The organism is Acidiphilium sp. AL (assembly GCF_025499445.1).
Taxonomy (GTDB): Bacteria; Pseudomonadota; Alphaproteobacteria; order Acetobacterales; family Acetobacteraceae; genus Acidiphilium; species Acidiphilium iwatense.
In genome coordinates, this window is record NZ_JAIMBZ010000011.1 from 1 (window position 1) to 57,671 (window position 57,671).

General features: G+C 64.3%; 49 protein-coding genes (1 of these 49 running past the window's edge). 18 read left to right on the forward strand and 31 right to left on the reverse strand.

The window, feature by feature from the left end:
• The 4 genes from AiwAL_RS08840 to AiwAL_RS08855 form a co-directional block, all read right to left on the reverse strand.
• On the reverse strand, positions 1-152 hold a 152-nt coding region (locus AiwAL_RS08840; protein WP_262312564.1), incomplete at its 3' end, for a DUF3311 domain-containing protein.
• Positions 153-388: 236 nt separating this feature from the next.
• A complete protein-coding gene (locus AiwAL_RS08845; RefSeq protein ID WP_235705724.1) occupies positions 389-1,630 on the reverse strand; it encodes a M20/M25/M40 family metallo-hydrolase in 1,242 nt (413 codons plus the stop codon).
• Positions 1,627-2,895: an allantoate amidohydrolase gene (locus AiwAL_RS08850; protein ID WP_262312542.1), complete on the reverse strand. Its 1,269-nt coding sequence runs from the start codon at positions 2,893-2,895 to the stop codon at positions 1,627-1,629. The genes AiwAL_RS08845 and AiwAL_RS08850 overlap by 4 nt, the downstream gene beginning before the upstream one ends.
• 1 nt (position 2,896) lies before the next feature.
• A complete protein-coding gene (locus AiwAL_RS08855) occupies positions 2,897-4,144 on the reverse strand; it encodes a glycerate kinase (protein WP_262312565.1) in 1,248 nt (415 codons plus the stop codon).
• Positions 4,145-4,448: 304 nt separating this feature from the next.
• Here AiwAL_RS08855 and AiwAL_RS08860 point away from each other — a divergent pair, with 304 nt between their 5' ends.
• From AiwAL_RS08860 to AiwAL_RS08875, 4 genes are all read left to right on the forward strand, one after another.
• On the forward strand, positions 4,449-5,342 hold the full coding sequence (locus AiwAL_RS08860) for a LysR family transcriptional regulator (protein WP_235705722.1): 894 nt from the start codon (positions 4,449-4,451) through the stop codon (positions 5,340-5,342).
• Between the two features lie 549 nt (positions 5,343-5,891).
• Positions 5,892-7,232, forward strand: coding sequence for an aminodeoxychorismate synthase component I (gene pabB, locus AiwAL_RS08865; RefSeq protein ID WP_235705721.1), 1,341 nt, complete (start codon positions 5,892-5,894; stop codon positions 7,230-7,232).
• On the forward strand, positions 7,222-8,025 hold the full coding sequence (locus AiwAL_RS08870; protein ID WP_235705720.1) for an aminotransferase class IV: 804 nt from the start codon (positions 7,222-7,224) through the stop codon (positions 8,023-8,025). The genes pabB and AiwAL_RS08870 overlap by 11 nt, the downstream gene beginning before the upstream one ends.
• A 232-nt stretch (positions 8,026-8,257) precedes the next feature.
• Entirely contained in the window at positions 8,258-9,844 is a 1,587-nt protein-coding gene (locus AiwAL_RS08875; RefSeq protein ID WP_235705719.1) for a 2-isopropylmalate synthase, read from the forward strand.
• On the opposite strand, the gene AiwAL_RS08880 is transcribed toward AiwAL_RS08875, so the two are convergent.
• The 8 genes from AiwAL_RS08880 to AiwAL_RS08915 are packed head-to-tail and all read right to left on the reverse strand — an operon-like array spanning position 9,833 to position 18,879.
• Positions 9,833-10,729 (reverse strand): alpha/beta fold hydrolase, encoded by an 897-nt coding sequence (locus AiwAL_RS08880; RefSeq protein WP_235705718.1) that lies wholly within the window; start codon positions 10,727-10,729, stop codon positions 9,833-9,835. The two genes, AiwAL_RS08875 and AiwAL_RS08880, sit on opposite strands and share 12 nt — an antisense overlap.
• The gene (locus tag AiwAL_RS08885; RefSeq protein WP_262312543.1) at positions 10,722-12,167 is read right to left on the reverse strand and encodes a glycosyltransferase family 39 protein; all 1,446 of its coding nucleotides are present in this window, start codon (positions 12,165-12,167) and stop codon (positions 10,722-10,724) included. Before AiwAL_RS08885 ends, AiwAL_RS08880 begins: the two co-directional genes overlap by 8 nt.
• Positions 12,168-12,221: 54 nt before the next feature.
• A complete protein-coding gene (locus AiwAL_RS08890) occupies positions 12,222-13,481 on the reverse strand; it encodes an FAD-binding oxidoreductase (RefSeq protein ID WP_262312544.1) in 1,260 nt (419 codons plus the stop codon).
• 7 nt (positions 13,482-13,488) lie between these two features.
• Positions 13,489-14,829: a glutamine synthetase family protein gene (locus tag AiwAL_RS08895; protein ID WP_235705715.1), complete on the reverse strand. Its 1,341-nt coding sequence runs from the start codon at positions 14,827-14,829 to the stop codon at positions 13,489-13,491.
• A 51-nt stretch (positions 14,830-14,880) separates the two neighbouring features.
• Positions 14,881-15,963 carry a PotD/PotF family extracellular solute-binding protein gene (locus tag AiwAL_RS08900; RefSeq protein WP_262312545.1) on the reverse strand — a complete coding sequence of 361 codons (1,083 nt, stop codon included), beginning with the start codon at positions 15,961-15,963 and terminating at the stop codon, positions 14,881-14,883.
• Positions 15,964-16,002: 39 nt separating this feature from the next.
• Positions 16,003-16,842 (reverse strand): ABC transporter permease, encoded by an 840-nt coding sequence (locus AiwAL_RS08905; RefSeq protein ID WP_235705713.1) that lies wholly within the window; start codon positions 16,840-16,842, stop codon positions 16,003-16,005.
• Positions 16,839-17,774 (reverse strand): ABC transporter permease, encoded by a 936-nt coding sequence (locus AiwAL_RS08910; protein WP_235705712.1) that lies wholly within the window; start codon positions 17,772-17,774, stop codon positions 16,839-16,841. The genes AiwAL_RS08905 and AiwAL_RS08910 overlap by 4 nt, the downstream gene beginning before the upstream one ends.
• A 13-nt stretch (positions 17,775-17,787) precedes the next feature.
• On the reverse strand, positions 17,788-18,879 hold the full coding sequence (locus AiwAL_RS08915) for an ABC transporter ATP-binding protein (RefSeq protein ID WP_262312546.1): 1,092 nt from the start codon (positions 18,877-18,879) through the stop codon (positions 17,788-17,790).
• 417 nt (positions 18,880-19,296) lie between these two features.
• Between AiwAL_RS08915 and ald the strand changes: the two genes are divergently transcribed.
• The 7 genes from ald (at position 19,297) to AiwAL_RS08950 (ending at position 27,481) form a co-directional block, all read left to right on the forward strand.
• Positions 19,297-20,418 (forward strand): alanine dehydrogenase, encoded by a 1,122-nt coding sequence (gene ald, locus AiwAL_RS08920; protein WP_262312547.1) that lies wholly within the window; start codon positions 19,297-19,299, stop codon positions 20,416-20,418.
• Positions 20,419-20,425: 7 nt separating this feature from the next.
• Positions 20,426-21,007, forward strand: coding sequence for a cupin domain-containing protein (locus tag AiwAL_RS08925; RefSeq protein WP_235703829.1), 582 nt, complete (start codon positions 20,426-20,428; stop codon positions 21,005-21,007).
• A 280-nt stretch (positions 21,008-21,287) separates the two neighbouring features.
• Positions 21,288-22,661 carry an aspartate aminotransferase family protein gene (locus tag AiwAL_RS08930; protein ID WP_235703828.1) on the forward strand — a complete coding sequence of 458 codons (1,374 nt, stop codon included), beginning with the start codon at positions 21,288-21,290 and terminating at the stop codon, positions 22,659-22,661.
• A gap of 10 nt (positions 22,662-22,671) precedes the next feature.
• Entirely contained in the window at positions 22,672-24,033 is a 1,362-nt protein-coding gene (locus tag AiwAL_RS08935) for a glutamine synthetase family protein (protein WP_235703827.1), read from the forward strand.
• A gap of 1 nt (position 24,034) precedes the next feature.
• A complete protein-coding gene (gene aguB / locus AiwAL_RS08940; protein ID WP_262312549.1) occupies positions 24,035-24,937 on the forward strand; it encodes an N-carbamoylputrescine amidase in 903 nt (300 codons plus the stop codon).
• Complete coding sequence (gene aguA / locus AiwAL_RS08945; protein WP_235703825.1) at positions 24,934-26,025, forward strand: agmatine deiminase; 1,092 nt, start codon at positions 24,934-24,936, stop codon at positions 26,023-26,025. Before aguB ends, aguA begins: the two co-directional genes overlap by 4 nt.
• A 76-nt stretch (positions 26,026-26,101) precedes the next feature.
• A complete protein-coding gene (locus AiwAL_RS08950) occupies positions 26,102-27,481 on the forward strand; it encodes an APC family permease (protein ID WP_235703824.1) in 1,380 nt (459 codons plus the stop codon).
• Between the two features lies 1 nt (position 27,482).
• Here AiwAL_RS08950 and AiwAL_RS08955 read toward each other — a convergent pair whose 3' ends face one another.
• The 4 genes from AiwAL_RS08955 to AiwAL_RS08970 form a co-directional block, all read right to left on the reverse strand.
• Positions 27,483-28,574, reverse strand: a complete 1,092-nt coding sequence (locus tag AiwAL_RS08955) for a PA0069 family radical SAM protein (RefSeq protein ID WP_235703834.1) — start codon at positions 28,572-28,574, stop codon at positions 27,483-27,485.
• A 105-nt stretch (positions 28,575-28,679) separates the two neighbouring features.
• The gene (locus AiwAL_RS08960; protein WP_235703823.1) at positions 28,680-30,269 is read right to left on the reverse strand and encodes an efflux transporter outer membrane subunit; all 1,590 of its coding nucleotides are present in this window, start codon (positions 30,267-30,269) and stop codon (positions 28,680-28,682) included.
• Entirely contained in the window at positions 30,259-31,806 is a 1,548-nt protein-coding gene (locus tag AiwAL_RS08965; RefSeq protein ID WP_235703822.1) for a DHA2 family efflux MFS transporter permease subunit, read from the reverse strand. The genes AiwAL_RS08960 and AiwAL_RS08965 overlap by 11 nt, the downstream gene beginning before the upstream one ends.
• Entirely contained in the window at positions 31,803-32,897 is a 1,095-nt protein-coding gene (locus tag AiwAL_RS08970; protein ID WP_262312550.1) for an HlyD family secretion protein, read from the reverse strand. The genes AiwAL_RS08965 and AiwAL_RS08970 overlap by 4 nt, the downstream gene beginning before the upstream one ends.
• A gap of 101 nt (positions 32,898-32,998) precedes the next feature.
• Here AiwAL_RS08970 and AiwAL_RS08975 point away from each other — a divergent pair, with 101 nt between their 5' ends.
• Positions 32,999-33,652 carry a TetR/AcrR family transcriptional regulator gene (locus AiwAL_RS08975; RefSeq protein WP_262312551.1) on the forward strand — a complete coding sequence of 218 codons (654 nt, stop codon included), beginning with the start codon at positions 32,999-33,001 and terminating at the stop codon, positions 33,650-33,652.
• A 289-nt stretch (positions 33,653-33,941) separates the two neighbouring features.
• Here the strand turns inward: AiwAL_RS08975 and AiwAL_RS08980 are convergent, their stop codons facing one another.
• The 7 genes from AiwAL_RS08980 to panC form a co-directional block, all read right to left on the reverse strand.
• Positions 33,942-34,547 (reverse strand): hypothetical protein, encoded by a 606-nt coding sequence (locus tag AiwAL_RS08980; protein WP_262312552.1) that lies wholly within the window; start codon positions 34,545-34,547, stop codon positions 33,942-33,944.
• A gap of 27 nt (positions 34,548-34,574) precedes the next feature.
• Positions 34,575-35,489 carry a glycerophosphodiester phosphodiesterase family protein gene (locus AiwAL_RS08985; RefSeq protein ID WP_262312553.1) on the reverse strand — a complete coding sequence of 305 codons (915 nt, stop codon included), beginning with the start codon at positions 35,487-35,489 and terminating at the stop codon, positions 34,575-34,577.
• The gene (locus AiwAL_RS08990) at positions 35,486-37,273 is read right to left on the reverse strand and encodes an ABC transporter ATP-binding protein/permease (RefSeq protein ID WP_262312554.1); all 1,788 of its coding nucleotides are present in this window, start codon (positions 37,271-37,273) and stop codon (positions 35,486-35,488) included. Before AiwAL_RS08990 ends, AiwAL_RS08985 begins: the two co-directional genes overlap by 4 nt.
• Complete coding sequence (locus AiwAL_RS08995) at positions 37,270-37,755, reverse strand: DUF1499 domain-containing protein (RefSeq protein ID WP_235703816.1); 486 nt, start codon at positions 37,753-37,755, stop codon at positions 37,270-37,272. Before AiwAL_RS08995 ends, AiwAL_RS08990 begins: the two co-directional genes overlap by 4 nt.
• The gene (locus AiwAL_RS09000; protein WP_262312555.1) at positions 37,752-38,066 is read right to left on the reverse strand and encodes a DUF3253 domain-containing protein; all 315 of its coding nucleotides are present in this window, start codon (positions 38,064-38,066) and stop codon (positions 37,752-37,754) included. Before AiwAL_RS09000 ends, AiwAL_RS08995 begins: the two co-directional genes overlap by 4 nt.
• 66 nt (positions 38,067-38,132) lie before the next feature.
• On the reverse strand, positions 38,133-39,038 hold the full coding sequence (locus tag AiwAL_RS09005) for an EAL domain-containing protein (protein WP_408851454.1): 906 nt from the start codon (positions 39,036-39,038) through the stop codon (positions 38,133-38,135).
• A 100-nt stretch (positions 39,039-39,138) separates the two neighbouring features.
• Positions 39,139-39,963 (reverse strand): pantoate--beta-alanine ligase, encoded by an 825-nt coding sequence (gene panC, locus AiwAL_RS09010; protein ID WP_235703814.1) that lies wholly within the window; start codon positions 39,961-39,963, stop codon positions 39,139-39,141.
• Positions 39,964-40,226: 263 nt separating this feature from the next.
• Between panC and cydD the strand changes: the two genes are divergently transcribed.
• Positions 40,227-41,909, forward strand: a complete 1,683-nt coding sequence (gene cydD, locus AiwAL_RS09015; protein WP_235703832.1) for a thiol reductant ABC exporter subunit CydD — start codon at positions 40,227-40,229, stop codon at positions 41,907-41,909.
• On the forward strand, positions 41,909-43,546 hold the full coding sequence (cydC, locus tag AiwAL_RS09020) for a thiol reductant ABC exporter subunit CydC (RefSeq protein ID WP_262312556.1): 1,638 nt from the start codon (positions 41,909-41,911) through the stop codon (positions 43,544-43,546). The genes cydD and cydC overlap by 1 nt, the downstream gene beginning before the upstream one ends.
• 8 nt (positions 43,547-43,554) lie before the next feature.
• Here cydC and lpxC read toward each other — a convergent pair whose 3' ends face one another.
• From lpxC to AiwAL_RS09035, 3 genes are all read right to left on the reverse strand, one after another.
• A complete protein-coding gene (lpxC, locus tag AiwAL_RS09025; protein ID WP_262312557.1) occupies positions 43,555-44,463 on the reverse strand; it encodes a UDP-3-O-acyl-N-acetylglucosamine deacetylase in 909 nt (302 codons plus the stop codon).
• Between the two features lie 144 nt (positions 44,464-44,607).
• Positions 44,608-46,803: a peptidase domain-containing ABC transporter gene (locus AiwAL_RS09030; RefSeq protein WP_262312558.1), complete on the reverse strand. Its 2,196-nt coding sequence runs from the start codon at positions 46,801-46,803 to the stop codon at positions 44,608-44,610.
• Positions 46,800-48,110, reverse strand: coding sequence for an HlyD family secretion protein (locus AiwAL_RS09035; RefSeq protein ID WP_235703810.1), 1,311 nt, complete (start codon positions 48,108-48,110; stop codon positions 46,800-46,802). Before AiwAL_RS09035 ends, AiwAL_RS09030 begins: the two co-directional genes overlap by 4 nt.
• Positions 48,111-48,546: 436 nt before the next feature.
• On the opposite strand from AiwAL_RS09035, the gene AiwAL_RS09040 reads away from it, so the two are divergent.
• Positions 48,547-48,819, forward strand: coding sequence for a hypothetical protein (locus tag AiwAL_RS09040; RefSeq protein WP_235703809.1), 273 nt, complete (start codon positions 48,547-48,549; stop codon positions 48,817-48,819).
• A gap of 102 nt (positions 48,820-48,921) precedes the next feature.
• On the opposite strand, the gene AiwAL_RS09045 is transcribed toward AiwAL_RS09040, so the two are convergent.
• Together AiwAL_RS09045 and AiwAL_RS09050 are read right to left on the reverse strand one after the other, a co-directional pair.
• Positions 48,922-49,845 (reverse strand): EamA/RhaT family transporter, encoded by a 924-nt coding sequence (locus AiwAL_RS09045; protein ID WP_262312559.1) that lies wholly within the window; start codon positions 49,843-49,845, stop codon positions 48,922-48,924.
• Positions 49,842-50,642 carry a creatininase family protein gene (locus AiwAL_RS09050; protein WP_235703807.1) on the reverse strand — a complete coding sequence of 267 codons (801 nt, stop codon included), beginning with the start codon at positions 50,640-50,642 and terminating at the stop codon, positions 49,842-49,844. Before AiwAL_RS09050 ends, AiwAL_RS09045 begins: the two co-directional genes overlap by 4 nt.
• A gap of 78 nt (positions 50,643-50,720) precedes the next feature.
• On the opposite strand from AiwAL_RS09050, the gene AiwAL_RS09055 reads away from it, so the two are divergent.
• A complete protein-coding gene (locus tag AiwAL_RS09055) occupies positions 50,721-52,163 on the forward strand; it encodes a mannose-1-phosphate guanylyltransferase/mannose-6-phosphate isomerase (RefSeq protein ID WP_235703806.1) in 1,443 nt (480 codons plus the stop codon).
• Here the strand turns inward: AiwAL_RS09055 and AiwAL_RS09060 are convergent.
• Complete coding sequence (locus AiwAL_RS09060; protein ID WP_235703805.1) at positions 52,148-53,158, reverse strand: LLM class flavin-dependent oxidoreductase; 1,011 nt, start codon at positions 53,156-53,158, stop codon at positions 52,148-52,150. The two genes, AiwAL_RS09055 and AiwAL_RS09060, sit on opposite strands and share 16 nt — an antisense overlap.
• Positions 53,159-53,212: 54 nt before the next feature.
• A complete protein-coding gene (locus AiwAL_RS09065; protein WP_235703804.1) occupies positions 53,213-54,442 on the reverse strand; it encodes an NADP-dependent isocitrate dehydrogenase in 1,230 nt (409 codons plus the stop codon).
• A gap of 116 nt (positions 54,443-54,558) precedes the next feature.
• Here AiwAL_RS09065 and AiwAL_RS09070 point away from each other — a divergent pair, with 116 nt between their 5' ends.
• Complete coding sequence (locus AiwAL_RS09070; protein ID WP_235703803.1) at positions 54,559-55,287, forward strand: orotate phosphoribosyltransferase; 729 nt, start codon at positions 54,559-54,561, stop codon at positions 55,285-55,287.
• A 609-nt stretch (positions 55,288-55,896) separates the two neighbouring features.
• The gene (locus AiwAL_RS09075) at positions 55,897-56,268 is read left to right on the forward strand and encodes a hypothetical protein (RefSeq protein ID WP_235703802.1); all 372 of its coding nucleotides are present in this window, start codon (positions 55,897-55,899) and stop codon (positions 56,266-56,268) included.
• A 215-nt stretch (positions 56,269-56,483) separates the two neighbouring features.
• Here AiwAL_RS09075 and AiwAL_RS09080 read toward each other — a convergent pair whose 3' ends face one another.
• On the reverse strand, positions 56,484-57,671 hold the 3' portion of the coding sequence (locus tag AiwAL_RS09080; protein WP_235703801.1) for an FAD-binding oxidoreductase. It continues 96 nt past the right edge of the window; 1,188 of the gene's 1,284 nt are visible here — the last part of the coding sequence; its start codon lies off the right edge, out of view; its stop codon occupies positions 56,484-56,486.

Consider the following 57,671-nt stretch of genomic DNA (forward strand, 5'->3'; position numbering starts at 1 on the left):
GCCATGATCCCCGCCGTCAGCACGATCCACACCGCGATCCAGCCAAGCGGAAACGGCATCCCCAAAATAAACGGATGCAGCCGGTTATGCACCACAGGCCCGATCAAAAGCCCAATAAACGGAATCACCGCCAGCCATTGAAATGGTCGCATCTTCTTCCTCCTTGATTGTATTTCGCATTTCTTGAGACGTCGCTTGAGATCAGGACAAACTCGGCACTCTAACGGATGACAAGAGAAGCCGTTCGAAAGCTCTGCCCGAACCCGGTCACTCGTTGAATCTCCAGTTCAGTATTGCACTTACCGAAAACAGTTTAAACATCGGTGACGACCTTCCGGCTATTATCGCGGCAACCAGATCATCGATTCTCCATCCGAGGTTCGACGTTTCATTCAAGAAGATTCGCGAGCGTTAGGGCGACGACTTCGGTGGCTTTGTAGAGATCGGCAAGCGGCAGGCGTTCGTCGGCGCGATGGGCGTTGGCTTCCTCGATGGTGTGCGGTCCCGCGCCATAGAGAACGATCGGCACGCCGGCGGCGGCATAATGGCGTGCGTCGGTGTAGAGCGGTACGCCCTTGGCCGGGACCGGCTCGCCCATGATTCGCGTCGCATGGGCGCAAAGCAGGTCGGTCAGGCGCTTTGCGCCGGGTGACGGCACTAACGGTTCGGCGAGCAGAATGCGCCTGATGCTCACGCGCGCGCCCGGCACCGAGGCCGCGGCTTCGGCGATCACCCGGCGCAGCCCTGCTTCGACGGCGGCGGGATTTTCCTCGGGGATCATCCGCCGGTCGAGCCGGAAGGTGACGCGGTCCGGCACCACATTGGTGTTGATGCCGCCCTTGATGAGGCCGATTGTCAGTTGCGGGCTGCCGATTCCGGCGATCGCGGAGGTTTGGGCGGCGAAGTTCTTCCGCAAGCCGTAGAGCGATGAGAGAATCGCGGTTGACGCTTCCAGTGCGTCGATGCCGGTCGATGGCATTGCCGCGTGGGCGGATTTTCCGTCCACCTGCACTTCGAGATGCAGGCAGCCATTATGCGCATCGACCACGGCGTAGGAAAACCCCGCGCCGATCGCGAGATCGGGGCGGGAAATGCCTTCGGACAGCAGAAGACCGGGGCCGATCGCGCCGCCGGCTTCTTCGTCGTAGGTGAAATGCAGCTCGACAGTGCCGTTCAGGTTTGCGTCGAGCGCGCGAAGGGCAAGGAGGGCCCAGGCATAAGTCGCGAAATCGGATTTCGAGACGGCGACGCCGCGACCGACCATCCAGCCATCAACGATCTCCGCGCCATACGGGTCGCGCGTCCAGCCTTCGCCGGGCGGCACCACGTCGCCATGCGCGTTCAGCGCGATCACCGTTCCGCCATCGCCGAATTTATGGCGCACTACCAGGTTGGTCGCACTGATCATGCCATTTTCGCGCGCGAGCCCGTCGGGCACCTTGTGGCGCTCGACGGTAAAGCCGAGCGCTTCGAGCAAGCTCGCGGTGCGCTCGGCATGGGTGGCACAGTCGCCGGGCGGATTGTCCGACGGGCATTTGACCAGCTCCGCGAGGAATGCGGTCTGGCGCGGGCGTTCGGCGGCGAGGAACCGGCTGATATCTGCCGCGATGGTCTCGTTCAATGGTGTCATCCTTTGGCGGGTTCGGGATCGAAATGGCGCAGGAAATCGACCAGGACATCGACGGCGACGCCTGCATCCGCCGTGGTGATCGATTCCGCCGGGTTGTGGCTGATGCCGCCCTTGCAGCGGACGAACAGCATGGCGATCGGGCACAGGGCGATCATCGCGAGCCCGTCATGCCCGGCGCCGCTGGGCAGGCGGCGAGGCCGGATGCCGTGCCGCGCGACCGAGGCTTCGAGCGCGTCGGTCAGATGCCGCGCGCAGGGTGCGGCCGCGGCCTCGTAGGTCTTGCCGATATCGACGGTGGTGCCGCGCCGTGCGGCGATTGCCGCGAATTCGGCGAAGATATCACGCGTCGCCTGGGCGCGGATGGCGTCGCTCGCGCTGCGGATATCGAGCGAGAATTTGGCGCCGGCGGCAATCACGTTGACGGCGCCCGGCCGGGCGGCGATCATGCCGGTGGTGGCGACAAGCTCCTCGGTGTCGCGGGCGATCCGTTCGGCGGCGAGGATCATTTCCGACGCGGCGCAGAGTGCGTCATGCCGCAGCGCCATCGGCACCGTCCCGGAATGCCCCGCGACGCCCGTGACCTCGACCGAATGGCGGGCGGCGCCGGCGATTGCCGTCACCACGCCGACCGGCAGATCCTCCGCTTCCAGCACCGGGCCCTGTTCGATATGCAGTTCGCAATAGCCGAGCGCTTGACCGGGACGATACGCGAGGCGTTTCGGGTCTTCGAAGCCGGGAGAACCGAATTGCGCCAGTGCCGCACGGAGCGAAACGCCGTTTTCATCGGTCGCGTCGAGCACGGCCGGATCGAGCGTGCCGGCGAGAGCGCGCGAGCCGGACAGCGTTACCGGGAACCGCACGCCTTCCTCGTCGCCGAACGCGATGATTTCGATCGCGAAATTCAGGCGGATGCCGGCGGCATCGAGCCGGGAGATCGCGGCGATCGCGGCGATGACGCCGAAGCAGCCGTCGTATTTTCCGGCGTTGCGCACCGTGTCGATATGCGAGCCGAGCAACAATGCCGGCAGCCCCGGCCGCGCACCTTCGTAGCGGCCGATCACGTTGCCCACGCCGTCGATCCGGGCCGCAAGCCCGGCTTCGCGCATCCATGCGGCGACCTGGTCCGCCGCCGCGCGATGCTCGGGCGTCAAGTACAGGCGCGTGAGGCCGTCGGGGTCAGTGCTGAATCGCGCCAGCGCGTCGAGCCGGCTCATGACCAGGGCGGCTGCGTTGTCGTCATGCGATCGGGTTGCTGGTTGCGGCATGTCAGGGGCCTTTATTTCGAGGCAGGATCAGGATCGCGCGGAAGTCGTTCACATTGGTCAGGGTCGGGCCGGTGACGACCTGATCGTGCAGCGCCGCGAAAATCGGGTGGCAGTCGTTCTGATCGAGGCGCGCGCGCGGATCGATCCCGAGCGTCCTGGCGCGTGCCAGCGTGTCAGGTGTTACGATCGCTCCGGCGACCGCTTCCATGCCGTCGATCCCGTCGGTATCGGCGGCGAGGGCGAACACGTCGGCGAGCCCGTCGAGTTCGACGGCGAGGGCCAGCAGGAATTCGACATTGCGACCGCCGCTGCCATTGCCGCGCACGGTCACGCTGGTTTCGCCGCCCGAAATCAGGACGCAGGGCGACGGCACCGGCTGGCCATGCAGCACCACCTGGCGCGCGATGCCGGCCATGACCCGGGCGACCTCGCGCGCTTCGCCCTCGATTGCTTCGCCGAGGATCAGTGGGGCGATGCCGGCCTGGCGCGCGATTTCCGCCGCCGCTTCGAGCGCCATCTGCGGTGTCGCGATCATCACGCTGGTTGCATGGGCGAGACGCGGATCGCCCGGCTTGGGCGTTTCGTCGGCGCCCTGATCCAGGAGACGCAGGACGGATTCCGGTTCGGTGATGCGGTATTTGGCGAGGATCGCCCGCGCTTCGGCAAAGCTGGTGGGATCGGCGATGGTGGGGCCGCTCGCGACGGTTGCCGGGTCGTTGCCCGGAACGTCGGAAATCACCAGGGTCAGAACCCGTGCCGGGTATGCCGCCGCCGCGAGGCGGCCACCCTTGATCGCGGAAAGATGTTTGCGCACGCAGTTCATTTCGCCGATGGCGGCGCCGGAGCGGAGTAGCGCGCGGTTGATCGCCTGCTTGTCGGCAAGGGTGAGACCGGGGGCAGGCAGGGACAGCAGCGACGATCCGCCGCCGGAGATCAGCGCGATCACCAGATCGTCCGGCCCGAGCGGCCGGACCATGTCCAGCATGCGCGCGGCCGCGCGTTCGGCCGCCGCGTCCGGCACCGGGTGGGCGGCTTCGACGATTTCGATGCGCCGGCACGGCACGGCGTGGCCGTATCGCGTGACCACGATGCCTTCGAGATCGCCTTGCCATGCGTCTTCGACGGCGCGCGCCATCGCGGCGGATGCCTTGCCGGCGCCGATGACGACGGTGCGGCCCTTTGCCGGTGCCGGGAGATGAGGCGCCACGACGCGCGCGGGCAGGGCGGCCGCCACCGCGGCATCGAACATGGAGCGCAAAAGATCGCGCGGGGAAGACGGCAGTTTATGGGTCGCGGCGGCGCCGGTTTCCTGGTTCGTAGCGGAGTCGATGACGTCGATGGTCATGGTGCCTGTTCCCTCTTGCGTTTACCCGTGCTCGTGGCCGGAGCGGCACATGTAGCCTCCGGCGCAAGGTGCGCCAACAGGCCGGAATCGCGCCGCTTTTCGGATCAGCTCGGGAACATACCGTGGCATCGTGGCAGTTTTGCTTGATTTTGGTCATACGTCCAATATATCGTTCGGTATGATTGATAGTTTTTTCATATAAATAGCGATGGAGCTTCGGCATCTGCGCTATTTCGTGGCGGTGGCCGAGACCTTGAGTTTCACCGCGGCCGCAGCGCGGCTACGCGTGTCGCAGCCGCCGCTCAGCCAGCAGATCCGCGATCTCGAGCGGGAGCTGGGTGTCGCTTTGTTCGAGCGCACCAGTCGGCGAGTTGGCCTGACGGCGGCGGGCGCGGCCTTTCTCGATCATGCGCGGGCGATTCTCGATCAGGCCGAACTGGCGGCCGAGCAGGTCCGCGCGATCGGGCGGGGTCACATGGGGTCGCTGGAGATCGGCTTGACCGGGTCGGTTCTCGGCGGACGGCTGGGGGCGCTGCTCGCCGCCTATAGCGCGTGCTATCCCAAGGTCGCGCTGCGTTTGCACGAGATGTCACCGCAGGAGCAGGAGACGGCGCTGATCAACCGGCGCACCGATCTCAGTTTTCTGCGCTGGCCGAATGACGATCCAGATCTGGCGATCGAGCGCGCCTGGCCCGAGACGGTCGGGCTCGCTCTGCCGCGACGGCATCGCCTGGGCGCGCGGCGATGCGTCGATCTCGCGGATCTGCGCGATGAATCCTTCGTATTTCTGCGCCGCACCGATTCGCGTTTCGCGCGACATCTCTGGACGTGCTGCATCGATGCGGGTTTCGCACCGCGCATCATCCAGGAGGTCGGCGATGCCCAGGCGCTGGTCAATCTTGTCGCAGCAGGGTTCGGCGTCGCCCTGCTCCCGGAGAGCATTGGGCGTTTGTCGCGCGCGGAGATCGCCTACCGGCCGCTAGCCGGCACCGCGGCATCCGCCGATGTCAGCATCGCGTATCGTGCCGATCATCGCGCCGTGGCCGGCGAGTTTCTGGAGTTCGCGAGGAAGTTTCTCGCGGAAAGGCATCGGGTTGCTTGATTGTTGGAATGTGAGTCGAAATGGCTGGATCAATTGTCATCGCCTTCGTCATCGTCGTCGTCTCCTTGATATCCACCGCCCCAGTAGCCTTGCGGGGGCGCGTAATAGCCTGGCGGCGGTGCATAATAGACGGGAGGCGGGGGCGGGGCGTAGTAGGTGGGAGGTGGAGCGTAGTAAATTGGCGGCGGGGGCGGGTAATAACCCGGCGGAGGACCGAACCCAAAGGATAGAGATGGGCCCTCATTGTACCAATCGTCGTCATCGGCCCGCGCCGTGTGCGTAAGCCCGAAGACAAGTCCGACAAGGGCCAAGGCGAAAATAAGAGATCTGATAGCCATGACACTAATTCCGATCGCATTCGGATGATGGTCGAACCCGGATTTCCCAGGTTTGGATCTTGAGAATAGCCGCAAAAGATGGCTTTTTTTCGCCACCACACTGTAATGTGTCCTCGATCCGTCTGTTCGGCTGGACGGGGGATTTCGGATCGAGTTTTGTATGTAACGCGATGATGTGGCGCACCATGCGGGCTTGTGCGAAACGACACCGATGCTGGTCACCGAACTGCCCTGGCGCGATCCGTTCGACAGTTTCGCGGCTCTCGCCGGCGATCCGCATCTGGCTTTTCTCGACAGTGCCGCTTCGGGCGATCCGCGTGCCGAAATCTCCTATCTTTGCCCCGATCCGCTGGCGGTCCTGCGCTTCGATGCCGGGACGGTTGGCGACCCCTTCGCCGCTCTCGCCACCTGGCTCGACCGGCACCGCGCATCGCGCGGCACGGGTGCCAAACCGCCTTTGCCGTTCGCGGGTGGTGCGATCGGGTTTCTCGGCTACGATCTCGGTGTCGCGGCTGCCGGCGTGCCGACCCGGCACGACCCGATTCCCGGCCTTCCCGGTGGCTGGTTCGGGCTCTACGACACGGTGCTCGGTTTCGAGCACCGCACAAGACGGCTGTGGTATATTGCGTATGATCGCCCAGGGGCGTCCGCCGCCGCTCGGCTTGAGGCGCTGCGCCGGCGGCTCGACGGTCCCGTGCGCCTTGGCGCCGTTCCCCGGCTCGATTGGCGGCCGGAATGGAGCGAATCGGCCTATCGCGACCGGGTCGAGCAGGTGCGCGCCTATATCGCGGCGGGCGACATTTTTCAGGTCAATCTGACCCATCGTTTCCGCGCGCCACGGCCGGCTGGGTTCTCCACGGCGGCGCTTTATGGCGCGCTGCGGCGGCAAAGCCCGGCACCTTTCGCCGCCCATCTGGCCTGTGGCGATGGCATGGCGATCATCGGCGCGTCACCGGAATCGTTTCTGCGCCTCGATTCCGACGGTCGGGTGGAAACCCGCCCGATCAAGGGCACGGCGCCGCGTGGCACGACGCCGGAGGAAGACGATCGGCTGGGCCGCGCGCTCTGCGCCTCGGCGAAGGACCGGGCCGAAAACCTGATGATCGCCGATTTGATGCGCAACGATCTCGGCCGCGTCTGCGAGATCGGCAGCGTGCACGTGACCGCCCTGTGCGCGCTCGAACGGTTTTCCCGCGCGCATCACCTCGTTTCGGTGGTCCGGGGCAGGCTGCGCCCCGGCCTCGGCGCGATCGATCTGCTGCGCGCGAGCTTTCCTGGCGGCTCGATCACCGGCGCGCCCAAACATCGGGCGATGCAGATCATCGATGAAATCGAAACCGCCCGGCGCGGCGCCTATTGCGGCACGCTCGCCTGGCTCGGCTTCGACGGCGCAATGGGCAGCGCGATCATCATCCGCACCGTCGTTGCCACCAGCGAGACGCTGTTCGCCCAGGCGGGCGGCGGCATTGTCTGGGACAGCGATCCCGGAGCGGAATATGCGGAAATGCGGCTGAAAGTGGCACCCTTGCTGGCGGCGCACGATGGAGGCTGATGCGCCGGTCTGGCTGAACGGCGTGCTCGTGCCCGCGAACGCGGCGCGGATCGACCCGGCCGATCGCGGCCTGCTGCTCGGCGACGGGCTGTTCGAGACGATCCGGGTTGCCGCCGGCGTGCCGTGCCATGCCGATCGGCATATCGCCCGGCTGCGCGCGGGCGCGGCTCTGCTGCGTCTCGACGTGCCTGCCGAAGGCACCCTGTGCGATGCGCTCGGTGCGGTCATCGCCGCGCACCGGCTGGTCGATGGCGTGCTGCGCCTGACGGTTACGCGCGGACCGGGACCGCGCGGCGTCATGCCCAGCGGGGAACAGTGCCCGACCGTCATGGTGACGGCCGCGTCCCTGCCGTCCGCTCACGGTCCGATGCGGGTGGTGATCGCGCGCGGCATCGCCCGCGATGCGGCATCGCCGCTCTGCCGGGTCAAATCGCTGAATTATCTCCCGGGCATTCTCGCCCGGATCGAGGCCGAAGAGCGCGGTGCCGTGGATGCGATCCTGCTCAACCATGCGGGCATGGTGGCGGAATCGAGCGCCGCCACGGTGTTTCTGTGCCGAAACGGCGCCTGGCTCACGCCATATGTCGCCGACGGGGCGTTGCCCGGCATTCGCCGCGCGGTGCTTCTCGAAGCCGGGCTCGTGCGCGAGGCGACCCTGGAGCCGGATTGGCTGTTCGAGGCGGACGCGCTCTGCCTCGGCAATGCGCTCGGTTTGCGCCCGGTCAGCCATGTCGAGGGCCGGAGGATCGGGCAGGATGAAGCGGCGCTCGCCGCCCTGGCGGGGCAACGATAGGCTCGGCGGCTTTGGCTTGCGCCGGGCTGCCGGCCGGTGCTAATCAGACCGCATGTGTGCCACGATCGCTCTAAACGATCTGTTTGCCGCCGGTGCGGGCTTGCTTCCGCACGCCCATGATTCGCTCGCGCTTCGACTTATCGGCCCCTGGGCGTAACTGCCGGCCGAATGCCGGCGCGCGCAGGGGATTGGATCAGGCGGCCTCCGGTTTAGACAGCGAAGCGAGTTTTCCATGACCACCAGCACGACCATCAATCATCCCAATTTCGGCGCGATCGATCGGGATCGCGTCATTATCTTCGACACCACGCTGCGCGATGGCGAGCAATCGCCCGGCTTTTCGATGAATCTCGACGAAAAGCTGCGCATGGCCGAGGCGCTGGCCGAACTCGGCGTCGATGTGATCGAGGCCGGGTTTCCGATCGCGAGCCAGGGCGATTTCGAAAGCGTCCGCCATATCGCCGAAACGGTGAAAGGCCCGGTGATCGCCGGTCTCGCACGGTCGGGGCGCGAGGATATTCTGCGCGCGGCGGAAGCGGTGAAGCCGGCGGAGCGCAAGCGCATCCACACCTTCATCTCCACCAGCCCGCTGCACATGAAATACAAGCTCCGCATGGAGCCGGAAGCGGTGCTGGAGGCGGTGACCCGCTCGGTCGCGCTTGCGCGCGATTTCACCGACGACGTGGAATGGTCGGCCGAGGATGGCAGCCGCACCGACGCCGATTTTCTGTGCCGCTGCGTCGAGGCCGCGATCAAGGCCGGTGCGACCACGATCAACATTCCCGACACGGTCGGCTATGCGGTGCCGGAGGATATCGAGCGCATTTTCACCATGCTGCGCGAGCGGGTGCCAGGTGCGGACGGAGTGATTTTCTCCACCCATTGCCATAACGATCTCGGGCTCGCGGTGGCCAATACGCTGGCGGCGGTGCGCGCCGGGGTGCGGCAGATCGAGTGCACGATCAATGGCATCGGCGAACGGGCGGGCAATGCGGCGCTGGAGGAAGTGGTGATGGCGATCCGCACCCGGCCGGATGCCGCGCCCTATCGCAACGGGATCGAGACGACGCGGATTCTGCGCACTTCGAAATTGCTCTCGACTATTACCGGATTCGACGTTCAGCCGAACAAGGCGATCGTCGGGCGCAATGCCTTCGCCCATGAGAGCGGCATCCATCAGGACGGGGTGCTGAAGAATGCCGCGACCTACGAGATCATGACGCCGGAAAGCGTAGGCTGGCAGAAGACCAGCCTGGTGATGGGCAAGCATTCCGGCCGCGCGGCGTTCCGCGACAAATTGCGCGCGCTTGGTTATGGCGACGTGGGCGACAACGCGCTGAACGATGCGTTCCGCCGCTTCAAGGATCTCGCCGACCGCAAGAAGCTTGTCTATGACGAGGATATCGCCGCTTTGTTCGACGAGACGGTGGTGCGCGACCATCTGCGCATCCGCTTCGTCTCGCTCGAAGTCTGGGCTGGGTCGAAGTCCAAGCCGCGCGCGATCCTGGAACTCGAGGTCGATGGCGAGACGCGGAGCGCCGAGGCACATGGCGACGGGCCGGTAGACGCGACATTCAACGCGATCCATGCAATTTTTCCACACGAGGCGGAGTTGCGCCTGTTCACCGTTGGCGCGGTCACCGAAGGCACCGATGCTCAGGCGCGGTGCGGCGTGCGGCTGGAGGAGAGCGGCAAGCTGGTCGATGGCCAGGGTGCGGATACCGATACGATCGTGGCTGCGGCTCGCGCCTATATCCACGCGCTCAACAAGCTGCTGGTCAAGCGTGCGCGTACTGAGCCGGTCGCGCTAACGGCCTGACAAGAACGGCCGGAGTGCGGCGAGCGTCGCCTCCGGTGCTTCCTCGGCCAGATAGTGGCCGGAGCTGATCGGCTGACCGTCGAGGGTATTGGTGCAATAGAAGCGCCAGATGGCGAGCGGATCGTACAAGGTGCCGACCAGGCCGCGATCACCCCAGAGAACCAGCGCGGGACAGGCGATTTTACGTCCTTGGGCGCGGCTTACGCGGTCGTGGTCGAGATCGATGCCGGCGGCGGCACGATAATCCTCGCACATGGCGGTGACCGTGGCGGGATCGGCGACGGCGGCAAGATAATCCGCGAATGCCGCTTCGGCGAAAATGGTGTTTTCGGTGTTGTGCCGCGCGCTCTGCGCGAGCAGCCAGCGCCCGGCGTCGAGATTGATCAGTTCCTCCGGGAACGGCGCCGGCTGGGCCAGGAAAAACCAGTGATAATAGCCCATCGCGAAGCGCATGTCGGTGCGCTCGAAATGTTCGATGGTCGGGATGATGTCGAGCAAAGCGAGGCGCTCGACGCGTTCCGGGTGGTCGAGGGCGAGCCGGTGCGAAACCCGCGCCCCGCGATCGTGCCCGACCAGCGCGAAGCGATCGATGCCGAGATGATCCATCAGATCGGCCATGTCCCGCGCCATCGCGCGCTTGGCGTAGGGCGCGTGATCCTGTGTGGCCGGTGGCTTGTAGCTGAAGCCGTAGCCGGTGATGTCCGGGCAGATGACGGTGAAATTTTCGGCGAATGCGGGCGCGAGCCGATGCCACATGGCATGGGTTTGCGGCATCCCGTGCAGCATCAGCAGAGCGGGGCCCGATCCGGCGCGGCGCAGGCGAAAAAAGCGTCCGCCGCCGATATCGGCGTGGTGTTCGGTGAAACCAGGGAAAAACTCAACCATGACGGTTCCGGCAGAGATTGGTGAAAACGGCGATGTCGCGCCGCGCGGAACCAGATTGCCAGCATGGCGCGGTTTTGAACAGCGTGTCGAGTGCCGGGACCAGCGCGCGGCTGGTATTGTCCACTTCGATCCGCGCGATCACTACGCGCCGATAGCTGGAGGTGTCACCGAGAACGGCCTGGTTCATTGCGCGCACGACCATGATGTGCGTGGTGTGAGGTAAGGCGGCGATGAACGGGCCGGGAATGCCCACGCCGTCATTGCCGAAGGGAATCAAAACAAGCGTTGCCGGAGTGCCGAGTTTCGCTGCCGCGTGAGCCGTGCGTGCGCCCGGCTGCATGGTTTGCGGCGCGATCGCGAGGCCGATGATCGCGGCGCTCTGCACGGCGAGGAGAAATGCCGTCGTTCTGCGCCGGTCCTTGAGCGCGGTGGCGAGCGCCAATCCGATATAGGGCAGTCCGAGCCAGAGATAGCGCATTTCGACCGGCGTGGTGTCGAACCCGATCCCCAAAGCGAACAGGCCGAGTGGTGGAGCGATGATACCGGCGATCACGAGAGTGCGATAACGGTCGGTTATGCAGGGCAGGCCACGAATGACGATTAAAATCACAAAATAAGCGAGAAGGAGCGCGAGAGCAGCTTCGACGATATGCGACCAAGGCGAGGGCACGTAGCGCGGCAGGGCACCGAGAATGGCTCCCGCCTGATCACGCGCGAGCAAAACCAAGGCGTGCGGCAGATGAAACGGCATGAACTGGCCCTTGCGTGTCCCCTTTTGGGCAAGAAAGAACCAGAGTCCGGCCGGAATGAACAGCGCGGCGCCGAACCATGACGAAAGCCAGACGGATTTGCGGCGCCATCCGACGGTGGCAATCCAGCCGAGAAAAGCGATCGTGGTGAAACACGCCAGATAATTGGTGAAGCAGGCGGCGCCGAGAGCGATTCCGCCGGCGAATGCCCAAGCAGGTTTCGAGATCCGCTCGGCTTCGATCAGAAGCAGAACCCCGGCCAAGGAAAATGCGCCGGCGAGGGCGAAATCGCGCGCGATGATGCCGGTATAGGCGAAACCATAGCTGAGCAGTGTGATCGTCACGGCAAGGGCAGGGGCCGCACCGATTCGCCGTGCGATGCACGCGACAAGGTAGAGCGAACACATGGTGCATAGCACCGACAACAACCGCAACCGGAACAGCGCCGTGCCGAAGGTGTCGCGCCAGAGCGCAAGCAACCAGAAATACAGCGGCGGATGCACGTCTCCGTGCCGGAGATCGCGCGCGATCTGACCGAACGAGGCGTGGCCGTGGTAGAATTTTTGGGCGACGGCGACGGTGAATGGCCCGGTGGGCCAGTCTGGGCGTGGCTGGCCGGCGATCAGAAAGATGCTGTAATATTCATCATATTCGCCACTACGGCACCAGGCGGCCGCAATCAGAACCATGACACCGAGGCTCACGACCGTGACAAGGCGGATGGTGGCCCGCGACAAGCCCATTCACAGCATGTCGCGCAGGCGAAACCAGCTTGTCGCCAGAACCAGGGTCGGCATTCGCAGCAGCGAACCGCCGGGGAAGCGTGCGTGCGGTATCCGGGTGAACACGTCGAACCGTTCCGCCTGCCCGGCGACTGCCTCGGCGAGCAGCTTGCCGGTGAAGCCGGTGAGGGCGACACCGTGGCCTGAGAAGCCCTGCGCGAACAGGATGTTGCCGCCGAGCCGGCCGAAATGCGGCAGCCGGTTATGGGTGATCGCGACATTGCCGCCCCACGCGTAATCGGCGCGTGCATCGGCAAGTTGTGGGAAAGCCCGGCGGGCGCGCGCGAGCATCGAAGCCGCGAGATTGGGCGGCGGCAGGGTCGAATAGGACACCCGGCCGCCGAATAACATCCGATTATCAGCGCTGCGGCGGAAATAGTCGAGCACGAAGTTGAGATCGGCGACTGCCTCGTTGCCGGGAATCAGCAACGGAATATCGTCGCGCGGCTCGGTCGCGACGATATAGGTGCCGACCGGCATTACATAACCCGCGATCGGCCGGACCAGATCGCCGAGATAGGCGTTGCCGCAGATGAGCAGGAAATCGGCGGTGACGGTGCCGCCGGGTGTTTTCAGCCGCACCCCGTTGCCAGGTTCGATTTTTTGGACTCGGGTTCCAGTGAAGATTTGTGCGCCCGCCGCTATTGCGGCATGGCCGAGGCCGAGTGTGTAGTTGAGCGGGTGAATATGGCCGGCGACTGGATCGTAGAGCGCCGCTTTGTAGCGCGGGCTTGGCAGGCGTGACTGAAGTTCGGCGCCGCGCAGAAGCGCAAAGCCCGGCGTGCCAAGTGCTTCGAGTTCGTCGATCCAGGCTTCGAGTTCGCGAACCTGCCGGTCCTTCACCGCGACATGCAGATAGCCGCGCTTGGGATCGCACGGGATGGCGAAGCGGGTGATCTGCGCGTGCAGAAGATCGACGGCCTCCATGGAGAGATCCCAGAGACGCTTCGCGACCGCTTCGCCCATGATCCGCCGCACCTTCACCTGATCCGCGGCGAAGCCGGGCAGCGCCTGACCACCGTTGCGCCCCGAGGCACCGAAGCCGATCCGCTCGGCTTCGAGCACAGCGACGCGATAGCCGCGTTCGGCGAGATGCAGTGCCGCGGAACAGCCGGTCATGCCGGCGCCGAGAACAGCGACATCGCAGCGGATATCGCCCTTGAGCGACGCGGTGGTCGCGGGCAACCGTGCCGTTGCCTCGTAATAGTTCGACAATGCCATGGGAGGATCAGACGTTCAGCAGAAGATGTTCGCGCTCCCAGGAACTGATGACGCGCAGATAGGTTTCGTATTCCAGACGCTTCACCGCAACGAAAACCTCGACCAGCTTGTCGCCGAGAATATCGATCAGCGGTTTGTTCTGCTCCATGATTTCAAGCGCGTGGGACAATTCGCGCGGCAGGGTGTAGGGTTGCGAATAGGCGGAGCCGCGGAACGGATGGGTTGCCTGCAAGCCTTCGATCATGCCGAGATAACCGCAGGCGAGTGAGGCCGCGAATGCAAGATAGGGGTTTGCGTCGGCGCCCGGCACCCGGTTTTCCACGCGCATCGCGGAAGGTTCGCCGAACGGCACCCGCAAACCGCAAGTACGGTTGTCGTGCCCCCATTGCAGGTTGATCGGCGCATTCGAAAACCGCGTGAGCCGGCGATAGGAATTCACGTTCGGCGCGAAGATCGGCATGATCGCGGGGATATATTTCTGCATTCCGCCGATGAAGGACAGGAATAGCGCGCTCGGTTTACCGTCGTGGTCGGCGAACAGATTCTCGCCGGTTTCGGCATCGACAACGCTTTGATGCACATGCATCGCACTTCCCGGTTCCTGGCCCATCGGCTTGGCCATGAACGTCGCGTAAATGTCGTGTCGGAGAGCGACTTCGCGCACCGTGCGCTTGAACAGAAAGACCTGGTCGGCGCGGCTCAGCGGATCGCCGTGCAGGAAGTTGATCTCGACCTGTGCCGCCCCCTCCTCGTGGATCAGCGTATCGAGATCGAGTTCCTGGATTTCACAGAAATCATACATTTCCTCGAAGAGCGGGTCAAATTCGTTGACCGCGTCGATCGAGTAGGATTGCCGTCCGGTTTCCTGCCGGCCGGACCGGCCGATCGGCGGAACCAACGGATAGTCAGGATCGGTATTGCGTCCGACGAGATAGAATTCGAGTTCCGGGGCGAGCACCGGCTTCCAGCCGCGTTCGGCGTAAAGTGCGAGCACCTGGCGCAAAACCTGCCGCGGCGCGATCGGCACTGGTCGTCCGTTGGCATATTGGCAATCGTGGATGATCTGCGCGGTGGGTTCGTGCGCCCAGGGTACCAGTCGCACCGTCGATGGGTCGGGGATCAGCTTGACGTCGATAATGGCGGGGTCGGTCAGCACATCGTCAGGGTCTTCGGGATATTCGCCGGTCACCGATTGGATGAAAATGCTTTCGGGCAGGCGCGGTGCGCCGCCCTGGTGGAATTTCTGCGCGGGCATGATCTTGCCGCGCGGAATGCCGGTAATGTCCGGCACCAGGCACTCGACCTCGGTGATGCGGTGTTCGTTGAACCATTCGGTCAGGTCGGTCATGAAAGCCTCAAAAATGATCGGCGCGCCCAGGATGGGCGCGCCGTTAGTAAATCAATGCTGGCGAACCGCTGTCCAGATCGCGTTGAATTCCTGGAGTTTCTTGCCCGCGAGCGGCGGCAGGAAGTACAGATATTTCATCTGTGCGGAGGTGGGCGTGACCAGAGGCGTCTTCATGGCAGCTACCAGCATCGGTTCGGATGCGGCGTTTGGGCTGCCATAGAGATTGAAGTTCGACAATTCGGCACCCGCCTTCGCCGAGAGGATGAAGTTGATGAAGTCATAGGCCAATTTCGGGTCAGGCGCGTGAGTCGGGACCGCCATGGTATCGACCCAGATTTCGGTACCCTGTTTCGGCAGGAGATAGCCTGTATTCAGGCAGCTCTTGTCGTCATAGCATTCAGCGACTTGGCCATTGAACGTCATGCCGATCGCGATGGTGCCTTTCTTGATCTCGCCTGTTACCGGATCGCCATCGACGAAGCCGGTAAAGTTCTTCCGCTTCTCGGTTTTTTCGACGAGTTTCGCCGCCTTGATCCACTGGCTTTTCTTGTTGCAGGTGAAACCGTAGCCGAGATAGGCGCAGGCGGCGCCGATGGTGTCGCGCCCCGATCCGGCCATGAGCACGAACGGATAGGAGGGGTTCAGTTTCGGGTTGAACAGCACGGCCCAGCTTTCCGGCAGGTTGGAAACCTTGGTCTTGAGATAGCCGATGCCGGTGGTGCCCCATTGATAAGGCATCGAGTGGGCGTCGTGCGGATCGTATGTCGGGTCCTTGAACCGCGCGATCAGGTTGCGGAAGTTCGGGATTTCCTTCTTGTCGAGTTTGCGGATCAGCCCTTCGTGAACGAGTTGCGGAACGTAATAGCTCGACGGCACAACGACATCGAATTGCGAATCGCCGCCCGCCTTCAGCTTTGCGGCAAGGGCGGCATTGGAATCGTAATAGGTCTGCACGACCTTGCAGCCGCAATGGGCTTCGTATTTCTTGAGCAGGCCTTTACCGATGTAGTCCTGCCAGTTGAACAGGTAGAGGGTTTTGCCGGCGGCCTGTGCCGGCGGCGACAATCCGAGGAAACCGCCGAGAAACGCGGCGGTGAGGGCTATTCTGGTCAAGCCGGAACAAAGACTTTTCATTTCTAGCCTCCTGTTGTGGTTAATCCGAGTGTAGCCGTGTCAGTCGCCGACTCGTGGCATGGGGCGGCGTTCGCGGTGACGGGTGAAGACATATTGCAGCAGGCCGATGCCGATGACGGTCGCGATCATCAGCGTTGCCAGGGCGTTGATATCGGGGGCGATGCCTTTGCGCGCGACCGCGCTGTAGATGTAGATCGGCAAGGTCGTGCTGCCCGGCCCGGCGGTGAAATAGCTGATGGTGAAATCGTCGATCGAAAGGGTGAAGGCGAGCAGAAACCCGCCGATGATTGCCGGGCGGATCACCGGAATCGTCAGATGCAGGAAGGATTGCCGCGCATCGGCGTAGAGATCGTGCGAGGCTTCGAACAAATTGGGATCGAGCCCGGCCATGCGCGCAAACACCACGAGGGCCACGTAGGGCGCCTGGAACGTCACATGGGCGATGCCCATGGTGAGCAGCCCGGCGGCCAGAAACCCGGTGGCACGGTGGACGAGATTGAAGAAGATCAGTTCAGAGATGCCGAAAACCAGACTCGGCATGATGATCGGCGTGTAGATGATCAGGCTTGGAAGGGCAGCGGCAAAGCCACCCTTCGCGCCGGTGCGGAAGCGGCTCAGGCCGAAGCCCATCAAGGTTCCAAGAACGGTGCCGAGGATCGAGGAGCCGAGAGCGAGAGTGAGCGAGCGACGGAATGCGGCGAGAACGCCCGGCGAATGCAGCAGTTCCGCATACCAGAAGCCGCTGGCGGCAACGCCGCCGGGCGCGGGCGCGAAGGAAAATACCGCGATCAGCGCCAGTGGCGCGTAGAGCAGCAGGTAGACCGGCATGCTGGCGGCAAACAAGGCGCGGCGCACTGGTTTTGCGAGATGCTGGCTCACATCATGGTCCCTTCGGAACCGCCGAGGCGTTTGGTCATGACCCGGAATACGATCAGACCGCCGCAGGTGAAGATGAGCATGAAAATGGTGAGTGCTGCGCCATAGGGCCAGTTCGGCGTGTTGAGGAACTGGGCGGCGATCAGCGAGCCGATCATCATCGACTTGCCGCCGCCGAGCAGCATGGGCACGACATAGTCGCCGAAAGCGGGAATCGCGACCAGGATGATGCCCGAAAGCAAACCCGGAATCGTTTGCGGAAAGACCGCGCTCCAGAACAGTTTCGTGCCGGAAGCGTAAAGATCGCGTCCGGCTTCCACCAGCGTCCAGTCGAGCTTTTCCGCGGCGGCGTAGAGCGGCACGACCATGTAGGGCAGGTAGTTGTAGGTCAGGCCGACTTGCATCGCGAAAATACCGGGCAGCAGGCCGAGGTGATGCGGGATGAAGCCGATCGTCTGGGCGAGATGCGACAAGCCGGAGCCGGGGCCGAGCAGCTCCATCCAGGCATAGGTTCGTACCACCTGGTTGGTCCATGACGGCAACACGACGAACAGCAACAGTAACGGTCGCAATGCGATCGGCTGGGCGGTGATGAAAAACACCACCGGATAGGCGAGCAGGATGGTCAGTCCAGCGGCCGAGACGGCCTGGACCAGCGAACGCAGGATGGTCGTGATATTGGCAGGACTCCAGCCGAGAATCGAGTAACCGGCGACCTCGCGGAACGGCTCCAGCGTCAAGGGCAGACGCGGGTTGCCGTAATTGCCGATCGAGAAGAAACCGATGGCGAGCAGGATCGCGCTGGGCAGGATCAGGAAGACTACGATCCAGCCGAGACCGGGACCGGCGGTGATCCAGAGCCGGAATGCACGCGCCATCCGCTCCGCACGTTCGGCGGTGCCACGCAGAATAGGCACTTCCGTTAGTGTTGACATGCGATTTTCCGGGTCATCCGTCGATCAGCATGATGTTGTCCGGCTTCAACTCGACGGCGACCGGCTCGCCGGGCCGCCAACTGCGCTCCGCCGCGGCATTGTTGGTGTCGAGTGCCAGCAGGAATTGGCCGTTAGGGATCTCGATGCGGTATTGCGTGGAGGCACCCATATAGACGGCCTCGCACACCGTGCCGGGAAACACGTTGGGGCGATCCCGCGGCGTATTGGCTTCGTTGAATATCCAGATTTTTTCCGGGCGGATCATCGCGGTGCGCTGAGTACCGATGGATGCCGTGATTTTCAGAGCACCGATCGGGGTATCCGCGCTGTCGGTGCCGGTAGGTCTGATGGGCCAGATGTTGGAAAGGCCAAGGAACTCCGCAACGAAGACGTTGCGCGGCTGTTCGTAGACATCGAGCACCGGGCCGACCTGGAGCAGCTTGCCGCGTTCCATCACCGCGATCCGGTCGCTCATCACCAGTGCTTCGTGCTGGTCGTGGGTGACGAAGATGAAGGTCATGCCAAGGCGTTTCTGCATCCGCATCAACTCGAGCTGCAATTCGGCCCGCAGCTTCGCATCCAATGCCGAAAGCGGTTCGTCGAGCAGCACGACCTCGGGTTCGTTGACCAGGGCACGGGCAAGGGCGACGCGCTGGCGCTGGCCGCCGGAAAGTTGCGCGGGGTTGCGATCGGCGAAGCCGCCGATTTGCAGCAATGCCATGATCCGCTCGACCCGGTCTTTTCGTTCCGCCTTGGCGATGCCGCGCATTCTGAGCCCGAAGCCGATATTTTCGGCAACGGTCAGATGCGGGAACAGCGCGTATGATTGAAAGACCGTGTTCACCGCGCGCTTATGCGGGGGCACCGATTGCATTTCTCGTCCCGAGATGAGGATGCGGCCCGAATCGGGTGTCTCGAACCCGGCGATCATGCGGAGCAATGTCGTTTTGCCGCAACCGGAGGGGCCGAGCAGGGTGAAGAACTCACCGGGCTTGATGGTCAGGTCGATGCCGTCCACCGCGACCACCCCGCCGCTGAAGACCCGGCTGATTCCCTCCAAGGCGATCGCGCCGCGTTCGGCTTGGGTGACCGGCTGTGTCGTCATGGGCGGGTTCGTCATGCTCATGCGCGACAGGATTGCCTGACCCGTCATGTGCTGCAAGCCTCGATCGGTAACATCAATCTCATTGTCGTTTCGGTTTCTGTCGACGTCGCGCGCATTCTATTTCTCCAGCGTCCGGCCCGCCGATCCCGGCTGGCCTGAGACACGCAGTTCGTGCTGGTTTTGCTCCCGTTGCGCCAAGCATCGCCAAAGATTTTCGAATCGTCAAGAATAATCAACGCGGCTTTGGGCGGCTTTCGGTGAATTTCTTCGATCTGGCGACGAAATGGGCAGGAATGCCGCCCCATTGCCCAAAAATCGTCTCGCGGTCACGAAATTATCTTGCACAGGGCAAGTCATGTTTGTAGAAGGTGATGAATATTCTAAACGGCACGTGCCGGACGGGAAAGGAAAATCACCATGCTGATCGGCGTATCTCGGGAGATCAAGAACCATGAGTATCGTGTTGGGCTGACGCCTGCGTCGGTACGGGAGTTGCGGGCGCATGGGCATTCGGTTTTGGTGGAGAGCGGTGCGGGCGAGGGGATCGGGATGGACGATGCGGCCTATGTGAAGGCGGGGGCGGAGATTGCGCCGGATGCGGAGGCTGTGTTTGCGCGTGCCGAGATGATCGTGAAGGTGAAGGAGCCGCAGCCGGTGGAGTGCAAGCGTCTGCGGCCGGGGCAGATTCTGTTCACCTATCTGCATCTGGCGCCCGATCCTGAGCAGGCGCGGCTGCTGATGGCGTCGGGCGCGGTGGCGATCGCCTATGAGACGGTGACCGACGAGCGCGGGCGGCTGCCGCTGCTGGCGCCGATGAGCGAGGTTGCGGGTCGGATGGCGGTGCAGGTGGGTGCGGTGTCGCTGCAGAAGGCGCAGGGCGGGTTTGGCGTGTTGCTGGCTGGGGTTCCTGGGGTTCCGCCGGCGCGGGTGGCGATCCTGGGCGGCGGGGTGGTGGGGACCAACGCGGCGCGGATCGCGATGGGGATGGGTGCGGACGTGACGATCCTGGACAAGTCGATCGCCCGTCTGGCGCAGCTGGATGATTTGTATGGTCCGCAGCTGAAGACGGTGTTTGCGACCGCGGAGGCGATCGAGGAGTTTGTGTTCGCGGCGGATCTGGTGGTGGGCGCGGTGCTGGTGCCGGGGGCGTCGGCGCCGAAGCTGGTGACGCGGGGGATGCTGGGTCAGATGCGGCGGGGTGCGGTTCTGGTGGATGTGGCGATCGACCAGGGCGGCTGTTTTGAGACGAGCAGGCCGACGACGCATGACGCGCCGACCTATGTGGTGGATGGGGTGGTGCATTATTGCGTGGCGAACATGCCGGGTGCGGTGCCGCGGACCTCGACCTTCGCGCTGACCCAGGCGACGCTGCCCTACGTGCTGAAGCTGGCCGGGCGGGGCTGGAAGGCGGCGCTGCGCGAGGATGCCCATCTGCGCGCCGGGCTGAACGTCGCCGAGGGCCGCATCGCCCATCCCGCCGTCGCCGAGGCAATCGGCGAAACCCTCCTCCCCACAGATCAACTCCTCAACGCAGCTTAGGGAAGCGATGGACGCGGAAATCCCGATCGCGCGCGAGGATGGTGCCGGGGTCGGGGCGAGGCTGAAGCAGATGCGCCAGGTCTTCGGCCTGACGCAGCGGGAATTGGCCCGGCGGGCCGGGGTGACCAATGGCGCGATCTCGCTGATCGAGCAGAATCGGGTGAGCCCGTCGATTTCGTCGCTCAAGAAGATTCTCGACGGCATTCCGATGTCACTCGCCGAATTCTTCACCCTCGATCTCGCGGCTCCCGAGGATGTGTTCTTCGAGGCGACCGGCCTGACCGAAATCGCCTTCGAGGAGCGGATATCGTTCCGCATGGTCGGCAAGCGGCTGAAGGACCGCGCATTGCAGATGCTGCACGAAACCTATCGGCCGGGTGCCGATACCGGCGAAGCGATGCTGCGCCATGCTGGCGAGGAGGCGGGCGTCGTGGTGCGCGGGCGGCTTCTGGTGACCGTGGGCGATCAGGAGCGCGCCCTCGACACCGGCGATGCCTATTACTTCAAAAGCCAGATTCCGCACAGATTTCGCAACCCGTTCGACGAGATTTGCGAGGTGATCAGTGCGAATACCCCGCCGAGTTTCTGAGACCGATCGGTGAAGGCTTCGATTTTTGTTGAACCGGTCGCTGGATTTCGATAGACTGATCGGTGATGTTGGGGATAAGCAACAGGTTTGAGCTGGGCCGGCGCGGGGATTTTCAGTCCCGGAAGGCGCATGTTCGCGCCATTTGCGCGATCCATGACCTGCATGCCGAGTTGCTTCTGCTCTGCGCGCGGATCGGCTACAGCCCGCCGCATCGCTCCTGATCGTTGCAGCCTTGCGGCATGTCGTGCCGCAGTTTCGCTCTGACATCGGAGTTTTTTTCATGCTTGACGATATCGCGACTTTTGACTGGCAGGCGGCTGATGCCGCGTACCATCTGCACCCGTTTTCCGACCACAAGACACTGCATCAGGAAAAGATCCGCATCATCACCGGTGCCGACGGGGTGTTCCTGACCGACGACCGGGGAAATCGCATCCTCGACGGCATGGCGGGGCTGTGGTGCGTCGCTGTAGGGTATGGCCGGCGCGAACTGATCGACGCGGCGACGCGGCAGATGCAAAGCTTGCCGTTCTACAATACGTTTTTCAAAACCGCGACGCGCCCGGTGATCGCGCTCGCCGAACGCCTGACCGCGATGGCGCCGGGCGATCTCAACCACGCATTCTTCGCCTGTTCCGGTTCCGAGGCGGTGGACACCGCGCTGCGGATGGCGCGGACCTACTGGATCACCAAGGGAAAGCCGGAGAAGCGGGTGATCGTCGGCCGCGAATACGGCTATCACGGCTCGACCACGCTGGGCGCCGCGGCCGGCGGCATGGTGGACATGCATCGTCAGGGCGCGAGGCTTCCCGATTTCGACCATGTCATGCCGCCCTACTGGTATGGCTATGGCGGACAGATGAGCCCGGAGGAGTTCGGGCTTTACGCGGCGAAGCAGCTTGAGACGAAGATCAAGGAGATCGGCGCGGACAACATTGCCGCCTTCATCGGCGAGCCGATCCAGGGCGCCGGCGGCGTGCTCATCCCGCCCGAAACCTACTGGCCCGAGATCAACCGCATCTGCCGCGAGAACGATATTCTGCTGATTGCCGACGAGGTGATCTGCGGTTTCGGCCGCACCGGGCGGATGTTCGGCGCCGAGACCTTCGGCATCACGCCCGATCTGATGACGCTCGCGAAGGGAATAACATCGGGTTATATTCCGCTCTCCGCCGTGCTGGTGGGCGATCGCGTGGCCGACGTGCTGATCAACGAGACCGGCGAATTCTATCACGGTTTCACCTATTCGGGGCATCCGGTCGCCTGTGCGGTGGCGCTCGCCAATCTCGATATTCTGGAGAACGAGAAACTGCCGGAACGCGCGGCGCGAATGGGCGACGTGCTGCGGGCAAAACTCGATGCCGCACTTGGCGATCACCCGATGGTGGGTGAAATCCGGCATATCGGGCTGATCGGCGCGATCGAACTGACATCCGATAAGCGCACGCGGCGGTTTTTCGAGAAGCGCGGCCGGGTCGGCACGATCTGCCGCGACCATTGCTTCGCCAATAACCTGGTGATGCGCGCGGTGCGCGACACCATGGTGTTCTCGCCGCCGCTGACTATCTCCGAAGCCGAGATCGACGAGATGGTCGCCCGTGCGACGCGCGCCATCGAGGCGACCTACGATGCCGTGCGTGCCGAAATGGCGTGAGGTGAACGTCATGGATGCGATCGCGACCACCGAAGCCCGGCGCGCGCTGCTCGCCGAAAGCGAACTGATCGAAGCCTTCATCATCGACGTGAACGGCGTGCCGCGCGGCAAATGGCTGCAGCGCGACAAGGCCGATGCGCTGCTCGGCACGGGAATCGCGATTCCGCGCTCGGCCTATCTGCTCGATATCTGGGGGCGTGATATCGTCGAGGGCGGCATCGCCTTCGATACCGGCGACCCCGACGGGCTGTGCATCGCGGTGCCGCACAGCATCGCCAAGATGCACTGGGCCGAGGGCGAGGCGGTTCAGGCGCTGCTGACCATGCGTGAGGCCGATGGCTCGCTGTTCTATGCCGATCCGCGCGGCGTGCTCGCGCGCGTGCTCGAACGGTTCGCGGCGCGCGGACTGACCCCGGCGCTGGGAGTCGAACTGGAATTCTATCTGGTCGATCCGAACCGGGCCGGCGGGCAGCGCATCGCGCCGCGCGGGGCGGATGAAAGCTTCTGGCGCGGCTGGCAGACCGACACGATGGGGTTGTGGGAAATCCACGATTACGAGGCGATCCTGCGCGATCTGCTGCGCGCGGCGGAGGCGCAGTCCATCGCGCTGGATACCCTGATCAGCGAGAACGGTCCCGGCCAGTTCGAAGTAACTTTGCGTTATGCGCCGGATGCTCTGCGCATTGCCGACGATGCCGTGCTGTTCAAGCGCGCGGTCAAGCAGATCGCGCGCAAACATGGCCTGTGCGCGACATTCATGGCCAAGCCGTTCGGCAACTGGGCCGGCAGCGGGATGCATGTCCATATGTCGGTGCTCGGCCGCGACGGGGCCAACATATTCACCGGCGATGCGGCACGCCCGAGTGCCGCGCTGTACCACGCGCTCGGCGGGCTGGTCGCCGCGATGCCGGAGACGATGCTGATCTTTGCGCCGCACGCCAATTCGTTTCGCCGTTTCGCACCCGGAACTCATGCGCCGGTATTCGGCGATTGGGGGCACGATAACCGGATGTCGGCGATCCGCGTGATCAACGCGGAGCCGCGCGCGGCGCGGCTGGAGCATCGCGTCGCCGGAGCCGATTGCAACCCGTATCTGGCTTTTGCCGCCTTGCTCGGCGCGATCCTCGACGGGATCGAGACCGAGGCCGATCCGGGACCCGAGACGCTTGGCGACAAGACCGGCGCGGCGGCGCCGAAACTGCCGATCGCCTGGAGCACGGCAGCGGATCGGTTCGCCAATTCCGCGCGGGCGAGCACGATTTTCGGCGAAAAATTCCAGTCGATCTTCGCGTCCTGCAAGCGCCAGGAGATCGCAGAGTTCCGGCGCCGGATTTCCGATGTCGAATACGACGCCTATCTGAAAAATGCCTGATATGGCGAGCGATATTGTTCTTGCCGCGATCCAGATGAGCTGCGGGCCGGATCGCGCGGCGAACCTCGATCATGCCGAGACGTTGGTGCGGCAGGCCGCCGCCGCGGGAGCCAGGATTATCCTGCCGCCGGAATTATTCGAGACGCGGTATTTCTGTCAGGATCAGATCGCCGATCATTTCCGGCTCGCGACGACGGCCGACGCCAATCCGGCGGTCGCGCGGTTCCGCAAAATCGCGGCCGAGTGCGGAATCGTGGTGCCTGTGTCGTTTTTCGAGCGCGCGGGCCAGAGTTTTTTCAACTCGATCGCGATCGTCGACGCGGATGGCGCGGTTCTGGGCGTCTATCGCAAATCGCATATTCCCGACGGCCCCGGCTATACCGAGAAATTCTATTTTTCGCCGGGCGATACCGGATTCAAGGTCTGGAACACGGCATATGCGCGCATCGGCGTCGGTATTTGCTGGGATCAGTGGTTTCCCGAAGCCGCGCGAGCGATGGCGCTGATGGGAGCGGAAATTCTGCTCTATCCGACCGCGATCGGCTCCGAACCGCAGGATGCGGCGCTCGATTCGCGCGATCACTGGCAGCGCGTGATGCAAGGCCATGCCGGGGCGAACCTGATGCCGCTGATCGCGGCGAATCGCACCGGCATCGAGCCGGGGGCGCACGGCACGTCGATCAGTTTCTACGGCAGTTCCTTCATCGCCGATCAGTTCGGCGGTAAATTGGCTGAGGCCGGCCGCGACGGCGATGCCGTGCTGACCGCGCGAGTCGATCTCGGCGGAATCGCGGCGGCGCGGGCGTCCTGGGGGGTGTTCCGCGATCGCAGACCGGAACTCTACGATGTGCTTGGGAGTTATGACGGCGTGCATCGACACGCGGCGAAGGCTGAGCCGCGATGACGACCACGCCGCGCATCGACGGGTTTCGGATGCCGGCGGAATGGGAGCGTCACGCGGGCTGCGCAATGATCTGGCCGGAACGGCCGGATAACTGGCGGGACGGTGCGCGCCCGGCGCAGGCGGCTTTCGCCGCGGTGGCCGCTGCGATCGCGCGTTACGAGACGGTGACGATGATCGTGTCGGAGCGGCTGATGGATGCGGCGCGCGCGGCGTTGCCGCACGAGGTTCGTCTGCTCGCGATCGAGACCGACGATTCCTGGGCACGCGATGTTGGCCCCGTGTTCGTGGCCGATGCCAATCGCCGCGTGCGGGCGGTGGATTTTCCGTTCAACGCCTGGGGTGGACACGAGCACGGGCTCTATGCGCCGTGGGACAAGGACGACGCGCTGGCCCGGCAATTGTGCGAAGCGCTTGATGTCCGGCGTTATCGCGCGCCCTGCGTGCTGGAGGGCGGTGCGATCCATGCCGATGGTGAAGGCACCGCGCTGGTCACCGAACCTTGCCTGCTCGATCCGGCGCGCAATCCAGCAGTAACCAAAGCGGCGATGGAGCGCTGGCTCGGCGATTATCTCGGCGTTCAGGCGGTCATCTGGCTCGGCCCCGGCATTCCCGAGGATGAAACCGGCGGACATATCGACAATCTCGCCTGTTTCGCGGCTCCTGGCCGGGTATTGCTCGCCTGGTGCGACGACCCGGACGACCCGCATTACACGGTTTCGCGCGCGGCGGCGGCCCGGCTCGATGCCGCGACGGATGCGCGCGGGCGGCGGTTGACGATCGAAAAACTGCCGATGCCGTCAAAAATGGTCATCACTCAAGAAGAATCGGCCGGTGTCGTTTCGACGGGCAAGGGGATGAACCGCGCCGAGGGCGCCAGGCTCGCCGCATCGTATGTCAATTTCTACATCGCCAACGGGGCGGTTATCGCACCCGGTTTTGGCACCGAGACCGATGACGCGGCCCGCGCCGTGCTGGCGCGCAATTTTCCGGGCCGCGACATCGTCATGCTGCCGGCGCGCGAGATCCTGCTCGGCGGTGGCAATATCCATTGCATCACCTGCCAGATTCCCGAGGGGAATCCAGGATGATCGCGATGACCTGTGCATGGGGGCAATAACAAGAACCGTGCGGCGCCAGGAACGTTCAACCGTATAGGAGCAAACAATGCGAACGGAGCTGAGGGCGAATTCGCTCTCTTTCATCGAATCGATCGTGATGGGCATTGCCGGCAGCGCGCCGGGCTACACCATCGCGGTCACCACGGCGGCGCTGATCGGCGCGGCCGGGCTGCTCTCACCGGGCAGCCTGATCATTTTCGCCATACCGATGCTGGGCATCGCGGTGGCCTACAAGGCGCTGACCAAGCGAATGGTCAATGCGGGTGCGGCCTACGATTGGACGAGTCGGGTATTCGGCAAATTTTTCGGCTATTTCTCGGGTTGGGCGCTGCTTGTCGCCTCGATGGTGTTCATGGTCACCGGCAGCCTGCCGATCGCCACATCGACCCTGAATTTCATCGCCCCGGCCTTGACCAAGAGCGTGGTCATTACCACAGGTGTGGCGACATTCTGGTTCCTGCTGATCGCTTTCGTGCTGATCGCCGGCATCAAGCTGACCAGCAAAATCCAGATGGTGATGAGCACGATCGAGCTGGTGATCCTCGCGGTCGTGGCGATCGCCGCCTTCGTCCATGTCGGGCTGCATGGCTCGGTGAACCATTTCTCGTGGTCCTGGTTCGGCTTTCATTACACGGCCGGAGGATTCGCCGCGACCGCGCTGGTGGTGATTTTCTTCTATTGGGGCTGGGATGTCACGGCGAACCTGTCGGAAGAAACCAAGGATGCCGAGACCAACGCCGGCAATGGCGGATTTGGCAGCGTGTTCGTGACCATCGTTTATTATGTTGCCTTCACGCTCGCCGCCCTTCTGCTGTTTACGACCAAGGCGGCGCAGGGATACAGTGACAACATCGTCTATAACATCGCGGTCGCGTCCGGGCTTGGCCGTACCGGGGGGCTGATCGCCTCCGTCGCGGTGATTTTGTCGTCGATCGCGACACTCGAGACCACGATGCTGCAATTCTCCCGCACCTTGTTCGCGATGGGGCGGGATGGCGCGATGCCGACCGCGTTCGGCGCCGTCGATCAGCGCACCGAAACCCCGGTGCGGGCGATGTACCTGCTGATCGGCGTGGGACTCGTGGTGCTCTGGGTGTCGTCGCTGATGCCGACGATCAACACGATCATCACCGATTCGGTGAATGCGATTGGCATTCAGGTTGCCTATTATTACGGGCTGGCCGGGCTGGTCGCGGCCTGGATGCTGCGCGACATCTACAAGGAATCGGTATGGCGCTGGATCGCGTTCTGCCTGTTCCCTGCGGCGAGTGCGATTTTCCTGTTCGCCATGGCGCTCTACGCGATCACCACCTTCAATACGATCACCAATCTGGTCGGAATTGGCGGCCTTGTCGCGGGCATCGTGTTCTTCCGGCCCTGGCGCACCATCGTGCCGTCCGCACCGGCTCCGGCGGCGGCGGAATAGGCTAGAAGAGAGACAATTGCGCGTCCGGGCGGATGGTTTGGCCCGGACGCGCGAAAGCGGTGCAATCGAGCGCGGGCTGCGCGGCATCCAGCCCGTATTGCCGCGCCGCGCGGCGGAAACGCGATGCGAGCAATGCGGCATAGGGTCCGGTGCCCCTGAACCGCGAGCCGAAATTGGGATCGTTCAAGGCGCCCGCGCGGGTCTGACGGATAAGGCTGAGCACGTGCGCCGCGCGATCCGGCACGGTGCGGTGCAGCCAGTCGGTGAACAGGTCGCCGAGTTCGTAAGGCAGGCGCAGCAGGACCGCACCCGCGCTGCGTGCACCGGCGCGGGAGGCGGCTTCGAGTATCCGTTCGAGTTCCGCATCGTTCAGGCCAGGGATCATCGGCGCGGCCAGAACCCCGGCCGGAATTCCGGCGGAAGCGAGCCCCGCGACCGCGGCGAGGCGCCGCGCCGGGCTCGCCGCACGCGGCTCCATGGTGCGGGCGAGACGCGGGTCGAGCGTGGTGATCGACAGATGGACGCGGGCGAGGTTGCGCGACGCCATTCGCGCGAGAATGTCGGCATCGCGCAGGACGCCGGCCGATTTGGTGATGATCGATACCGGGTGGTTGAATCGGTCCAGCACCTCCAGCACCGCGCGGGTGAGCTTCAGTTGCCGCTCGACCGGCTGGTACGGATCGGTGTTGGAGCCGAGCACGATCGGCGCCGGCGTATAGGATTTGCGCGACAATTCGCGTTCCAGAAGTACCGCGGCTTCCGGCTTGAAAACCAGCTTGGTCTCGAAATCGAGGCCGGGCGAGAAGCCGAGATAGGCGTGGGTCGGCCGCGCGTAGCAATAGATGCAGCCGTGCTCGCAACCGCGATACGGGTTGAGCCCGCGATCGAACCCGAGATCGGGGCTGTCGTTCCGGCTGATGATGCTGCGGCTCGAATCCCGGATCAGCACGGTCTCGGGTGGCGGCGCATCCTCGGCCAGGGTTTCCCAGCCGTCATCGAAGGCGTCGCGGCTTTCGCGTTCGAACCGATTGGCCGGTTCGAGTCTGGTGCCGCGCTGGTCCGGGCGGGTATTGCGGGGGATGAGCGTTCGAATGTTCATGTTATGTTCGTGAACACTCAAGCGGCAAACCGCGCGAGTGTCAAGAACAAAAAAAGAACGAGCGACTTCCAGGCGGTGTGCGACCCGACGGCCGCGCGATTACCGCGCGGCGACCGTGGTTTTGGCGGGATAGGTCTGCTCCCAACCGCCGCCGAGTGCCTGATAGAGCGTGACCAGGTCGGTCGAGATTTTCGCGAGGCTCTGCGCCTCGGATTGGGTGGCACGCAGTTCCGATTGCTGGGCGGTCAGCACCTGGAGATAATCGGCCAGGCCCTCCCGGTAGCGTTGCTGGGCGAGGCCGAGCGCGCGCTTGCTCTCCGCCACGTCGGTCTTCAGCGCGGCCAGCGTGTTCTGCTCCTGATCGTAGGCGGTGAGGGCATTATCGACCTGATGGAACGCGGTCAGAACCGTTTTCGCATAGGTGATCGCGGCCTGTTTCTGTTCCGCCTTGCGCAGATGGAGCTGGCCGTTGAGCTTGCCGCCTTCGAAGATCGGCATGGTGATCTGCGGCCCGATCGCGTAGGTGACGGCGGCGAGCTGGTTCAGGTTGGAGAATTGCAGCGCCTGCAACGAGACCGAGCCCGACAGCGAAAGATCCGGGAAGAAATCCGCCTTCGCCACGCCGATTTCGGCGGTCGCTTCGTGCAGCTTCGCGCTCGCCTCGCGGATGTCGGGCCGGCGCTGAAGCAGTTGTGACGGCAAGCCGATCGGCACCACCGGCGGCACCGGTGGCACCGCGCCGGGGGCGATCAGCTCGGCACGGAGCGCCTCCGGTCCGCGGCCGAGCAGCAGGCTGAGCTGGTTGATCAGATAATCGATGCGGGTGCGCAGGGCGGGGATCTGCGACTTGACCGAGGCGGCCTGGGCACGCGCATCCGCGACATCGAGCGCATTGGCGAGGCCGGCCTGTTCGCGTTCCGCCGTCAGGCCGGCGATATGATTGGCGCTGGCGAGATTGTCCCTGGTGATGGCCAGAACCGTCTGCTCGGCGCGCAGATCGATGTAGTCCTGCGCGACTTCGGCCTCGGTATTCAGCAGCACCGCGCGGCGGGCATCGCCCGATGCCTGGGCGGCGGCGAGGGCGGCTTCCAGCGCGCGGCGGTTTTTGCCCCAGAGATCGAAGTCGAACACCGAGGAGAAACCATACTGGAACAGGTTGAACGGCCGGATCGCCGAGCCGGGGATGCCGCCGCCGCCCGAGGTGCCGCCGGCGCCGTTCGCGGTCTGGCCGGCATTGGTGCTCGTGCTGGTGTTCGAGCCGCTGCCGCCGAGAGCGGTGAACACGCCTTTCTTGCTCGGTCCCTCGCGGGTGAACGAGCCGGCGAAATCCAGGTTCGGATAAAGCGCGGCACCTTCGATCTCGGCTTGCGCCTGCGCTTCGGCGAGGCGCTGGGTCGCGATCCGCACGTCGAGGTTTTGGGCGATCGCATCGTGCTCAAGACTGGTCAGGCTGGGGTCGCCGAAACTGTTCCACCAGGCGAGATCGACTTTGCCCTGGCTGACCGTGTCCGGCGCGGTGAGCGCCGGGCGGTTGGCAAGGAACGAGGCTGCCGTGCGCGGGTGGGGGTTGTGGAAATTCGGGCCGAGTTCGCAGCCGCCGAGCCCCAAAGCCAAAGTGAGGCTCGCGCCAAGGGCTGTCGCCTGACGCAAGCGGTGTCGCCGGTCCGGGCGGAATCGGTCAAACCTCATAGGATACTCCTTTGGCTGCCTTGGCAGGCGCGCCAAGAAAAAGAACCACCGGCCAGACCAGCAACGCGGTCATGCCAAGAATATGGAACAGATCGAGATAGCTCATGAATGCTGCCTGATGTTGCACATCCGCGGCCACCTCGGAAAGGGTCTGGCCGTGAAGGCTGACATACGGTGTGATCGCTTCGGCAAGCCTTGAATGATGGAACTGGGTGCGCCAGGCGAGCATGGTGGTGACGAAGGAAATGCCGATACTGCCGCCGATGTTGCGCACCTGATTGATCAGCGCCGAGGCGTCGGCGTTGCGCGCCGGCGGCAGACCGACATAGGACAGGGCGGAAATCGGGATGAACAGGAAGGGCAGGGCGATCACCTGGAGCACCCGGTCGAACGAAATCGTCGCGAAGGACGCATCCGGCGCGAGATGCGACTGGAAGATGAGCGCGAGGCCGGTCTCGATCAGGCCGCCGATCAACAGAACACGGGGCGAAATGAACCGCCCGGTCACGATGCCGGCCACCGGCATCAGACCGATCGTGGCGATCCCGCCGAGCGCGAGCGCGAAGCCCGAGGTTTCGGACGAATAGCCCAGCAGGGTCTGGGTCAGCTGCGGCAGCAACTGGGTGGTGCTGAGCAGGATGACGCCGATCAGGAACATGATCATGCACGAGATGGAAAAATTCCGATATCGGAACAACCTGACGTTCATCACCGGCTCGGGATGGTCCCACTCCCAAACCGCCAAGGTTACGAGCGACACGCTCCAGACCACGAACAGGGTTCGGATGAAGAAACTGCCGAACCCATCATCCAGCGAGAATTTGTCGAGGAAGATCTGCAGCGCGCCGAAGCCGGTCGCGACCAGGAAAAGACCGAAATAGTCGAATTTCAACCCTGCCTTGAGCTTCGCCGCCCGCTCGCGCACCAGCAGCATTGGTTCATCGACGAAAATCGCGATCAGGGTGAAGGCGATCAGTCCGATTGGAAGGTTGATCAGGAACACCCAGTGCCAGGAGAGATGATCGGTGATCCAGCCACCCAGGATCGGCCCGACCGCCGGGGCGACGATGATCACCAGGCCGAACACCGCGAAGACTTGGGCGCGTTTTTCCTGCGGGAAACTGTCGGCATACATCGATTGGGTGACCGGCTGCAGCCCGCCGCCGCCCAGGCCCTGGAGCACGCGCGCGACGATCAGCATGGTCAGCGAGGCCGAGAAGGCGCACAGCACCGAACTCGCGGTGAACAGCGCGATGCAGATCAGGAACAGTCGCTTGCGGCCGACCACGCCCTGCAGCCAGCCGGTGATCGGCAGGATGATGCTGTTGGAGACCAGATAGGAGGTCAGAACCCAGGTGCTTTCCTCGGGGCTGACTGCAAGCGAACCAGCGATGTGGGTGAGTGCTACATTGGCGATGGTGGTATCGAGCACCTCCATGAACGGGGCGAGCGCGATCATCGCGACGATCAGCCATGGGTTGTACGGTCCCGCCGCGGAGCGCGGCGGGTTGGGCCGGGACGCATAGAGCAGGCTCATTTTGACGCAATGCGGATAAAGGGCTCGGCCGACATGCCCGGCGCCAACAGGTATTTGCCGATGCGGTGGTCGTCGAAAATGATCCGCACCGGCACACGCTGCACGATTTTCACGTAATTGCCGGTCGCGTTCTGGGCCGGCAGCAGCGAAAACACGCTGCCGGTGCCGCGCTGAATGCTGGCGACCCTGGCGTGGAACGCAACACCGGGGACCGCATCGATATAGACTCGCACGTGCTGACCGGGATGGATGTGGCCAAGCTCCGTCTCCTTGTAGTTCGCGGTCACCCAGAGCCGGTCGCCGACCAGCGCCATCAATCCAGAGCCCGCGGCGACGACATTGCCGGTACGCACCGAGCGTTCCGCGATATAGCCCGAAGCAGGGGCGCGGATCGACGTGTAGGAAAGCTGGAGCTTGGCGTTCTCGACCGCGACATCCGTTGCTTTAAGGGCCGCCTTGGCCGCGACCAGCCCGGCTTCGGCGCCGGTGACCTGCTGTTTCGCGGCATCGAGGCGCGCCTCGGTCGCGCGCAGGTCGGCGGTCGCCGCGTCCAGCGCGGTGCGGGTGACCGCCTGGGGATTGACCCGCGCATAGCGCGCCGCGTCGCGCTGGGCCTTGAACAGATTGGCCCTGGCGACCGCGACATTCGCCTCTGCCTGCGCGACATCCGCGTTCCGTGTGCCCACATCCGCCACTGCCTGCGCGCGCTGGGCACGGGCGCGGTCCAGCGCGACGATTTCGGTACCGGCATTGAGCCGGACCAGAAGCTGGCCTTTCGCCACGTGCTGATTCTGGTGCACCAGAACCGCCTCGACCTGCCCCGAAATACGCGGCGCGATGCGATGGATCGCGCCGTCGATCTCGGCATCGGTGGTCGTCGCGAATTGGCGCGCATGCAGCCAATAGACGATACCAGCCACGACCAGGGCGAGCAGAACGATCGCCAGAACGACGAAGGGCCGTTTTGACCGGGGCGGCGTGATGGCGGCGACCGCATCATTGGGGACTCGACTCTGCCGGGCACCGGATTCGTTCCGATCATCCTCGCCCATCGCAAGGTCACGGTTTCGCCGGCCGTCATCGTCCATCATGGGCGCCTTACTGATATGACCGAACCGTTCGGTCATTGACGGGTTATACATACCCAGCGTAGGCTGACTGTCAATGCACAAATCTCTGCCTCAAGGCGCTCATGCCGATGTCTGAACGTCTCTCTCCCCAAAAAGCGGCCCAGATCCTGCGGGGCGCCAGCGTGGTTTTCGCGCGAGACGGATACGGGGGGGCGAGTATGTCGCGTATCGCGCTGGAGGCAGGGGTCTCGAAAGGGACGCTTTACAACTACTTTCCCGGCAAGGCGGAGTTGTTCAGCGCCTATGTCGAGGAGGAATGCGCGAAAAACCTCCATTTGATCTTTCAGGCACCGGATGCCGAAGAAGAACCTGCCGAAATGCTGGCACGCATCGCCCGCCGGATGCTGCACCTGCTGCTGTCCGACATCGGCATCACGATCTATCGGGTGGTGATTGCCGAGGCGGAGAAATTTCCCCACATTGCCCTTTCCTTTTTCGAGGCTGGCCCGGCGCGGGCGATCCGTTATCTTGCCGATGGGCTGCGGGAACAGGTCAGGCGTGACCGGATGAATGTCCCCGACCCCGAATTCGCCGCCGAGCAGTTCTTTGCGCTGTGCCAGACCCGGCTGGCCTTTCTCTGTAGACTCCGCATCAAAATGACGCCGTCAACTGAGGAAATCGATCGGATCGTGGATGGTTCGGTCAGGATTTTCCTCAATACCTACGGCATTGGTGGTCGGAACGCGAAGCAATCCTCATCCACGAATGAGACCTGATCGACTGGCGGGGGCTTTCCGGTTCGCCGGAACTTGAGCCGCATGCCCATTTCGCACTCATGGCCGCATCCCCACGCATAGCCTCTCTGCACATTTCATCGCGCATTCCGCAATTCCGCCATTCGACCCGATCGAGCTGGCGATACATGGCCGCATAATCCGGCGATCACTTTTCTGACCATTTGTTCATGAAATCGAGAGATGATGTGCGGATTCGCCTTGCCAAGCAAAACCGATTGCAGAATACTACCTAAGGTAGTCTTTTCTTCCACGCTCGCGCAAAAATGGATCAAAAATGATGAATTTTCAGACGTTGGACGGTTTCGTGCGCGAAAGAATCCGGGCCTGGCCGCAAACGCCGCCGGGCCTGGAACAGGCGGATGCGCGGGGGCAGGGGGTCTGGCTCAAGGCCCGGCCTGGACCATCGCAGGAAAACGATGCGCCGTCGCTCAAAATACCGGGCGCCGCACGCATGCGCACTTTCCCGGACGGACTCTGGCTCTGGTTCGGCGGCACGCCGGGCGACATGTTCGTCGATCTGTTTGCCATCGAGGTGTGCGGCAGCCTGCAAAACCTGCTCGACAAGCGCTCGCGCTATACGCCGAGCCTGCACTCTCTGCTGGTGACCTGTCCGTCGGTGTGGCTGCGCCGCGCGGTCGCGGAGCACGACGACACGCCGCGCTGGCGGACCATCGGGTCGTTCGATCGCGCGCCGGAGACGGCGATCGCCTTGCCGGTGCGCGACATGCGGGTGCTCTATGCGCTCAAACCCAAGCAATTCCACGAGTTCGCCGTGCATAACATCGCGCACGCTCATGAGTTGTTCGCGCCGATCGATATTCTGGTGGGTGAAGCCGGCTGGCGGGCGCCGGCCTTGCGGCAATTCCTGTTTCATGCCGCGCGCCGAGCGAATTTCTGGGATTCAGATGCCTATGCTTGCCCCGAAGGATCGGACGAAGCCTGGGCCGGCAACAATCCCCCCCACGGCTTCGACGGCGCTTCGGGCCAGATCCGGCCGATCGGAAATCATCCCGTCCACGCCAAGCGCGATCATCCGCTCAAACGCCTCGGGCGTATTGACCGTCCAGGGCAGAACGCGGAGGCCGAGCGACTGCGCCTCGGCCAGATCGGCCTGATCGAGGCTGGCATGAAACGGCGCCCAGCACGCGGCCCCCGTGGCGGCAACGGCACGCGGCAGCCTGCCGTCGAACTGGCCTAGATCGGCGCCGTCGAGCCATAAACGGCCTTCGGCGACGGTATCCGGCGCGCTCAGGCAACAGCGGCGCAAGCATGGTTCCAGCGCCGCCGCCACCCGCAGTACCCGCCAGTCGAAGGCGAACAGCACGGCATCTTCCAGTGCGCCGTTCCGGCGGAGAGAGGCGATGACCGAAGCGGCCATCGCTTCCGGCGCTGCCGTGTCGTCCGGGCGGTCGGGGAAGGTTTTCACCTCGATCAGGAGATCGAGCCCGGCGAGAGCGCCGAGAGCGGCATCGAGGCTGGGGATGTGCGCGCCGTCAATCGGTCGTTGATCGGGGTAGCGCGCCTCATAGTCCGATCCTGGGCGCAATCGTCCGACATCGTATTGCGCGATCCGGGCATAGGGCAGGTCGCGCAGCAGAGGTGCATCCTTGCCGACGTAAATGCCGTCGGCGGCGCGGGCGATATCCGGGTTTGGGCGTGGATCGTGATGCACCGCGGCAATTCCGTCTTCGCTTAGCCCGACATCGAATTCCACGCCGGTCAGGCCGATTGCGTGGGCACAGGCGAAGCCTTCGAGCGTGTTCTCGGGCAGCAGTCCGCGCGCCCCGCGATGCCCGAAAATGGCGATCGGGTTCATTCGCCGGGCACCGGCTCGGCCTCGGGGACGAGATGCATGACGCCGCCGTCGCCTTGGGCGAGGCGCGTCCGGCGCGGATGCAGATCGATCACGCTTTCATGGTGGGCGATCGAGACGAACTGGGTGCCGGGCAGGCGCGTGCGGAGCATGGCGAACAAAGAGCGTGCCGCCGGTTCGTCGAGCGCCGATAAAGCCTCGTCGAGGAACAGCCAATCCGGCTGGACGATCAGCACGCGGGCCAGGGCAAGACGTTGCTGTTCGCCGCCGGAGAGCCGCAGAGTCCAGTTGTCGACCTGTTCGAGCCGTGCGGCGAGCTGCGCGAGGCCGACATCGGCCAGGGCGGCGCGCACGGCGTCGTCGGCGATTTCATGTTCCTGGCGCGGATAGGCGACGGCGCGTTTCAGCGAGCCCAGCGGAAAATAGGGTTTCTGCGGCAGGAACATCAATTGGCCGGCCGGTCGGGTGACGCGGCCGTGACCGAACGGCCAGATCCCGGCAAGCGCACGGAACAGGGTGGATTTGCCGGCGCCTGACGGACCGGTGATCGCGACCGGTTCGCCCGGCGCGATGTGCAGATGCGGCTGGCTGAACAGGCGCCGCCCATCCGGCAGGTCGATCGCCAGATCCTCGGCAAGCAGGCCGCCGCCCGGTGCCGGTGCGGTTCCAACCGGCATAGCCGCATCGCGCGCCTGGGCGGACATCACCGCCCGTTCGAAGCCGTCGAGACGTTGAACCGTCGCACGCCAGGTCACGAGCTGCGGATAGGCCCCGACGAACCAGGAAAAGGCGCTTTGCACGTTGCCGAAAATATTGCTGACCTGCATCATCACGCCAAGCGTGAAGACGCCGGTGAAATAGCCCGGAGCGGCGACCATGAACGGGAAGATGATCGCGATCTGGGTAAAGCCGACGGTGAAGAAATTCAGCGCCTTGGTGCGCTTCATGATCTTCCACCAATTGAGATAGATCGCGTGGAAGCGCTGTCCAAGCCCCAGTGCCTCTTCGGCCTCGCCGCCATAGAGCGCGATCTGTTCGGTATTCTCGCGCACCCGCATCAGGTTGAAGCGGAAATCGGCATCGACCTGCTGCTGCTGGAAGTTCAGCGGAATCAGGCGCCAGCCGATGACATGGGTGAAATAGGTGCCGACGATCGAATAGATGATCGCGGCCCAGACGAGATAGCCGGGGATGGTCACGCCGAACGCGTGCAGCGGCGGCACCAGGAACCAGAGCACGAAAATGAAGCTGAACAGATTGACGATATTGGCGATGAAGTTGATGCCGAGCGACAGGTTGTTCGAGACGAAACTGCGCAGATCGTCGGCGATCCGCTGATCCGGGTTGTCGAGCGGGCTGCCGGCCTCGGCCTTCAGGCTGATTTCGTAATAGGCGCGCCGGTCGAGCCAATCCTGCACGAAGCGATTGGTGATCCAGCGGCGCCAGCGGATTTCCAGCATCTGATTGAGGTAGAATGCATAGACCAGAACGGTGATGTTGATGGCGGCCCATTCGGAAAATCCCGGCACGAACCAGGGATAGCCCTTGACGAACCGATAGGTGAACATCGCTTCCCAGAACTTCGGCGCGTCCTTGACCTGCAGCGCGTCGTAAGCGACGCGATACCAGTAGGTGTAAAGGACGTTCAGATAGACCGCGAAGAGATTGAGCCCGATGATCGCCGCGAGCAGCCCCCAGGCGATCCATTTTTCCTCGGAGCTGAAATACGGTTTCGCGAGCCGCCAGGCATCGGCAAGGGCGAGGCGGGCGTTATTCAGAAACTTCATGGCGTGATCCTGATCAGTTTCGCTTCGATCGCGGCGAGCCAGGATTTTACCCGCGCCTGGTTCACCCCGAAATCGGAATAGCCGTAGATCGAGTGCGAATAGAGAATGAGCGCGCTGCCATCGGCGCCGTCCGGCCGCACCGCGGCCTCGACCACATCCGGGAAATTCGCGACCGGCGTGCGAACCACCCAGGCGGCCTGGAACTGTGCCGGGTAGGAATCGAGTTCGTAGGTGCGGGGTTCGGCGGCGGCCACGGAAGCGATTTCGGCGAACAGCACATCCGGCGGCACCTTGTAGCGCGGGGTGGTCAGATCGGGGTTCGGCGTGAAACCGACGGGTGCTGCCAGCGCCTTGTTCGGCGATTTCGGCAGGACGAGATGGTTGAAATCGACGATGCCGGGCGGTTTGACCCCTTGCGCTCCGGCCTTGCCGCAGGCGGGAAAGATCAGGCTCAGCAACAGAGGCAGCATCCCCACGCTCATCGGCGTTCCTCCATGATTTCGCGCAACCGCAACCGGATGACCCCGCGCGCGGCCTCGGGCGGGATCACCTTGCCTTTGCGCAAAATGTCGATTGTCCCGGATTGCGCAAGGCGCAGCGCGGCGCGGCGGATAGCGGGCATATGGTGCCGCCAGGCATCGGTGGCGCCGGCATTGCCGTCATGTTCCGCGAGGCGGTGCGCCGCTTCGGCGGGAGAGATCGATTTCCCGCAGCCGCGCTCCCGCGCCAGATCCAGGATCGCGGCGTCCGCGGCATTTGCACGAGAACCGGTTGCAATCTCGTCTTCAGTCATCCGGGTGGTCTGGCCCGGATCGGTGCGCCGGGCAAGATCGTCCGGCGCCGGGAAGCGGGTTGTGGATCAGCCCTGGGATCGTGCCCGCACGCGGAGTGTTTCGGCAGGCATCGCCGCTCCGATCCATGGTCCCTGAACGAAATCGACGCCAAGCCGGCGCGCCCGTTGCAGTTCGGCTTCGGTTTCGATCCCGTCGATCGTCACGGTCAAACCGTGCCGGTGGGCGATTTCGGCCGAAGCCCGAATCAAGGTGGCTTCATCGGCGGCATCGTCGTCCGGCTCGCCGACGCGGGCGAGCCGGCGATCGAGCTTGAGACCGGAGAGCGGCAGGCGGGACAATAAGGCGAGGCCGCCGAAGGTCGCGCCGAATCCATCGAGCGTGACGCCAAGTCCGGCCGCGCGCAGATCGCCGATCGTGTGATTGAGCGGCGTGCCGCTGTCGATGAGTTCGGTCTCGTCGATCTGCAACTCGATGCGCCAGGGAGCGATGGATGCGGTATCGAGAGCTTCCAGCACGGCATCGAGCACCGCACCGTCGGTCAGGGTTCGTCCCGTCACGGGCACGGCGACCCGCCATGTCCCCGGCCATGTCGCAACCTCGGCGGTGGCGGCGGCGAGGCTGAAGCGCAGCATATCGGCACGCGGCCCCTGGCGCTCCAGGCCGCGCAGGAAAGGCGCCACGGCGACCAGACCCCGCTTTCGGTTCGGCAGGCCGATCCAGAGTTCCGCGCCCTCCAGGAGGCCAGCAGGCGTTTGACCGGCCGCGCCAAGCCTGAGTCGTGGCAAATAGCGCAGGCAAAACGATCCGTCGTGCAGGGCTTCGGCGATGCGCGTGGCCCGCTTGCGCTGTTCGCCCGCGGCGATCCGGCGCAGGGCGGCACGGCTCCGCCGCTCCCCGAGGCGGCTCGCCGCCTCGGGCGGCAACGTATCGGGCGGCGCCATTTTTGGGTATTCCGTCATGCTCACACGCATCGCTCCATTCGGACCTTGAGAGGTTCAGCGGCGATTATGAAGGTTCAGAGTAAAATTTCCGTTAGCGTCCGATCGGGAATCCGGCGGGCAGGCTTCCGATTCAGACCGCGATATTGTCGAGCAGACGCGTCGAGCCGAGCCGCGCCGCCGCGATCAGCCGGGCCGCTCCCGCGCGGGCATTGAGCGGTGCCAGCGACTCGGGCGCGACCAAGGCAAGATAATCCACCGCGAAGCCGGCGCGCGCGAGGGTTTCGCGCCCGGCGGCGAGTGTCGCTTCGATAGCAGCGCCGGCGCGCAGCTCATCGCGCGCGCGGCACAAGGTCGCGAACAGATCCGGCGCCCGCGCACGGTCTTCCGGGGTGAGGTAGCGGTTGCGCGACGACATGGCGAGGCCGTCCGCCTCGCGCCGTGTCGGCACCGCGACGATCGCGACCGGCAGCAGAAGATCTTCCGCCATCCGGTGGATCACCTGGATTTGTTGCCAGTCTTTTTCACCGAAATAGGCAGAATCGGGCCGCATTTGGCCGAACAGCTTGGCGACCACGGTTGCGACTCCGCGAAAATGGCCGGGCCGCGCGGCGCCTTCCCACAATAAGGCGGGACCGGCGACGTCGATCATGGTCGCCCCATCCGGCGGATACATGATGTCGACCGTCGGCAGCCAGACGAGGTCGCAGCCTGCCGCTTCCAGCATCGCGCAATCGGCATCGGGATCGCGCGGATAGCGGCCGAAATCCTCATTGGGACCGAACTGGGTCGGGTTGACGAAAATCGAGGCGGCGACCGCACCCCCGGCGGCGCGCGCGGCGCGCACCAGCGCGAGATGCCCGTCATGCAGCGCACCCATGGTCGGAACGAGGGCCAGAGGACCAGCGTGGCCAGCACGGGCCGCGCGCAGTTCCGCAAGGGTACGGGCGATGTGCATGGGTTCCTCGGCTCACACGTCTTATGGCTAGGTTATGCGGCGCCTCATGGGCGAAACCGGCGCTTTCGTCCACTCCCGCCGGTCTGAGTCCTGGTTTGTTCTTTGAAAACATGAATAAATTAGTCATCTTCTCGTCATGTTCCTGTTAGATTCATGACTTGATCCCGCTTCATTGAGGCACCGTGATGAAGAAATCGCGCTCTCGCGGTCCCCGGCGTCCCGTGCTGTTGGGTTTCATGGGAAAGCTTTATATGTCTCCGGCCATGGCACGCAGCGTCTCCCCGACAAAATCATGGATCAGGCAGGAAATTCGCGGCGGACGGCGCCGCGCCGCGCCCGCGACCGGTCTCGGGCTGCTCGGCGTTCTGCTCGCGATCGGCCAGATCTATTGCGCGTCCCGCCTGCTCGCCGCCGCTCTGCGCCCCGGTTCGGCGCCGGTCGAATTGCTCGCGATCGGCTTCGCGATCGCCGCCGTGCTGCGCGCCGGGCTGATCGTCGTGCAGGAACGCGAGGCAGCAAGGCTCGGCATCGCCGCGCGTCGCCGGCTGCGCAGTGCCACGCTCGGCGGGCTGATGACGCTCGGCCCCGGCTTGCTGCGCGGGCGCCATTCCGCCGAGCTCGCGGCGGTGGTGGTCGATCGGATCGAGGCGCTGGGCGGGCTGCACGGGCGCTGGATTCCGGCGTCCGGCATTGCGTTGGTGGGTCCCCTGATGGTCGCCGCCGCCGCGGCGATCGCCGACTGGCGCAGCGGGCTCATTCTGCTGATCGCCGGATTGCTGGTGCCCGTTTCGATGGCGGTTACCGGAATCGGCACCGGCATGGCGGCACGCCGGCAATTCACCGCGATGCGGCGGCTGCAGACGCGATTCCTCGACCGGGTGCGCGGTATCGGGACCATCGTGCTCGCCGGTCGGGCCGAGGCCGAGGCCGAGGCGCTGGGCGGCACCGCCGACGAGCTGCGCCGCCGCACCCTGCGTATCCTGCGCGTCGCCTTTCTGAACGCGACGGTGATGGATCTGCTCGCCGCCGCGGCGCTGGTCGCGATCGCGATCCGGTTCGCCGGACCGCTGCTCGCCGGCCATTGGGCGTCCGCTCCCGCTGCCCTGTTTTCCCTGCTTCTGGTGCCCGAGTTCTTCGCGCCGCTGCGGGCATTTTCGGCGGTCTATCAGGACCGGATGACCGCCGAGACGGCGGCGGAGGATCTGATCGAACTGCCGCGCGCGGAGGTGCACGCCGCACCGCCGCCCGCGATCCGCACCGTGCCGGCCCAAGGGGTGACCATCGTTTTCGAGGGCGTGTCGTTCGCCTGGGATACGCTGCGCGGCACGGTCCTCGATCGGCTCAGTTTCCGCCTGCCGGCCGGCGAGACGATGATGCTGGTGGGACCGTCAGGCTCGGGCAAATCGACGATTCTCGAATTGCTGCTCGGTTTCGCGCATCCGCAGGCCGGACGGATCACCGTCAACGGCGCGCCGATCGAGACCATCGTTCCGGCCGCGCTCGCGCGCATGACCGCGATGATCGGCCAGCGGCCCTTTCTGTTCGCGGGATCGATCGAGGAGAATATCCGGCTGGGCCGGCCGGAGGCGAGCGAGGCCGAATTGCGCGAGGCGGTCCGGCTCGCCCGCGTCGCCGATTTCGCCGATGCGCTGCCGCTTGGGCTTGCGACGCCGATCGGCGACGGCGGCTATGGGCTTTCCGGCGGCCAGGCGCAGCGGATCGCGATCGCACGCGCGTTTCTGAAGGACGCCAAGCTTCTGCTTCTCGACGAACCGACCGCGCAGCTCGATCCGGCGACCGAACGCGACGTGCTGGACAGCCTGAAGCGGCTCGCGATCGGGCGGACCGTGATCCTGGCGAGCCATGCCGCTTTCGCCCACGAGTTCACCGGCCGCAAGCTCGATCTCGGTGCCGTGCGCACCGCAGGGCTGGAAGGGGTCGCTTGATGAACCGGGCGCGGCCGATCCTGCGGATCATCGGATTATGGCGGGCGCAGCGCGCCGCCCTTGCCGCAGGCGTGATCGTCGCTCTCGCCGCGCTCGCCGCCGGGGTCGCGCTGATGGCCGGTGCCGGCCGCTACATCGCCGCGGCGACGCTCGGCATCGGCCTCGCGGTACCGGCCGCGCTGGAGGCGCTTGGCGTCGCGCGCGTGGCGCTGCGCTATTTCGAACGGCTGGTCACCCACGATGCCACGTTCCGCGCGCTCACGGCATTGCGCATCTGGTTCTTCCGGGGCCTCGCGTGCAGCGCTGCCGGCGGGCTCGGCTATCGTCGCGCGGGCGACGTTCTGGCCCGGTTGGTCAACGACATCGAGGCGCTGGACGGGATTTTTCTTCGCATCCTGGTTCCCGGCTTCGGCGCCCTGATGCTGATTCCCGTTCTGCTGTTCGTGGTCGGACGCGAGGATGCCGCGGCGGCAGCGATCGTGCTGGCGCTGTTCGCGCTGATCGCTTTTTTATTCCCCTGGCGGGCGATGGGAGCGGCGCGCCGGTCCGCCGAGGCGGAAGCGCAGGCCGGCGGCGCCTTGCGCGTCGCAGCGCTCGATGCGCTGAGCGGCTTACGGGAGGTCAAGGTTTACGGCGCCGAGGGGCGGATGCTGGCCGCGATCCAGGCGCAGGAATCGCGGCTGTTCGGTGCAGAAAGAATGCTCGCCGCGCGCGCGGGGGCGATGCAGGCGGTCTCGTTCCTGGCCGCGCAGGCAGCACTTCTCGCCGTTCTGCTGATCCATGGCGCGCATCCTGTCGCCATCGTTATCGCGGTGTTCGTGGCGATCGCTGCTTTCGAGGCGGTGGGCGCGATGCCGCGCGCCGGGGTGATCGCGGGCCGCGCGAGCGCCGCGGCAACTCGCGTGCTGGAGGCGGCGGAAGCGCCGCCGCGCGTCGCCGATCCCGCCTCGCCCGCCACCATGCCGGTTGCGCATGGTTTGAGTTTCGACGAGGTGACATTCCGCTGGTCCGCCACCTTGCCGCCGGTGTTCGACGGGCTGTCGCTTCAGGTACCGGCCGGTTCGCGCATCGCCGTGCTCGGGCCATCGGGTGCCGGAAAATCGACCCTTGCCGCGCTGGCGCTCAAGCTTGCCGAACCCGAGGCCGGGGAGATCAGGCTCGGCGGGGTGGATATCGCACGGCTCAACGCGGCGGACGTGCGCACGCGCGTCGCCTGGCTGTCGCAGGCGACGCATCTTTTCGCCGATACGGTGCGCAATAATCTGCTCCTTGCCCGGCCCGATGCCAGCGAGGCGGAACTCTGGGCGGCACTGGATGCCGCGCGGATCGGCGATGTCGTTCGCGCCCTGCCGGATCGGCTCGATGCCTGGGTCGGCGAACAAGGGGTATTGTTTTCCGGCGGGCAGGGGCGGCGTCTCGCGCTGGCGCGCACGCTGCTGAGTCCGGCGCCGGTTCTGATTCTGGATGAACCCTGCTCGGGTCTCGATATCGAGACCGAACGCGAGTTCATGAGCACGCTGAACGAGACCCTGGCCGGACGGACCGTCCTGCTGATTGCCCATCGGCTGACCGGCGTGGAAAAATTCGACCGGATCTGGCGCATGCAGAACGGACGGGTGATCGCGGCGACCCGGTAGGGGGGCCGTCAGGCGACGGCGGCGAATTCCGGGATGGTGGTCTCGAACCGGCGATAATTCGCCGGATCCGCGAACAAGGCGCGCAGCAAAAGATTGTTCAGCCGGTGGCCGGTGCGCGCGCCGACGAAGCGGCCGATGATCGGCGCGCCGGCCAAAGCGAGATCGCCCACCACGTCGAGCAGCTTGTGGCGCACGAATTCGTCAGGGTAGCGCAGGCCCTCGGGGTTGAGCACGCGGCCGCCATCCACCACCACCGCATTGGCGAGGCTGCCGCCGCGCGCCAGACCGGCTTCATGCAGCGCGTCGATCTCGTCCTTCATGGTGAAGGTGCGTGCGCGGGACAGATCCTCGGTGAAGCGTGCGGGCGAGAGGTCGAGCGAGAAAGCCTGGCGGCCAATCGCGCGGGCCGGAAAATCGATGTCGAGCGCCAGGGCAAATCCTTCGGCATCCGGCCCGGCGGGGCGCAGTTCGGCGAAGGCAGCGCCGTCGGCGATGCGCACCGGGCGCAGGATTTCGATCACCTCGCGCGGCGCCTCGCTTTCGGCGATGCCAGCACAGGTGAGCAGGAACACGAATTCAGCGGCCGAACCATCGAGGATCGGGACTTCCGGGCCATCCACCTCGATCAGCACATCGTCGATCCCAAGCCCGGCGAGGGATGCCATGACATGCTCGACCGTACCGATCCGCGCCTCCGGGTGCCGGGGATCGGCGAGAACGGTGCAGAGACGGGTATCGGCGACGAAATCGTGCCGTGCCGGAATGGTCGCATCGAGATCGGTGCGCCGGAATACGATGCCGCTCCCTGGCGCGGCCGGCACGAAGCGCAGATGAACCGCCGCGCCGCCGTGCAGACCAAAACCTTCGCATGAAATGACCGATTTCAGGCCGCGCCGGGTGTCATCCGCCCGCGGCATCCTCGTCCATCCATCCGGCCGCATGGCCATGCGCGTCATCGTGATCGAAGCCTCATCAAATCGCTGCGATGCACACTAGACGCGGGCGAACGGTCTGGAAAATCAATGAATATTTCTGATTATTTCTCTATAAGTTATTGATTTTCAGGCTTTTTCATGTTTCCGTTTGTTACGGACGCCGGCTTGGGTTTCCTGTGCTTCCGGCGTCGGCGGCGCCAGGGTGATCCGGTTCGCCTGGCCGGCGTTCAGCAGAATGATCTGGTCGCACAGCACGATGGTCTCGCGGCGGTGGGCGATCACGATGCGGGTCGCGTTCAGCCCTGCGATCGCCTCGACGATGCGGGCTTCGCGCGCGGTGTCGAGATGGCTGGTCGCTTCATCGAGCAACAGGATGCGCGGCCGGTGATACAGCGCACGCGCCAGGATCAGCCGCTGGCGCTGGCCGCCAGAAAGCGTCGAGCCCATGTCTCCCACCAGGGTTCGGTAGCCCATTGGCTGCGCCGCGATTTCGTCGTGAATTCCGGCCATGGTCGCGGCTTCGGTCACCTGCTCGTTCGTCGACGCCGGATCGAAGAAGCTGATATTTTCCGCGATCGATCCGGCGAATAACTGGTCGTCCTGCATCACCGCGCCGATCATCGAGCGATAGGTGGCGAGGCCGAGCGTGCGGATGTCGAGCCCGCCGACCAGGATTTCGCCTTCGGTGGGTTCCAGCAGCCCGAGGATCAATTTGGCCAAAGTGGTCTTGCCGGCACCGGACGGCCCGACCAGCGCGGCCGATTGCCCGGCTTCGATCAGCATCGAGCAGTTCCGCAAAATCCAGGGCTCGCCGTCGCCGTAGCGGAAACCGACATTGCGCAGTTCGATCGACGGTGTCGGCAGCGGCCCTTCATAGGCCGAGCCGACATGCCGTTCCGGCGGCGTCAGCACAATATCCGCGAGGCGTTCGCCATAGAGCCGGAGCATCCGCAACTCGATCGCCGAATCGACCAGATTGCCGGCGCGCGCGGTGAATTGCTTCGCATACATGGTGAAGGCGATCAGCATGCCGACGGTGAACTGTCCGCGCAGCACCAGAAGGGCCGCGAGCCAGATCAGCGCCACGTTCTCCAGCCCGAACAGGCCGGATTGCAGCGCGGTGAACACGATATGCAGCCGGCGCACCATGACCGAGCGGTTCGCGGTCTCGACCAGGGCGTTGCCGTAGCGTGCGGTGCGTTCGTTCTGCTTGTTATACAGCTTGATCGGCTGCACGCCTCGGATCGCCTCCAGCAACTGGCTCTGCTGACGGGCGGCGAAGACGATCTGATCCTCGGTCGCCTGGCGCAGCGGCATGAAGAACAGCCAGCGCAGCGCGCCATAGGCGGCGAACACGCCGAGCACGATGACGCTCAGGGCCGGGCTGTAGATGAACAGAATGACCAGGGTGAGGATCGCCATCACCCCATCGAGCACGGCTTCGACGAACTTGGTGGTCAGCGTGCGCTGGATGTTCTGCACCGCACCGTAGCGCGACACCACGTCGCCGATATGGCGTTTCTCGAAATAGTCGAGCGGCAGGCGCATCAGATGGGCGAACACGTTGGAGGCCCACTGCACGTCGAGCAGGGTGCTGACATAGACCACGACCCAGCCGCGCAAAGCCGAGATCGCCACCGAAAAAATCGTGACCAGTACGAAACCGATGCCGAGCAGGGTGAGCAGCGAATGATCGGCGGTGACCAGCACCTGATCGATCACCCATTGCAGATAGAACGGCCCCAGAATGCCGAATATCTCGAGCGCCAGAGCGAGGATCAGGATCTGCACGGCGGCCGCGCGCAGTCCCACGATCCGGCCGGCGAGGGCGCGCAGCGAGATCGAGCGCCGCGCCTCGGCGGGCCGGAAATCGGCGCGCGGCGACAATTCGAGCGCGATGCCGGTGAACGAGCGCGACGCTTCGGCAAGGGTCAGCCGGCGCACGCCGCGCGACGGGTCGTGGATGGTCACGCCGTTCGCGTCGGCCGATTTGAGCACGACGAAATGATTGAGATCCCAGTGCAGCAGGCACGGCGTTCCGAGGTTTTTCAGATCCTCCAGTTCGAGCCGGAGCGGTCGCGAATCGAGACCGAGCCGGCCGGCGATCTCAATCAGCCGGGTCAGATTTGCCCCCTTGAGCGAGGCGGGAAATTGCCGGCGCAGATTGGGCAGGTCGATATCGTGGCCGTGATAGCGCCCGACCATGGTGAGGCAGGCGAGACCGCATTCCGCCGCCTCGGTCTGCAAAACGATCGGCAAATGCCGGCCGAATCCGAAGGTAAGGCCGTCGAGGCCGAACGATGCGAAATCCGGGATTTTCATGACGCGACCTTCGAGCCGGTCCGCCGCACCGCCGGGTGGTGCGGTGTGCCGACGAATACGTCCCGCCCAAGACCATAGAGCGGTTCGAACACCCATTGGATCAGCCGTCGCCGGTCGAGCACGATGGTCGCATCGAGCGCCAGTCCGGCGCGTAGCGCCTCCCGCTGGCCGTAGACATCGACATGGGTGCGGTCAAGCGCGACCATCACCCGGTACAGCGGTTCCTTCGCCTGCGTCTGGGTCAGAGCCGCGACTTCGCTTGGTGTCAGCGCGCTTTTCGAAATCGAGACGACGGTGCCGCGATACTGGCCGAATTCCTGGTAGGGAAAGGCGGCGTAGCGCAGGTTGAGCCGGCTGCCCCGATGAATGAAGCCGATCGCCCGGCTGGGAACCAGCAACTGCGCGCGCAGGATCGAACCTGCCGGGGTGATCGAGATCAGCGACTGGCCGGTGGCGACCGCCTGGCCCGGATCGACCACGATCGACGAGACGATGCCGGCATTCGGCGCGCGCTGCACGATCGAGGCGGAAGCGGCAGTCCGCGCAAGCTGCTGACGGATACTGGCCAGTTTCGAGCGGGTCGCGTTCGATTGGGTGGCCGCGTTCAGCGGCAATTGGTGGATATCCTGGGTCGTCTTGGCGATCTGCTGATCGATCGCGGCGGTTTCGCGCTCGAGCGCCTTGAGCTGGGCGCGGGCCGCGAACACGGTGGATTTCTGCTGCTGCATCTGCAGATCGGAGATGAAACGGCCGCCGCCGATGCTTTTGAACTTGTTGAGAACCGCTTCGGTGCTGGCGATATCCTGCCTCTGGATCGCGATCTGCCCGGCGATCGCGCCGCGCTCGGTGTTCAGCATGACGAGTTTCGCGTTCAGGCCTGCGGTTTCGGTCGCGACTTCCTGTTTCTGGGTGGCGAGATCCTGTTCGAGCAGCGCCTGCTGGTCGCGCAGCGATTGACCGATCAGCACGTCGATCAGGCCCATGCTCCGGCTGTCGACATCGCCGGAAAGTTCGAGCAGGCGCTGCCCGGCGCGAACCGTTTCGCCGTCATGCACATCGACCCGCTTGACCGTTCCGGCGATGGTCGCGCTGATGTTCAGCAGGCCTGATGAGGGCACCAGCGCGCCGGATACGGTCTGGCGCCGTGTATAGTGGCCGAAGACCAGGAACAGAATGACGGCAGCGCCGATCAGTCCGGCCAGGCCCGACAGAACCCAGTGTCCGGGCGGCGAGGCCAGACGGATCGGGCCGAGCCACTCCTCGCGCTGCGCGTCGAGCGTGGCTTCGCGAAACAAACCGTCCGACACGCTCACTCCTTCGCCATGAAACCGCCGATTGCGGTAACACGCCATGCAAGGTCGCTAAAATCAAGATGATTTTTGGCGTTTTGATCAGATTCTCATTTTATGATCGATGTGCCGGGTAAATTCTTGAAATCCTGAGAAAACGGCAACCTCCAATTGCAACGGAGCCGACCGTAATGCAATTTTAATGATTTAAATTGAAAAATAATTCTAGAATCAAATTGACGAGGTTAGGCGAGGTTGTATACGTTTTCTTAGGTTTTGATGGTTTTTGAGACAACGCCAAAAGCGATCAAGCCTCGGGAGGATTCGATGACGGCGCGGGCCGCAGGTCCGGGGGTCAGATAGAGCCTTTCGCCCGACATTATCGGCAGAACGGCGTCCTCGTCGGCGGAGTTCTGCGCCTTTCAATCGCTTCACAAAAAGGAAACTATCCGCAATGACAACCATTCGTGAACTCACCGCCGCTGAAATCGACGCCGTCTCGGGCGCCGGCCTGTCCTTCAGCCTTGGCGGCAGCCTGAGCGGTCTTGGCGGCCTGCTTTCGGGGGGAGCTGCGGATCTCGAGGGCGTATTCACCTCTCTGACCGGTGACTTTGCCGCATTGTCGGCGGGTGGCGCGGCTATCCTTGGCGGTCTGGTCGGCCAACTGACCGGCGGCCTCGGTGGCCTCAGCGGTCTGACCGGTATTCTCGGCGGTCTCGGTCTCTGATCTGATTCGATAGGGTGGCGGAATCACCGGTTCCGCCACCGCGTCTTTTCAGCGTTCTCGACGGGCGTCCCGTGAAGGATGTCCGGGGCGGTTCTTGACGCCTTAACCAAACCCCGCCGCAGCGATCAGGACGACCCCGAGCGCCACTAGAACCAGCCCTATGGTTTCGCCGGGCCTGGTGCGCTCCTTCAGGTAGAAATGCCCGACGGCGAGGGTGAACAGAATCTCGATCTGGCCGAAGCCGCGCACCAGCGCCACGTCGGTCATCGCGAAGCCGGCGAACCAGCAGCCCGACCCCAGCGCCGACAGCACGCCGACCGGCGCCGCTCTGCGCCAGAGCACGATGCACTGAACGAGTTCGCGGGGGATGCGCAGGGCCATGAAGGCGCCTTGCGCGACCGTCTGCAACGTATTGGTCAGCATCAGCACCAGCAGGGCCTTGAGCAGCACGGGGGTTGCCGCGGGCAGGGCGAGTGAGGCGTTGCGGAGCAAAATCGCGGTGATCGCGAAGGCGGTGCCGGCGCCGAGTCCACACAGCGCCGCCGGTTGCGTCGAGGCGCGCAGCACCTCGGAAGGAGTCATGCGTTGACCGGCGAGGGATAGCCCGAGTACGCCCGCCACGGCGAGCATGATGCCGAGGATCGCGATCGTCGGAAGGTGCGCGCCCAGCACGACCACCGAGAACAGCACGAGCTGCGCCGCCTCGGTCTTCGCATAGGCGGTGCCGACCACGAAATTGCGATGACCGAACGCCATGATGAGCAGGTTGGTGCCGAAAATCTGCGCGATCCCGCCGATCAGGCAGAACAGGACGAATATGCTCCCGAAGACGGGCAAGCCGCGATCCAGTATTGCAAGGGCGCCGCACAGGAGCACAAGATCGACCGGCAGCGCATAGAGATAGCGCACGAAGCCGGCGCCGCCCGGCGTTAGCGCGCCGCGCAGCCGCGCCTGCAACGCGGTGCGCCAGACCTGGAAAATTGCGGCAGCGATGGTGACCGGAATCCAGCCGGCGACGAGGCTCATGACTGGGAAGCGACATGCGCGCAGAGCCGCGCCGCGATGGCGACCAGCTCATCGGTCACCGCTTCGCCCAGCGCCGCGTCGGCCTGGGTCGCATCGGCGGCGGCGGAACTGGGGGCGATTTCGGGATATTCGACCGGAGCGTCGATCTCCACGCCGCCGAAACTCAGTGCGCCGAATCCCGCGACATCGAGACCGATGACGCGTCCCGCGGCGGCGGGCGGGGTTGCGAGATCGGGTCGCGCCGCCCGCGGGCGCAAAGCGAGGGTGATCGAGGCAAGCGGTTCGCCGCCATGGCCGAAGCGCGCCGGAGCGGGGCCGATCCTGCGCTCCATCAGCCGGCGTGCGATCTTCCAGAGATAGACCGACGGAATCAGCCGCCCCTCGGCGCGGCGGATCGCGAGCGTCGCCTCGTGAATGACCGGTGCGTTGCCGCCATGACCGTTGAGAATCACGACGCGCTCCAGCCCGTTGCGTGCCAGCTCGGCTAGAACATCGGACAGCACGGCGCGGAACGTTGCCGGCGCCAACGCAAGACCGCCGGGAACGGCGCCGAAATGGTCGGCGGCGCCGAAGGGCAGGGTTGGGGCGGCGAGGGTGAGGGTTCCGGCGCCAGTGGCGGCGTGGGCGATGCGCGCGGCGATGATGTCTGTCAGCCGGAAATCGCCCATCGGCGCGTGCGCGCCCTGATCCTCCTGACTCCCCAGCGGCAGCAGGATGACCGGCCGGCGCGGCAGCAGAGCGCGCAGTTCGGCACTGGTGAGATCCTCGAGCCGTATCTTGTCGATCGAATCGGTCATGTCCTGCCTTTTCCGCATCATGCTGGACGCATAACGCATCCGCTGGCAATGAAGCGGCGACGTGAATTGGGGGACCGCATGGCTGATGGGACTGGAGCGCGGAACGAGACGATCGTTCCGGTGATTCTTTCGGGAGGCACCGGCACCCGGCTCTGGCCGGTCTCGCGCAAGGCTTATCCGAAGCAGTTCTGGCCGCTGATCTCGGGGCGTACCATGCTGCAGGAAACCGCGGCGCGGGCCGCGGGCAACGGGTTCGCGCCGCCCATCGTGGTCGCCAATGAGGAGCACCGCTTCATCGTCGCCGAGCAGTTGCGCGAAGCCGACGCCGAGGGGGCGCGCATCATGCTGGAACCGGAGGGCCGCAACAGCGCGCCGGCGATCACCGCCGCCGCGCTTCTGATCGCCGAAACCGACCCAGACGCGGTGCTCTGGATCATGGCCGCCGATGCGTCGATCGCCGATACGGCCGCGCTGCTATCGGCGCTCGGCATCGCCGTGCGCGCCGCGCGCGAGGGCTTCATCGTCACGTTCGGAATGCGGCCCACCGCGGCAGAGACCGGCTATGGCTATATCGAGCGCGGTCCGGCGCTGGACGGTCATGACGGCGCTTTCCGCATCGCGCGCTTTATCGAAAAACCCGAGGCCGCGACCGCCACCGCCTTGATCGCCGACGGGCGGCATTTCTGGAACTCGGGCATGTTCGTCGCGACCGCGCGCACGTTGCTCGCCGAAATGGAGCGCCTCGCACCGGATGTCGCCCGCGCGTCGCGCGTTGCCTTCGATGCGCGCCAGCTCGATCTCGATTTCATCCGGCTCGGCGCCGAGGGTTTCCGCTCCTCGCCAGATATCAGCATCGACTACGCGATCGCCGAGAGGACCGATCGCGCCGCCGTGGTGCCGGCGGCGATCGGCTGGTCGGATGTCGGCTCCTGGTCGGCGATCTGGGAGGTCGCGGCGAAAGACGCTTCGGGCAATGCCGCGATGGGCGAAGCACTGATCGAGGATTCGGCGCGCTGCTACGTGCGCAGCGAAGGTGCGGTGACCGCCGTGCTGGGGCTGGAGGACGTGGTGGTGATCACCACGCCGGACGCCGTTCTGGTAACCCACCGGGACAAGACCCAGAACGTCAAATCCGTGGTCGACCGGCTCAAACGCGACAAGCGCCCCGAAGCCGAGGCGCATAACCGGGTCTATCGCCCCTGGGGATTCTACGAAAGCCTGATTCAGGGCGACCGGTTCCAGGTCAAGCGGATCGTCGTCATGCCCGGCGCCAAGCTCAGCCTGCAGAAGCATTTCCATCGCGCCGAGCACTGGGTGGTGGTGGCGGGTTCGGCGCTGGTCACTCGCGATGCCGAAACCCATCTCGTGCGCGAGAACGAGAGCCTCTACCTGCCGCTCGGCTGCGTTCACCGGCTCGACAATCCGGGCCGCATTCCGCTCACGCTGATCGAGGTGCAGTCCGGCGCCTATCTCGGCGAGGACGATATCGTGCGCTACGAGGATACCTACGGGCGGAGCTGAACGGCCGATGCGTCGCGCGCCGCCGCGACGATCTCGAAGCTGCGCACCCGTGCGGCATGATCGTGGATCTGGGCGGTAATCATCAATTCGTCCGGGCGGTATTCCGCGATGAAGGCAGCGAGCCCGGCGTGGACCGTCTCCGGCGATCCGACGATCGAATGCATGAGCGCGTGCTCGACCTGGGCTTTTTCCAGCGGCGACCAGAGTTCCTCCATGGCATGAGGCGCGGGCAATTTGCCGGGCCGGCCGCGCCGGAGATTGATGAAGGCCTGCTGCAGCGAGGTGAACAGATGCGCGGCGAGCGCGTCGGTTTCGGCGGCGAAGATATTGACCCCGAGCATCGCATAGGGCCTGGCACGCTGCGCCGAGGGCTGGAATCGCGTGCGGTAGAGTTGCAAGGCGCGGCTCAGCAGGTCGGGTGCGAAATGCGAGGCGAAGGCAAACGGCAGGCCGAGTTCGGCCGCGAGTTCCGCGCCGTAGGTGCTCGACCCGAGCAGCCAGATCGGCATGTCGAGCCCGGCGCCGGGAACCGCGCGGACCGGCTGATCGGGCGGCGCGGGCTGAAAATAGGATTGCAGTTCAAGGACATCCTCGGCAAAACGGGCTTCGCTGCCCGCGAGGTCGCGGCGCAGTGCGCGGGCAGTGCGCTGATCGGTGCCCGGCGCGCGACCCAGCCCAAGATCGATCCGGCCGGGATAGAGCGAGGCGAGGGTACCGAATTGCTCGGCGACGATCAGCGGCGCGTGATTGGGCAGCATGATTCCGCCCGAGCCGACGCGGATGCTGCTTGTAGCGCCGGCGACATGGCCGACCACCACCGCCGTCGCGGCACTGGCGATGCCCGGCATGTTGTGGTGCTCGGCCAGCCAGTAGCGGTTGAACCCGAGACGTTCCGCATGGCGCGCGAGATCGGCGGTGTTGCGCAAGGCATCGGCGGGCGTCGCGCCCTCGGGAACCGGCGCGAGATCGAGAACGGAAAACGGGATGGTGCTCATTATCGATAAATAGAAGAGCGCCCCCCGTTTGTCAGGGCCGTATCGGCATGGTCGTCATGCCGCCTTGCGGCGACCCATGGCGGATTGCAGGTTCTCGTCGAGCTTGGCGAGGAAATCCTGCGTGGTCATCCAGGGCTGATCCTTGGAAATCAGGATGGCGAGATCCTTGGTCATGTGGCCGGATTCGACGGTTTCGACGCAGACGCGTTCCAGGGTTTCGGCGAATTCCGTGACCTCGGGCGTCCCGTCGAACTTGCCGCGATAGGCAAGGCCGCGGGTCCAGGCGAAAATGCTGGCGATCGGGTTGGTCGAGGTCGGCTTGCCCTTCTGGTGCTCGCGATAATGCCGCGTCACCGTGCCGTGCGCCGCCTCGCTCTCCACCGTTTTGCCGTCCGGGCTCATCAGCACCGAGGTCATCAGCCCGAGGCTGCCGAAACCCTGGGCGACGATGTCGCTTTCCACGTCGCCGTCATAGTTCTTGCACGCCCAGAGATAGCCGCCATTCCATTTGAGCGCCGAGGCCACCATGTCGTCGATCAGCCGATGCTCGTAGGTCAGGCCGTGCCTGTCGAATTCGGCCTTGAATTCAGCGTCGAAAATCTCCTGGAACACGTCCTTGAACATGCCGTCATAGGCTTTCAGGATGGTGTTCTTGGTCGAAAGATAGACCGGATAGTTGCGCAGCAGGCCGTAATTGAAGCTGGCGCGGGCGAAACCTTCGATCGAGGCGCGGGTATTGTGCATCCCCAGCGCCACGCCGGGCCCCTTGAAGTCGTGCACGTCGAGGATCATCGGCTTGCTGCCATCGGCGGGGATGTAGGAAAGCTGCACCTTGCCGGGGCCGGGGATTTTCGTCTCCGCCGCGCGGTAGATATCGCCATAGGCGTGACGGCCGATCACGATCGGCTCGGACCAGTGCGGCACCAGACGGGGGACGTTGCGGCAGATGATCGGCTCGCGGAAGATCGTGCCGTCGAGAATGTTGCGGATGGTGCCGTTCGGGCTGCGCCACATCTGCTTGAGGTTGAATTCCTTCACTCGCGCTTCGTCCGGGGTGATCGTCGCGCATTTCACCGCGACGCCGTATTCCCTGGTCGCCAGGGCCGAATCCACAGTTACCTTGTCGTCGGTGGCGTCCCGGTGCTCGATGCCGAGGTCGAAATATTTCAGGTCGATGTCGAGATAGGGCAGAATCAGCTTGTCCTTGATGAAGCCCCAGATGATCCGTGTCATCTCGTCGCCATCCATCTCGACGATGGGGTTCCTGACCTTGATTTTCGCCACGATTTTGCTCCTCCGCGCTCGGTTCCGGGGATGTCTATCACCTCGGCGCCGCGCGGCAAGACGGTGGACGGCAGGGCAGGGGTGATCTAGGACCGCGCAGAGCACGGAGGGCTGAGATGGCGGCGGGCATGGGACACGCGAGCGATTGGGACCGGGATGCGGCGCTGACGGCGGCGCGGATTCTGCTGGAAATCAAGGCGGTCAATTTCCGCCCCGACGAACCTTATACCTTCACCTCGGGCTGGAAGGCGCCGGTCTATATCGACTGCCGCAAGATCATCTATTTTCCGCGCGCGCGGGCGAAAATCTGCGAGCTGGGGGTGGAAAAGCTCACCCGGCATATCGGGTTCGAGACGATCGAGGCGGTGGCCGGCGGCGAGACGGCGGGGATTCCCTACGCTGCCTGGATCGCCGACCGGCTGTCGCTGCCGATGGCCTATGTCCGCAAGAAACCCAAGGGTTTCGGCCGCAACGCGCTGATCGAGGGCGACGTGCCGGAAGGCAAGCGCACGCTGCTGGTCGAGGATCTGACCACCGATGGCGGCTCGAAAATCCAGTTTGCCACCGCACTGCGCGACGCCGGGGCGATCTGCGATCACGTCTTCGTGGTGTTCTATTACGGGGTGTTTCCGGGCAGCCTGTCCAAGCTCGCCGAGATGGGGATTTCCCTGCACCATCTCTGCACCTGGTGGGATGTGCTGGAAGCCTGCCGGGGCGGAAATTATTTCCCTGAAGCGACACTTGCCGGGGTGCGCAAGTTCCTGGAAGACCCGGTCGCTTGGTCGGCGGCGCATGGCGGAGTTTCCAGCGCCGAGGAAGCGGCGGCGCATAAGGCGGGAAAATAAAGGCACCGCCCCATCCCGTCATTGCGACGCCGAGCCTGCGAGGCGGAAGCAATCCATCGCGCCGCAAGCCGCCATCCTCCTGTCAGTGTCCCGGTTCGGGGCAAACATCGGAACCGTCATCGCGAGCGGAGCGACGCAATCCATCGCGCCGCAAGCCGCCATCCTCCTGTCAGTGTCCCGGTTCGGGGCAAACATCGGAACCGTTATCGCGAGCGGAGCGACGCAATCCATCGCGCCGCAAGCCGCCATCCTCCTGTCAGTGTCCCGGTTCGAGACAAACATCGGAACCGTCATCGCGAGCGGAGCGACGCAATCCATCGCGCCGCAAGCCGCCATCCTCCTGTCAGTGTCCCGGTTTGGGGCAAACATCGGAACCGTCATCGCGAGCGGAGCGACGCAATCCATCGCGCCGCAAGCCGCCATCCTCCTGTCAGTGTCCCGGTTTGGGGCAAACATCGGAACCGTCATTGCGAGCGGAGCGAAGCAATCCATCGTGCCGCAAGCCGCCATCCTCCTGCACCGCAATAGATTTCCATTCAAGCAAAGGAACGGATATGGTAACGTCCAGCGGGCAAGAAAATCATGCCTTTCTGTCGAGGAACCATCCCAATGCCGCCAGGACGAATTTCACGGCTCGAACTCGAGGCTGACAATTTTCACGAAGGCGCGGGAGGCCAGTGGTACCGGGATCATAATTATGGAAATCGGGATGTCGGCGATAACCACACCCATTTGATCGGAGTTATGCGGACTTTCGGTTACGACCCGGTCACCAATCCCCGTCCGCCGGAGATTCTTGTCGTGGATCGGATTGAATTTAAAATACGTCTCGCCGGCCGCAATGTTTGCAGGGTATGGCTCATCAAAACGACGGAAGGTGATTTTCTGATGCCTGTTCTTCCCAGGGGCATCAATACCGAAGAAGCGAGGATCGCCCGCCGCCTCTTCGACGCTCTTCCGAGTTCGCTGAGCGCAGAGTGATCATTGCGACAGGGGCATCATGACAAATCCCGCCTCTGATTTTACGGGTATCATGAACCGGCGGCGGGTATCTCTGCCAGGCTGTCGCCGCGCGCGCCGCATCGGCGCGGTTCCGCAATAAGTGGGCCGGAGCCTCGCCTGACTGAGAAGGCGCCGCCCACGGCTTCGCTCCACTTGACACGAAATTCACAAAAACGCACCAGCCGGTGACCAAGTTATCCAGATAGTCGGGTCCTCATCCGACCATATGCTATCCGGGCCGCCACGCCCACTCTCCAAAACCGGCGCAATGGAACCGGCGCGATGGGACTGATGGGCAGCTCCAATTCATCGTCCTTTGCACCGAGGGCTCTACGAGCGAGGAGCTCCCCTACAAGCGTCGCCATCGCGACGCCGCGGCCATTGTATCCAACTCCCACCAGCATACCGGGTGCCGGCTCATGCACATGCGGGTAATGATCCAAAGTGATCGCGACACGGCCATTCCAACCGTGGGTCCATTCAATTCCGTTGAGAAAGGGCCATAGCCGTGACGCATAGCGCTTCAAATGGAGAAAACTATTGAGCCCCTGTTTCGATCGGAGAACGCTCCGCCCTCCGATCAGTAGACGATTTCCTTCATCCACTCGAAAGTAGGTTGGAAGCGGGCCAAGCTCATAGACGACTTGTCGACCCGGCAAGATGGTAGTTGCGAGCGCGTCAGGTAAAGGCTCCGTCGCGATGATCGCACTATAGACAGGTACGAGGCTATTCTTAACCGCTGCGGCAACCTCATCCGTATATCCGTTAGTACCGAGAACCACCTGCTCGGCGTCTACGCTCCCCCGAACCGTCGTAAGAGTCCAATGGGCTCCGTCTCTTCGGACTCGTAACACCCGGCTCGCGCCGTAGATCTCCGCGCCGGCTCTCCGAGCGGCGGCTGCCAGACCTCGCGCATACCCCAGTGGGTTCAGCGATCCACCGCGGCGATCCAGCATGCCGACCAAATAGCGCGACGAGCCAGTTCGGGATTGCATCGCATGTGACGATAGAAGCTCTACAGGCATGCCATGGCGCACGTATTGAGCGATACTCTGCATGATCCGCCTTTCATCAGTCGTCGTGTATGCGGCGCGAATGGTTCCATCCTGCCTCGCTTCACATTCCATCCCGTGCTGGCGCACCAATTCAAACACTCGGCTGGGGCCGTTCCAAGCCCAGTCGATCATCCTGTTTCCTCTCTCGTTTCCGAACCGTCGCACGATCTCGTCCGGATCCGCTTTGAGGCCGGGATTTACTTGTCCCCCGTTTCGTCCTGAAGCTCCCCAACCAACGTCGTTGGCCTCAAGAACGACAACCCGCACGCCACGTTCTGCCAAACATAGAGCCGCTGAGAGGCCTGTATAGCCGCCGCCAATGATCGC

Bases quoted from the DNA above. Each gene is read 5' to 3' on its own strand.
- AiwAL_RS09060 (WP_235703805.1), bottom strand. From the start codon at position 53,158: ATGAGCACCATCCCGTTTTCCGTTCTCGATCTCGCGCCGGTTCCCGAG.
- AiwAL_RS09000 (WP_262312555.1), bottom strand. From the start codon at position 38,066: ATGACTGAAGACGAGATTGCAACCGGTTCTCGTGCAAATGCCGCGGAC.
- AiwAL_RS08970 (WP_262312550.1), bottom strand. From the start codon at position 32,897: ATGATGGACGATGACGGCCGGCGAAACCGTGACCTTGCGATGGGCGAG.
- AiwAL_RS08975 (WP_262312551.1), top strand. From the start codon at position 32,999: ATGCCGATGTCTGAACGTCTCTCTCCCCAAAAAGCGGCCCAGATCCTG.
- AiwAL_RS08995 (WP_235703816.1), bottom strand. From the start codon at position 37,755: ATGAGCGTGGGGATGCTGCCTCTGTTGCTGAGCCTGATCTTTCCCGCC.
- AiwAL_RS08870 (WP_235705720.1), top strand. From the start codon at position 7,222: ATGGAGGCTGATGCGCCGGTCTGGCTGAACGGCGTGCTCGTGCCCGCG.
- AiwAL_RS08890 (WP_262312544.1), bottom strand. From the start codon at position 13,481: ATGGCATTGTCGAACTATTACGAGGCAACGGCACGGTTGCCCGCGACC.
- AiwAL_RS09070 (WP_235703803.1), top strand. From the start codon at position 54,559: ATGGCGGCGGGCATGGGACACGCGAGCGATTGGGACCGGGATGCGGCG.
- aguA (WP_235703825.1), top strand. From the start codon at position 24,934: ATGACGACCACGCCGCGCATCGACGGGTTTCGGATGCCGGCGGAATGG.
- AiwAL_RS09005 (WP_408851454.1), bottom strand. From the start codon at position 39,038: ATGCGTGTGAGCATGACGGAATACCCAAAAATGGCGCCGCCCGATACG.
- AiwAL_RS08980 (WP_262312552.1), bottom strand. From the start codon at position 34,547: ATGAAACAGGAATTGCCGCAAGGCCGGCGCCCGCCAGCCGGCTTCACC.
- AiwAL_RS08875 (WP_235705719.1), top strand. From the start codon at position 8,258: ATGACCACCAGCACGACCATCAATCATCCCAATTTCGGCGCGATCGAT.
- AiwAL_RS08915 (WP_262312546.1), bottom strand. From the start codon at position 18,879: ATGACGACACAGCCGGTCACCCAAGCCGAACGCGGCGCGATCGCCTTG.
- AiwAL_RS08950 (WP_235703824.1), top strand. From the start codon at position 26,102: ATGCGAACGGAGCTGAGGGCGAATTCGCTCTCTTTCATCGAATCGATC.
- pabB (WP_235705721.1), top strand. From the start codon at position 5,892: ATGCTGGTCACCGAACTGCCCTGGCGCGATCCGTTCGACAGTTTCGCG.
- AiwAL_RS09045 (WP_262312559.1), bottom strand. From the start codon at position 49,845: ATGAGCCTCGTCGCCGGCTGGATTCCGGTCACCATCGCTGCCGCAATT.
- aguB (WP_262312549.1), top strand. From the start codon at position 24,035: ATGGCGAGCGATATTGTTCTTGCCGCGATCCAGATGAGCTGCGGGCCG.
- AiwAL_RS08855 (WP_262312565.1), bottom strand. From the start codon at position 4,144: ATGTTCGATGCCGCGGTGGCGGCCGCCCTGCCCGCGCGCGTCGTGGCG.
- AiwAL_RS08880 (WP_235705718.1), bottom strand. From the start codon at position 10,729: ATGGTTGAGTTTTTCCCTGGTTTCACCGAACACCACGCCGATATCGGC.
- AiwAL_RS08930 (WP_235703828.1), top strand. From the start codon at position 21,288: ATGCTTGACGATATCGCGACTTTTGACTGGCAGGCGGCTGATGCCGCG.
- ald (WP_262312547.1), top strand. From the start codon at position 19,297: ATGCTGATCGGCGTATCTCGGGAGATCAAGAACCATGAGTATCGTGTT.
- AiwAL_RS08885 (WP_262312543.1), bottom strand. From the start codon at position 12,167: ATGGTTCTGATTGCGGCCGCCTGGTGCCGTAGTGGCGAATATGATGAA.
- AiwAL_RS08900 (WP_262312545.1), bottom strand. From the start codon at position 15,963: ATGAAAAGTCTTTGTTCCGGCTTGACCAGAATAGCCCTCACCGCCGCG.
- AiwAL_RS09040 (WP_235703809.1), top strand. From the start codon at position 48,547: ATGACAACCATTCGTGAACTCACCGCCGCTGAAATCGACGCCGTCTCG.
- AiwAL_RS08960 (WP_235703823.1), bottom strand. From the start codon at position 30,269: ATGAGGTTTGACCGATTCCGCCCGGACCGGCGACACCGCTTGCGTCAG.
- AiwAL_RS09030 (WP_262312558.1), bottom strand. From the start codon at position 46,803: ATGAAAATCCCGGATTTCGCATCGTTCGGCCTCGACGGCCTTACCTTC.
- AiwAL_RS08910 (WP_235705712.1), bottom strand. From the start codon at position 17,774: ATGTCAACACTAACGGAAGTGCCTATTCTGCGTGGCACCGCCGAACGT.
- AiwAL_RS08895 (WP_235705715.1), bottom strand. From the start codon at position 14,829: ATGACCGACCTGACCGAATGGTTCAACGAACACCGCATCACCGAGGTC.
- cydD (WP_235703832.1), top strand. From the start codon at position 40,227: ATGGCACGCAGCGTCTCCCCGACAAAATCATGGATCAGGCAGGAAATT.
- AiwAL_RS09050 (WP_235703807.1), bottom strand. From the start codon at position 50,642: ATGACCGATTCGATCGACAAGATACGGCTCGAGGATCTCACCAGTGCC.
- AiwAL_RS09075 (WP_235703802.1), top strand. From the start codon at position 55,897: ATGCCGCCAGGACGAATTTCACGGCTCGAACTCGAGGCTGACAATTTT.
- AiwAL_RS08990 (WP_262312554.1), bottom strand. From the start codon at position 37,273: ATGAAGTTTCTGAATAACGCCCGCCTCGCCCTTGCCGATGCCTGGCGG.
- AiwAL_RS08845 (WP_235705724.1), bottom strand. From the start codon at position 1,630: ATGACACCATTGAACGAGACCATCGCGGCAGATATCAGCCGGTTCCTC.
- AiwAL_RS08935 (WP_235703827.1), top strand. From the start codon at position 22,672: ATGGATGCGATCGCGACCACCGAAGCCCGGCGCGCGCTGCTCGCCGAA.
- AiwAL_RS08925 (WP_235703829.1), top strand. From the start codon at position 20,426: ATGGACGCGGAAATCCCGATCGCGCGCGAGGATGGTGCCGGGGTCGGG.
- cydC (WP_262312556.1), top strand. From the start codon at position 41,909: ATGAACCGGGCGCGGCCGATCCTGCGGATCATCGGATTATGGCGGGCG.
- panC (WP_235703814.1), bottom strand. From the start codon at position 39,963: ATGCACATCGCCCGTACCCTTGCGGAACTGCGCGCGGCCCGTGCTGGC.
- AiwAL_RS08985 (WP_262312553.1), bottom strand. From the start codon at position 35,489: ATGAACCCGATCGCCATTTTCGGGCATCGCGGGGCGCGCGGACTGCTG.
- lpxC (WP_262312557.1), bottom strand. From the start codon at position 44,463: ATGCCGCGGGCGGATGACACCCGGCGCGGCCTGAAATCGGTCATTTCA.
- AiwAL_RS08850 (WP_262312542.1), bottom strand. From the start codon at position 2,895: ATGCCGCAACCAGCAACCCGATCGCATGACGACAACGCAGCCGCCCTG.
- AiwAL_RS08860 (WP_235705722.1), top strand. From the start codon at position 4,449: ATGGAGCTTCGGCATCTGCGCTATTTCGTGGCGGTGGCCGAGACCTTG.
- AiwAL_RS08965 (WP_235703822.1), bottom strand. From the start codon at position 31,806: ATGAGCCTGCTCTATGCGTCCCGGCCCAACCCGCCGCGCTCCGCGGCG.
- AiwAL_RS09055 (WP_235703806.1), top strand. From the start codon at position 50,721: ATGGCTGATGGGACTGGAGCGCGGAACGAGACGATCGTTCCGGTGATT.